This is a genomic window from Phaeodactylibacter sp., from assembly GCF_022763345.1.
Lineage (GTDB): Bacteria > Bacteroidota > Bacteroidia > Chitinophagales > Saprospiraceae > Phaeodactylibacter.
This window is the reverse complement of sequence record NZ_JALEGS010000018.1, coordinates 1-57,671: the sequence shown is the minus strand read 5'-3', so window position 1 is coordinate 57,671 and position 57,671 is coordinate 1. Positions and strand designations below refer to the sequence as shown.

At 50.8% G+C, this 57,671-nt stretch carries 39 protein-coding genes (1 of these 39 running past the window's edge); 30 read left to right on the top strand and 9 right to left on the bottom strand.

The features are described from left to right. Nucleotides 1-443 carry the 5' portion of a ComEC/Rec2 family competence protein gene (locus MRY86_RS04415; protein ID WP_293567292.1) on the bottom strand. Its footprint begins 1,672 nt before the window's first position, so only the first 443 of its 2,115 coding nucleotides appear in the window; it begins with the start codon at nucleotides 441-443; its stop codon lies beyond the left edge, outside the window. 333 nt (nucleotides 444-776) lie between these two features. On the opposite strand from MRY86_RS04415, the gene MRY86_RS04410 reads away from it, so the two are divergent. Continuing rightward, on the top strand, nucleotides 777-1,535 hold the full coding sequence (locus MRY86_RS04410) for an NUDIX domain-containing protein (RefSeq protein WP_293567291.1): 759 nt from the start codon (nucleotides 777-779) through the stop codon (nucleotides 1,533-1,535). Between the two features lie 10 nt (nucleotides 1,536-1,545). Here MRY86_RS04410 and MRY86_RS04405 read toward each other — a convergent pair whose 3' ends face one another. Continuing rightward, nucleotides 1,546-2,334 carry a hypothetical protein gene (locus tag MRY86_RS04405; protein ID WP_293567290.1) on the bottom strand — a complete coding sequence of 263 codons (789 nt, stop codon included), beginning with the start codon at nucleotides 2,332-2,334 and terminating at the stop codon, nucleotides 1,546-1,548. A 423-nt stretch (nucleotides 2,335-2,757) separates the two neighbouring features. On the opposite strand from MRY86_RS04405, the gene MRY86_RS04400 reads away from it, so the two are divergent. The 9 genes from MRY86_RS04400 (at nucleotide 2,758) to MRY86_RS04360 (ending at nucleotide 11,980) form a co-directional block, all read left to right on the top strand. Next, nucleotides 2,758-3,465 carry an ABC transporter ATP-binding protein gene (locus tag MRY86_RS04400; protein ID WP_293567289.1) on the top strand — a complete coding sequence of 236 codons (708 nt, stop codon included), beginning with the start codon at nucleotides 2,758-2,760 and terminating at the stop codon, nucleotides 3,463-3,465. Beyond that, complete coding sequence (locus MRY86_RS04395; protein WP_293567288.1) at nucleotides 3,458-4,681, top strand: ABC transporter permease; 1,224 nt, start codon at nucleotides 3,458-3,460, stop codon at nucleotides 4,679-4,681. Before MRY86_RS04400 ends, MRY86_RS04395 begins: the two co-directional genes overlap by 8 nt. A 5-nt stretch (nucleotides 4,682-4,686) precedes the next feature. Then, nucleotides 4,687-5,937 carry an ABC transporter permease gene (locus MRY86_RS04390; protein ID WP_293567287.1) on the top strand — a complete coding sequence of 417 codons (1,251 nt, stop codon included), beginning with the start codon at nucleotides 4,687-4,689 and terminating at the stop codon, nucleotides 5,935-5,937. Nucleotides 5,938-5,969: 32 nt separating this feature from the next. Further along, nucleotides 5,970-7,208 (top strand): HlyD family efflux transporter periplasmic adaptor subunit, encoded by a 1,239-nt coding sequence (locus MRY86_RS04385; RefSeq protein WP_293567286.1) that lies wholly within the window; start codon nucleotides 5,970-5,972, stop codon nucleotides 7,206-7,208. 334 nt (nucleotides 7,209-7,542) lie between these two features. Then, nucleotides 7,543-7,797, top strand: a complete 255-nt coding sequence (locus MRY86_RS04380) for a DUF6364 family protein (protein ID WP_293567285.1) — start codon at nucleotides 7,543-7,545, stop codon at nucleotides 7,795-7,797. Then, nucleotides 7,787-8,218, top strand: coding sequence for a PIN domain-containing protein (locus MRY86_RS04375; RefSeq protein WP_293567284.1), 432 nt, complete (start codon nucleotides 7,787-7,789; stop codon nucleotides 8,216-8,218). Before MRY86_RS04380 ends, MRY86_RS04375 begins: the two co-directional genes overlap by 11 nt. 293 nt (nucleotides 8,219-8,511) lie before the next feature. Next, nucleotides 8,512-9,390: an RluA family pseudouridine synthase gene (locus MRY86_RS04370; RefSeq protein WP_293567283.1), complete on the top strand. Its 879-nt coding sequence runs from the start codon at nucleotides 8,512-8,514 to the stop codon at nucleotides 9,388-9,390. Nucleotides 9,391-9,645: 255 nt separating this feature from the next. Further along, nucleotides 9,646-11,079 (top strand): sugar porter family MFS transporter, encoded by a 1,434-nt coding sequence (locus MRY86_RS04365; protein WP_293567282.1) that lies wholly within the window; start codon nucleotides 9,646-9,648, stop codon nucleotides 11,077-11,079. A 91-nt stretch (nucleotides 11,080-11,170) separates the two neighbouring features. After that, nucleotides 11,171-11,980: a phytanoyl-CoA dioxygenase family protein gene (locus MRY86_RS04360; protein ID WP_293567281.1), complete on the top strand. Its 810-nt coding sequence runs from the start codon at nucleotides 11,171-11,173 to the stop codon at nucleotides 11,978-11,980. Nucleotides 11,981-12,083: 103 nt separating this feature from the next. Here the strand turns inward: MRY86_RS04360 and MRY86_RS04355 are convergent, their stop codons facing one another. Both MRY86_RS04355 and MRY86_RS04350 read right to left on the bottom strand, forming a co-directional pair. After that, the gene (locus MRY86_RS04355) at nucleotides 12,084-13,856 is read right to left on the bottom strand and encodes a RagB/SusD family nutrient uptake outer membrane protein (RefSeq protein ID WP_293567280.1); all 1,773 of its coding nucleotides are present in this window, start codon (nucleotides 13,854-13,856) and stop codon (nucleotides 12,084-12,086) included. Between the two features lie 44 nt (nucleotides 13,857-13,900). Beyond that, nucleotides 13,901-16,972, bottom strand: coding sequence for a TonB-dependent receptor (locus MRY86_RS04350; RefSeq protein ID WP_293567279.1), 3,072 nt, complete (start codon nucleotides 16,970-16,972; stop codon nucleotides 13,901-13,903). A gap of 551 nt (nucleotides 16,973-17,523) precedes the next feature. Here MRY86_RS04350 and MRY86_RS04345 point away from each other — a divergent pair. From MRY86_RS04345 to MRY86_RS04335, 3 genes are all read left to right on the top strand, one after another. After that, nucleotides 17,524-18,819: a hypothetical protein gene (locus tag MRY86_RS04345; RefSeq protein ID WP_293567278.1), complete on the top strand. Its 1,296-nt coding sequence runs from the start codon at nucleotides 17,524-17,526 to the stop codon at nucleotides 18,817-18,819. Nucleotides 18,820-19,012: 193 nt separating this feature from the next. Further along, the gene (locus tag MRY86_RS04340) at nucleotides 19,013-23,026 is read left to right on the top strand and encodes an ATP-binding protein (protein WP_293567277.1); all 4,014 of its coding nucleotides are present in this window, start codon (nucleotides 19,013-19,015) and stop codon (nucleotides 23,024-23,026) included. Between the two features lie 356 nt (nucleotides 23,027-23,382). After that, nucleotides 23,383-23,841, top strand: a complete 459-nt coding sequence (locus MRY86_RS04335) for a hypothetical protein (RefSeq protein ID WP_293567276.1) — start codon at nucleotides 23,383-23,385, stop codon at nucleotides 23,839-23,841. Between the two features lie 574 nt (nucleotides 23,842-24,415). On the opposite strand, the gene MRY86_RS04330 is transcribed toward MRY86_RS04335, so the two are convergent. Continuing rightward, nucleotides 24,416-25,861: a hypothetical protein gene (locus MRY86_RS04330; RefSeq protein WP_293567275.1), complete on the bottom strand. Its 1,446-nt coding sequence runs from the start codon at nucleotides 25,859-25,861 to the stop codon at nucleotides 24,416-24,418. 223 nt (nucleotides 25,862-26,084) lie between these two features. Between MRY86_RS04330 and MRY86_RS04325 the strand changes: the two genes are divergently transcribed. The 10 genes from MRY86_RS04325 (at nucleotide 26,085) to MRY86_RS04280 (ending at nucleotide 47,160) form a co-directional block, all read left to right on the top strand. Further along, entirely contained in the window at nucleotides 26,085-26,390 is a 306-nt protein-coding gene (locus MRY86_RS04325; protein ID WP_293567274.1) for a hypothetical protein, read from the top strand. 210 nt (nucleotides 26,391-26,600) lie between these two features. After that, complete coding sequence (locus MRY86_RS04320) at nucleotides 26,601-27,614, top strand: hypothetical protein (protein WP_293567273.1); 1,014 nt, start codon at nucleotides 26,601-26,603, stop codon at nucleotides 27,612-27,614. A gap of 178 nt (nucleotides 27,615-27,792) precedes the next feature. Then, a complete protein-coding gene (locus tag MRY86_RS04315) occupies nucleotides 27,793-28,578 on the top strand; it encodes a pentapeptide repeat-containing protein (protein WP_293567272.1) in 786 nt (261 codons plus the stop codon). Between the two features lie 45 nt (nucleotides 28,579-28,623). Further along, nucleotides 28,624-33,444 carry a hypothetical protein gene (locus tag MRY86_RS04310; protein WP_293567271.1) on the top strand — a complete coding sequence of 1,607 codons (4,821 nt, stop codon included), beginning with the start codon at nucleotides 28,624-28,626 and terminating at the stop codon, nucleotides 33,442-33,444. A gap of 21 nt (nucleotides 33,445-33,465) precedes the next feature. Next, nucleotides 33,466-35,364, top strand: coding sequence for a hypothetical protein (locus MRY86_RS04305; protein ID WP_293567270.1), 1,899 nt, complete (start codon nucleotides 33,466-33,468; stop codon nucleotides 35,362-35,364). A 135-nt stretch (nucleotides 35,365-35,499) separates the two neighbouring features. Then, nucleotides 35,500-35,691 (top strand): hypothetical protein, encoded by a 192-nt coding sequence (locus MRY86_RS04300; protein ID WP_293567269.1) that lies wholly within the window; start codon nucleotides 35,500-35,502, stop codon nucleotides 35,689-35,691. 100 nt (nucleotides 35,692-35,791) lie between these two features. After that, nucleotides 35,792-37,024 (top strand): hypothetical protein, encoded by a 1,233-nt coding sequence (locus tag MRY86_RS04295; protein ID WP_293567268.1) that lies wholly within the window; start codon nucleotides 35,792-35,794, stop codon nucleotides 37,022-37,024. Nucleotides 37,025-37,064: 40 nt separating this feature from the next. Continuing rightward, nucleotides 37,065-41,591 carry a DUF6603 domain-containing protein gene (locus MRY86_RS04290; RefSeq protein ID WP_293567267.1) on the top strand — a complete coding sequence of 1,509 codons (4,527 nt, stop codon included), beginning with the start codon at nucleotides 37,065-37,067 and terminating at the stop codon, nucleotides 41,589-41,591. Nucleotides 41,592-41,702: 111 nt separating this feature from the next. Next, complete coding sequence (locus tag MRY86_RS04285; protein WP_293567266.1) at nucleotides 41,703-43,988, top strand: hypothetical protein; 2,286 nt, start codon at nucleotides 41,703-41,705, stop codon at nucleotides 43,986-43,988. A 76-nt stretch (nucleotides 43,989-44,064) separates the two neighbouring features. After that, nucleotides 44,065-47,160 (top strand): hypothetical protein, encoded by a 3,096-nt coding sequence (locus MRY86_RS04280; RefSeq protein WP_293567265.1) that lies wholly within the window; start codon nucleotides 44,065-44,067, stop codon nucleotides 47,158-47,160. 71 nt (nucleotides 47,161-47,231) lie between these two features. Here MRY86_RS04280 and MRY86_RS27135 read toward each other — a convergent pair whose 3' ends face one another. The 3 genes from MRY86_RS27135 to MRY86_RS04265 all read right to left on the bottom strand — a co-directional run bounded on the left by MRY86_RS27135 (nucleotide 47,232) and on the right by MRY86_RS04265 (nucleotide 49,842). Then, nucleotides 47,232-47,666 carry a cold shock domain-containing protein gene (locus tag MRY86_RS27135; protein ID WP_363325428.1) on the bottom strand — a complete coding sequence of 145 codons (435 nt, stop codon included), beginning with the start codon at nucleotides 47,664-47,666 and terminating at the stop codon, nucleotides 47,232-47,234. Between the two features lie 303 nt (nucleotides 47,667-47,969). After that, complete coding sequence (locus MRY86_RS04270) at nucleotides 47,970-48,731, bottom strand: carbonic anhydrase family protein (protein WP_293567264.1); 762 nt, start codon at nucleotides 48,729-48,731, stop codon at nucleotides 47,970-47,972. Between the two features lie 151 nt (nucleotides 48,732-48,882). Then, complete coding sequence (locus MRY86_RS04265) at nucleotides 48,883-49,842, bottom strand: S41 family peptidase (RefSeq protein ID WP_293571031.1); 960 nt, start codon at nucleotides 49,840-49,842, stop codon at nucleotides 48,883-48,885. 229 nt (nucleotides 49,843-50,071) lie between these two features. On the opposite strand from MRY86_RS04265, the gene MRY86_RS04260 reads away from it, so the two are divergent. Genes MRY86_RS04260 through MRY86_RS04230 form a run of 7 tightly spaced genes read left to right on the top strand, consistent with a single transcriptional unit; the run spans nucleotide 50,072 to nucleotide 56,825 of the window. Next, the gene (locus MRY86_RS04260) at nucleotides 50,072-51,121 is read left to right on the top strand and encodes a type III polyketide synthase (protein WP_293562918.1); all 1,050 of its coding nucleotides are present in this window, start codon (nucleotides 50,072-50,074) and stop codon (nucleotides 51,119-51,121) included. Between the two features lie 58 nt (nucleotides 51,122-51,179). Continuing rightward, nucleotides 51,180-51,956 carry an SDR family oxidoreductase gene (locus MRY86_RS04255; protein ID WP_293562917.1) on the top strand — a complete coding sequence of 259 codons (777 nt, stop codon included), beginning with the start codon at nucleotides 51,180-51,182 and terminating at the stop codon, nucleotides 51,954-51,956. Nucleotides 51,957-51,969: 13 nt separating this feature from the next. Continuing rightward, nucleotides 51,970-52,422: a 3-hydroxyacyl-ACP dehydratase FabZ family protein gene (locus tag MRY86_RS04250; RefSeq protein WP_293562916.1), complete on the top strand. Its 453-nt coding sequence runs from the start codon at nucleotides 51,970-51,972 to the stop codon at nucleotides 52,420-52,422. Continuing rightward, on the top strand, nucleotides 52,419-53,699 hold the full coding sequence (locus MRY86_RS04245) for a beta-ketoacyl-[acyl-carrier-protein] synthase family protein (RefSeq protein WP_293562915.1): 1,281 nt from the start codon (nucleotides 52,419-52,421) through the stop codon (nucleotides 53,697-53,699). Before MRY86_RS04250 ends, MRY86_RS04245 begins: the two co-directional genes overlap by 4 nt. Nucleotides 53,700-53,709: 10 nt before the next feature. Then, entirely contained in the window at nucleotides 53,710-53,958 is a 249-nt protein-coding gene (locus MRY86_RS04240; RefSeq protein ID WP_293562914.1) for a phosphopantetheine-binding protein, read from the top strand. Further along, a complete protein-coding gene (locus MRY86_RS04235; RefSeq protein WP_293562913.1) occupies nucleotides 53,955-54,560 on the top strand; it encodes a 4'-phosphopantetheinyl transferase superfamily protein in 606 nt (201 codons plus the stop codon). Before MRY86_RS04240 ends, MRY86_RS04235 begins: the two co-directional genes overlap by 4 nt. Nucleotides 54,561-54,563: 3 nt before the next feature. Further along, nucleotides 54,564-56,825 carry an MMPL family transporter gene (locus MRY86_RS04230; protein ID WP_293562912.1) on the top strand — a complete coding sequence of 754 codons (2,262 nt, stop codon included), beginning with the start codon at nucleotides 54,564-54,566 and terminating at the stop codon, nucleotides 56,823-56,825. Here MRY86_RS04230 and MRY86_RS04225 read toward each other — a convergent pair. Next, on the bottom strand, nucleotides 56,822-57,541 hold the full coding sequence (locus MRY86_RS04225) for a methyltransferase domain-containing protein (RefSeq protein WP_293562911.1): 720 nt from the start codon (nucleotides 57,539-57,541) through the stop codon (nucleotides 56,822-56,824). The two genes, MRY86_RS04230 and MRY86_RS04225, sit on opposite strands and share 4 nt — an antisense overlap. Nucleotides 57,542-57,671: the final 130 nt, after the last annotated feature.

Genomic DNA, 57,671 nt, shown 5'->3' with positions numbered 1-57,671 from the left:
GGAGATGCATCCGGCAGGGGGCGGTCGAGGTAGGCGAGTACCTGGCCAGTAGCAGGTAGGGAGTGGCCGGTTGTGTCTGAAATGGCTGTAGCGCGTAGCGTAACTTTCAGGCGTTGCCCGGCCGGCACAACATCTATGACTGCACCCACCAGAGTAGCAGGGTGGTCTTCCCGGAGTTGGTTTTGGAAATGGTGGGCGTAGCTGCGGGTATCGTGCAGCAGGGCAAGCGCAAGCCCCAGCCCGGCAAAAGCCATGGTTGTCATTACGCCAGGTATCCACCGCAAGCGAAATGCCCACTTCCGGTAGAGGGTAAGGCCCAGGGCAATAATGCCAAAGAGTGCCAACCCCAGCCCCAGCTCCCAATAAGGTGAAATACGGGCAAGTCCAATCCCCACCATAGTGGACAGCAGCAATCTTAACATGGGGGTCTCTCTCCAGTTCATATTACAGAAGCGCGTTAAATCATATTTTCAATTCTGGTTATCCCGGATAAAGCTTCTGTTTTGCCACCAAATGACTGAAACAGTGTGTTATGTCAATGCCGGGGTACTCTTACTTTTATATTTTTGCGCCTGAAAGCGCTTACTGAATAAATATAGAACATTTTTGAAAAATATACCTTGAAGTTTTGTCGAGGAGAATCTGCGGCTGATTCTCAAGCGCTTAATCTGCACTATAAAATTGTGTACAATATACACTAAGTGTGTCGTGTTTAATTTGGTAAGGATTGAAATATTTCTTTATTTTCCACTTGTATATTAGAATGACTGGCTATAATGAACGAATTCAACGAATATTTTAAGTCTGCTTTTACAGTTGATAATGTGATTTTTGGATTTGATGAAGGCGATCTTAAAGTATTGCTCATCAAGCGGGGGGAAGAGCCCTATCATGGCAAATGGGGCTTGCCAGGCTATTTTGTGTACCCTAATGAAGATTTGGATACCGCAGCCAAGCGGGTTCTTGAACAGTTGACAGGCTTACGCAATGTATTCCTGGAGCAGGTTAAGACTTTCGGTACCGTCAACCGCCACCCCTTTGGCCGGGTCATTACTGTAGCCTACTTTTCGCTCATTAAGATCAGCCACTATACACTTCAGCCTTCTTCTATTGCCCGGAAAGCCAAATGGCACTCTGTGGCAGAGGTGGAAGACCTGGCGTTTGACCACAACGATATCCTCAATGCCTGCTTCAACCGCCTGAAGTGGCTGGTCCGCTCCCGCCCGGTGGGGTTCGAGTTATTGCCACCTAAGTTTACCCTGACGGAACTGCAGCACCTTTATGAAGCGATTTTGGAAACCAAGCTGGACAAGCGTAATTTCCGGAAAAAGATTCTGACCATGGATCTGTTGGTGGACCTGGAGGAAACCCAGGAAGGCGTGGCGCACCGCCCCGCCCGGTTGTATCAGTTTGACCGCAACCGTTATGAGCAGTTGCTGGCCGAAGGGCTCAGCTTTGAGCTCAAGGAAAGCAAACGTAAGGAACCTTCAGAGCGCAAGCCCCGGGCAAAAAGAAAGCCTCAGCAGCTCGCGTAGACTCCTGTATTTACCAATCCTCTCCGTAAGTATTGCCAATTACTAGGTCCAACCCTTCGTAAGTCTCCCGGTAAGTATTGATGAGCTCGGTTACGGCGGATTTCCGGTCGGCGGTCAGGGCTCGCTGAAAGGTAAGTGTTGTGGAGGCTGGGGCAACTGTTTCGGGAAATAGGATTTCCTGTCCATTATTTTCGGACTCGAAGAAACCGTAGTGCCCGTCAGTAAGTCCTTGCGCTTCTGTGATCTGTTCCAGTTCGGTATAAAAGGCAACGGCAGCATTGCTCAGGCTATCCACGCCCTGATGATCGATATACCCCCAGATGGTGTGCTCAGGCAGGCGGAACAACCGGTCATGTAAAGGCAGCACTCCTCCTCCTGACTCAAGTTCAATTTGAAAAAACGAATCGCTCACTCTGAGGGTCCCTTCCCGTTCCACCGTCTCCCGGAGACCTATCGAAACCGGATAAAAGCCGTTGCTCAGCGTTCCGATCTCTACCAAAGCCCGTGCCGGTTCATCTGCCGGGTCGCAATCACTTGAGGTGAGCACCTGATTGATGCTCAGAGCAAGCATCTGACCCTCCTGCCACTGAAAGGAATAATCAATACCTGCATCCTCGCAGCCTACTGATTCAATCGTGCGGAGCTTCCAGTTCAGAGAACGGTTGCCATTTTCGAAGACTTCGCTTAGCTCCAGATAAAACTCGTCTTCCACATCCGGCACAATAACCGTATCTGAGTCCAGGCTACAGCCTGCCATCAGCAAAACCCCAATAATGAACCCTACGTAAATTTTCGCCATCTTCTATTTTGCTTTCGGAAGTCAAATCGTGCCTTATATCTAGTTATTAACGACTTGTATTTCAAAATGCTGCCTGCAAATCTAATAATACTGATAGGGGAATTCGACTTTCAAGCGCATCAATAGGGTAATATACTGACGATTAAGTGGTTTGCCGCAGCAAACCTACTCAATGCTCGCCCGTGTCTTGCCGCCTTTGGGCTTTGACCACCTTAAAGGCAGGAGGGTCAGCATTTACGCTAGGAAGTGGCTTGCTCCGATGTCGCAAACCACTTCGTATTGCGTATACACCAAAAACCAGCACCTTCTACATCTAGTATTTGCAGGCTTTTGTCCAAAATAAGTGCCTGTCTGGCAAGGTGAGCTAACTTTGTCAGTCACCTGAAATACCGAATCAGGCGTACTACTGCAACCCGACTGTCTATGATACAACTGAAAAACATTCGCAAAGCCTACCAAACCGGATACAACCGACTGGAAGTCCTCAAAGGCATAGACCTGCACCTCAAAGAAGGTGCTTTTGCCTCTATCATGGGCTCTTCCGGCTCCGGCAAGTCTACCCTGCTTAATATACTAGGTATCCTGGACGAGTACGATGAAGGGGAGTACCGCCTCGATGGCAAACTCATACAGGGGCTTTCCCAAACCGAAGCCGCTCAATACCGCAACCGGTTTATTGGCTTTGTGTTCCAATCCTTCAACTTGCTCCCATTCAAGACCGCTGCGGAGAATGTGGCACTGCCGCTTTATTACCAAAAGGTAGACCGCAACGAACGCCACAAACGTGCTGTTGAGTACCTGGATATGGTTGGACTGGCTGATTGGTCGGACCATTTGCCAACACAACTCTCTGGCGGGCAGCAGCAGCGCGTTGCCATCGCCCGGGCCCTGATTACACAGCCCAAAGTCATTCTGGCGGATGAGCCAACCGGAGCCCTGGATTCCAAAACCTCCTACGAGGTGATGGAAATTTTCAAAAAGGTAAACAACGATGGCATGACCGTTCTGATCGTCACACATGAGAATGACATCGCTGCGATGACTAAGCAGGTCATCCGCCTGCGGGATGGCCTCATCGAGTCCAACGGAAACCCCGTGGCGGCTGCACCAAATACCTCCGGCCATGATTGATTTCGATAAGTGGAGAGAAATTTTCAATTCCATTCAGCGGCATCCGCTACGGACCATACTTACTGCCCTCGGGGTGTTTTGGGGCATTTTTATGCTGATCATCCTACTCGGTGCGGGAGATGGCCTGCAAAACGGCGTGGAATACGAATTCCGCGACGACGCCATCAACAGCATGTGGATACGCAATGGCACGACCTCTGTGCCCTACCGGGGGCTGCCCAAAGGCCGGCGCATTGAGTTCACCAACGAAGACTACGACATGCTGCGCGAGCAGTTTGATGATATCGAGCACCTGACCGGGCGTTATTATCTTTCCGGCGATCAGATGACGGTCTACAAAGACAAAAGGCTCTCCTTTACCACCCGGGCGGTCCACCCCGGTCACCGCTATCTGGAGAATACCTTGATTGATGCCGGCCGCTACATCAGCGAGCAAGACTTGAAAGAGGTCCGAAAAGTCGCCGTTATTGGTAAGATCGTAAAGCAGGACCTGTTTGGTGAAGAGGATGCTATTGGTAAAGCCATCGAAATCGGAGGTATTGTCTACACCGTCGTGGGCACCTACAGCGATACCGGCGGTGAGAATGAGATGCGTATCATTTATATTCCGGTCACCACCGCACAAAAGGTATATGCCGGCACCAACCGCCTGCATCAACTCATGCTGACGACGAAGGACCTGACCCTTGAAGAGACCAAAAAACTGGAAAACAAGATACATGCTGCCTTTGCTGCCAGGCACGACTTTAGTGTGGAGGATCGCCGCGCGGTATCCATCTTTAGCGCAGCGGAAGAGTACCAGGACTTTATTAATCTGTTTGCCGCCATCAAGATTTTCGTTTGGTTCGTTGGGCTAGGCAGCATCATTGCCGGGGTCATTGGGATTAGCAATATCATGTTGATTGTGGTAAAGGACCGGACCCGGGAAATCGGTGTTCGTAAAGCCCTGGGGGCTACGCCTTACTCGATCATTTCTATGATCCTGCAGGAGGCCGTGCTCATAACGGCTGTAGCGGGTTACCTGGGGCTTTTGGCAGGTGTTGGCGCCATTAGCCTGATGGAGTCGATGGAAGTCGATTACTTCCGCAACCCTCAGGTCGATCTGGGGGTGGGGCTGGCTGCTACCCTGGTGCTGGTCATTGCCGGTGCACTGGCCGGCTGGATGCCTGCCCGGCAGGCGGCCCGAATCAATCCTGTTGAAGCCATGAGAAGTTAACGATTATGCTACTAGACCGCGACAGCTGGCAGGAAATTCTTGCCACCCTAAAAAAACATAAGCTCCGTACCGGCCTCACGGCTCTGGGCGTATTCTGGGGCATCTTCATGCTGGTCTTCGTACTGGGCATGGGCAAAGGCCTGGAGAATGGCGTCTTCCGGGGCTTCGGAGAGCGGGCCAAAAACATCATGTTTGTCTGGCCGGAGCGCACAACCATGCCCTATCAGGGCTTGCAGCCCGGCCGTTATCCGACGTTCCGGCTGGATGATATCGAGGCTATTCAAGAGACACTGGGCGATGTACAGCACGTAGCGCCCCGCCTGTCTATGAACAATGTCCCCGTTTACCGGAATGAGATTGGCGAGACCCGGGAAATCCGGGGCGAACTCGACAACATGATCAAAGTCGAAGCCCTCCAACTTTTCACGGGCAGGTACATCAATGAGCGGGATCTTGAGGAGGCCCGCAAAGTAGCAGTGGTTGGCAAACGGACGGCAGAGCTGCTATTTGGAGAGGAGGAGCCTATCGGGCAATACATCCGGGTGCAGGGCGTGGAATTCCAGGTGGTGGGCACCTTTGGCCCGCAGCAGCTGAAACCCTGGACGGAAAGCGACATGGAAGCGATCGTTATCCCACTGACCGCCATGTACCGCACCTTTGGCACTGGCGAGCGCATCGACTACTTCGTCTGCATGGCACAGCCCAATGTGCTGGTCAGTCAGGTAGAGCCACAGGTCAAGGGCTTGCTGAAAAAGCGCCACCACATCCATCCGGAGGATCCGAGGGGCGTAGGCTCTTTCAACCTGGAAAATGAGTTTTTGAGCGTCACCAACCTGTTTGGGGGCATACAGGCCTTCCTCTGGTTTGTTGGCATCGGCACCCTGCTGGCGGGCATCGTGGGCGTAGGCAATATCATGCTCATTACCGTCAAGGAGCGCACCAAGGAGATCGGCGTGCGCAAGGCGCTGGGGGCACCGCCGTCGAGTATTGTCCGGATGGTGCTGGCAGAGTCGGTCCTCATCACGGCCACATCGGGCTATCTGGGGCTTATTGTCGGGACTTTCCTGATCTGGGGCGTCAGTGCGCTGATGCGGGCCAATGATGTGGTACTCGATAATTTCCACAATCCGGAAATCAGCCTTTCGGTAGGCATAGGATCGGTGATCCTGCTGACGCTTTCCGGGGTTATCGCCGGGGCCATCCCCGCCCGGCATGCGGCACGGGTCAATCCGGTTGTCGCACTCAAAGATGAATAAGTTGAAGTCACCCATAAAAAACAGTCATTATTATGAACAGAGGTTGTCTAATTGGTTTCGGTGCATTCCTGATCATTGCCACCATTGGCCTGGGCATCTACTTTTACCAGCGCAATACCAAAGAACCAGAAAATTACGAGGTGGTCCAGCCTGAAAAGACGGACATCATTAAAAAGACGGTGGCAACCGGCGCAATCCGGCCCCGCAAGGAGGTGATGGTCAAGCCGCAGGTCTCCGGTGTGGTCGATGAAATCTACGTCGAAGAAGGCGAACTGGTGACCAAAGGGCAGAAACTCGCCCGTATAAAGCTGGTGCCCAGTGAGGTCAATATCAACACGGCTAAGTCCAACGTGGAACTGGCCCGCCTGCGCCTGCAAGAAGCGCAACGCGAACTGGCCCGGCAGCGTAACCTCAACAAGCAGCAGCTCGACGTAGAGGAAGCCCGTGCCGGCTTTGAGAATGCCAAACAGGAGGAGGCCCGGCAGCGTGGCCTGTTCGAGGAAGGGGTGATTTCCGAACAGGACTACAACCGCTTCAAGCTCGACCTGGAACTGGCACGTGCAGCTTTTGAAAATGCAAAAGTGGTGGCCCAAAACAGCGTAAAGCAGTTTGAGACGGAGGTTGATATCCGCGAGCAGGAACTACAGGCCGCCATCAATAACCTGCAGCTGCTGCGGGAGGGGGCCAGCTCTAATTCCCGGCAGGTAGCCAATATCGTCACGTCTACCCTTGACGGTATGGTGCTGGATATCCCGGTGGAGGAAGGCACTTCCGTCATTGAGCGCAACAACTTCAATGAAGGCACGAGCATCGCCATCGTGGCCGACATGAACGCCCTGATCTTTGAAGGTAAGGTAGACGAATCAGATGTGGGCAAACTCAAGGAAGGCATGCCCCTGTTACTGACCGTGGGCGCCATCGACAATCAGAGCTTTGACGCTACCCTGGAGTTTATTTCCCCAAAGGGCGAAGACGAAGAAGGCACGGTGAAATTTGAGGTACGGGCAGCAGTCAAGCCTACCGATGATGTATTCCTGCGGGCGGGCTATAGTGCTAATGCCGACATCATCCTGGACCGCCGCAAGCAAGTCCTGGCCATACAGGAGCGCGATATTCTTTACGAAAGCGATACCACCTATGTGGAAGTCAAAACCGGCGACCGTTCCTTTGAGAAGCGTCAGGTGGAGCTGGGCCTCTCGGATGGCATTAAGGTGGAAGTGCTGGGTGGACTGGATGATTCCAGTGAGGTGAAGGTGCAGACGAAGGGGTAGGATTGGGGCGAGGCAGGTATTCTGGTGTTCTGGTTTTTTGGTGCTCTGGCTACGGCGGACGGTGGACCGCCTTCGCCTGTACGGGCTACGGCGTACGGTGGGTATTATGGCTTTATCCTGCATTAAGCAAAAAACGGTCCTAAAAAACGTTAAATCTGGCATACTCGCCAAAAAACAACCCCAAGGCCACAGGGCTCATATTTTACTGATGAACAAAAGACAATGGGAGCTTTCTGATGCTCAGAATCAATGATTTAGGCTAACTTGAACTAGCCTAAACAAACACGTGTTGGATATTCTGGATTAAACACGTATTTTAAAATAAAAAATTGGCATGAATACTAAGCTAACATTGACGATTGAAAAAGAAGTCATAAAAATTGCAAAAGAATATTCAAAAGAAAGGGGACAAAGTTTGTCTGAACTGGTAGAGAATTACTTCAAGTTGATTACGAACGAAAGGAGACCAATCAAGCCTAGCGAATTATCTCCCAGAGTCAAGAGATTGAGAGGAATTATAAAGGCAGATAAAGGTTTAGACTATAAACAAATCCTCACAGAAGAACGACTTAAGAAATATGGCAAGTAAAATTTTTATAGACGCTGATGTCGTAATTGATTTTTTCACGGACAGATTGCCATTTGGGAATCCTGCGAGTGAAATTTTTGAATTGAATGAACGGGGGAAAATTCAACTTTATCTATCGGCAGCAAGCATCAACAATATCTACTACATCGTAAGAAGGTTTTTAGGTCATAAAAGCACTTTGAAAGTAGTGGAGGAATTAACTGAAATGACTGAAATTGTAGGGACTACAAAACAAGAAATCCTGCAAGCGTTGAAAAATGACTTTAAAGATTTTGAGGATTCGATCCAATATTCCTGTGCATTAACCATTAATGGGCTGGAAGCTATCTTGACAAGGAATATAAAGGACTATAAGAATTCTGAAATAGCAGTCTTTACTCCAGAAAATTACTTGAAAACCAAAAAGGATATCGAGGGCTAGTGGGACTCACCGGGGACACTTGGTGTTAGGTTGGGCTTTGCTTCACCCGGTGTGCTGTGGGCGGAGAGTGTGGTCATTGCTTTAGCTGGGGGTATTATGGTTTTTTGGCATTATGGTGTTGGCTTGGCCATGGCGAGCGGATCCCACTTCGCCCGTACGGGCTATGGCGGACAGAGGGTGTTTTGGTTTTCATGGCTTCGGCTGGGATTTGGTACTCTGGTTTTTCCTGGCCGCAGCCGCCCCATTTGGCAATCTGCCCCAAACCCCGTTCTTTTGCAGGAAAGCTAAGTACTATGCCCAAGCGCCAACAAAAGCACCGGGTCCGGAGCATTACGCCCGGCACTTCCCTGACCGACTACTGCCGGACAGCCTTTCCACTGCTGGGCAGTAAAACGGCGGTGAAGAAAGCCATTGCCGATGGCCGGCTGCTGGTTAATGGACAACCGACACAGTTACAAACGGTACTCCAAAAGGGCGATCAGTTGCAGCTAAAGGGGGCCGGGCTGCCCAAAGCCCGTAAATTCGATCAGGACCTGCCGGTGGTTTGGGAAGACGACCACCTCGTCATCGTCAATAAGCCCGGGGGCATTGCCACCAACGGCGACCGTATACAAACCGTGGAAAATGCACTGGCCGGCAGCATACCGCCTCCGCCCCTGCCTGATGCCCTGCCCCGGCCGGTTGCCGTACACCGCATTGATTTGCCAACTAAAGGGCTGGTGCTCCTGGCTAAGACCAAAAGTGCCCTGATGGCCATGAGCCAGGCTTTCGAAGACAATCAGGTGAAAAAAGCCTATCAGGCGGTGGTGCACGGGCAGCCGCCAGCTGCCGGCACCTTTGATGCGCCCATTGATGGCAAAACGGCAGTTACCCATTTTCAAACCCTGCGCACGGTGCCTTCGCTGGTCTATGGGCATCTTTCCCTGGTGGAACTACAGCCCGTTACCGGGCGCACGCATCAGCTGCGTATCCACCTGCAGCAGGCCGGGCACCTGATTGTGGGGGACAAGCACTATGCAAAGGGCACCGACACCATCCTGGGCAAGGGGCTCTTCCTCTGTGCCTGCCGGCTTTCCTTCACCCACCCGCATACCGGAGAAAAGGTGGAAGTGCGCATCCGTCCGCCCCGGCGTTTCCTCAAGACTTTGGACAGAGAAGAAGGACGAAGCTGACCGGCTCCCCACCAAAGAAAATTACGATTCTACGTTAATTGCCGTCATTAATTCCATAAGTCCGGTGTGTTTTCTTAAATTTCTCCCGCGGGAAATGGGTGCTTATTGTTTGAATAACACTATCTTTCCGCTACAAAACAATCGACGACGCATCACTGCCCTTTGCCAGCTACGGCATGGTTGGGGCAAAACAAAACGAAACCATTGGCTGTGCTCCACCACTTTAGCAAGGGTACTGCCGAAAACCAAAACAACATGGAGAGTCAACCAAAAAAAATCAGTCTAATTTTTATCAGTGGAATTGCCGCGCTCGGCGGTTTCCTCTTTGGGTTCGACAGCGGAGTCATTAACGGCACCGTTGATGCCCTTCAGTTAGCCTTTGATTCGGATGCCGCGGTTACCGGGTTTAATGTGGCCTCCGTTTTGCTGGGCGCTATGGCCGGTGCCTTTTTTGCCGGTACAGCTGCCGATAAGTTTGGCCGTAAGCCGGTCATGATCGTTACGGCAATCGGCTTTACGATCAGCGCCTGGGGCTCGGGCATTTCCGATGGCTCGGTAGAGTTTGTGCTTTACCGTATCCTGGGTGGCGTATCCATGGGAGCAGCGAGTGTGCTGGCACCGGCCTACATCAGTGAGATCGCGCCGCCAAAAATCCGGGGCAGCCTGGCTACCCTGCAGCAGCTGATGATCGTGATCGGGCTTTTCATGGCCTTCATGAGCAACTACTGGCTGGCCGGACAATCGGGTGGCGCATCAGAGGTCTTCTGGGGCGGCTTCCAAACCTGGCAGTGGATGTTCTGGGCGGAAATTATTCCGGCGGCGATCTTCTTGTTTGCCTTGCTGACCATCCCGGAATCGCCCCGCTATTTGGTGGCGGCGGGCCGGGAAGCCGAGGCGGCGCAGGTCCTGGCAGGGATATCGCCTGATGAGGATGCAGAGGAAAAGGTAGCGGATATCCGTTCCACGTTGCGCGAAGGCACTAAGCCCCGCCTGAAGGACGTGATCAGTTCTTACACCGGCAAGATTCACCCGCTGGTCTGGGCAGGCCTGGGCCTGGCGGTGCTGCAGCAGTTCACGGGCATTAATGTGATTTTTTACTACGGTGCCACCCTATGGCAGGCCGCCGGCTTCACAGAAGCGGATGCGCTGTTGCAGAACGTGATCACCGGTAGTGTCAATATTTTCTTCACCATCGTGGCCATCGTTTTGGTAGACCGGCTGGGCCGGAAGCCCCTCCTTTTGGTGGGCTCCATCGGGCAGGCGGTGATGCTGGGCATCATGGCGTACATTTTCTCCAACGCAGCTTCCAGCGGGCCGGACGGGATAGAGCTGTCTTCCAGTCAGGGCACCTACGCCCTCCTGGCAGCCAACGGCTACATTGCCTTCTTTGCCTTCTCTTGGGGCCCGGTGATGTGGGTGATGCTGGGCGAGATGTTCCCCAACCAATACCGGGGCGCAGCATTGGCCCTTTGCGGCCTCGCACAATGGGGTGCCAACTTCCTGATTACCATTAGCTTTCCCATCTTGCTTGCAGGTATCGGGCTGGGGCTGTCGTACGGTATCTACGCTTTCTTCGGGCTGGTCGCTTACTTCTTTGTGAAATTCTACGTGAAAGAGACCAAAGGCAAGACGCTGGAAGATATGTCACGGGAAGAGGCGGCGCTGGAGCGTGGCGGCGCGCAGGCGTAATGCCAAACCATCCCGTATAGCTTCCACAGCAAGAGCTTGTCTGAACATACCCTGTTTGGACAAGCTCTTTTTTCTGACCTAAATCATCAAGATGAAAGCTATCCTGAACCACCTGAATGAGCCCCTGCAGCTCACCGCTGCCCAAATCGGGTTCTACCAAAAGTTTAATTTCATCAAAATTAAGGAAGTACTGAATGCGGAGGCTATTCACTACTTCAATGAGGTCATCAGCCGGAAAGTGAATGAATTGCGAAAAGCGGAACAGCCATTGGAGGAGCGGGACACTTATGGTAAAGCTTTCCTGCAGTTGTTCAACCTCTGGCAGGAAGATGAAGCCATCAGGCAACTGGTATTCAGCAAGCGGCTGGCGAGCCTGGCAGCACAGCTGATGCAGGTCGATGGGGTGCGCTTGTACCACGATCAGGCACTTTTCAAGGAAGCCGGTGGAGGCATCACTCCCTGGCATGCCGATCAGCATTACTGGCCCCTGGCTACCGACAAAGCCATCACGGCCTGGATTCCGCTCCAAGCCACTCCGCTCGATATGGGCCCGCTGGAATTTAGCGCCGGCAGCCAACAGATCAAGACAGGCCGGGAACTCTCTATTTCCGATGAAAGCGAGCAGCAGATTCGGGAAACCCTCCGGGTAACGGATTTTGAGCACATTGTAGAGCCTTTTGACCTGGGCGAAATCAGCTTCCATTCCGGGTGGGTATTCCACCGCGCAGGTGCTAATCAAAGCTCATCCATGCGCAAAGTAATGACCATCATCTACATGGACAGGGATATGCGGTTGAAAGCCCCGACCAATGCCGGTCAGGAAAACGACTGGAAAACCTGGTGCCCGGGAGCGGAAATCGGAGCGGTCATTGATACGCCGCTGAACCCGGTGCTGGTTTAGAGCCCCGATCTCCCTGTCACCATAAAAAAAGGCAGCAGTACCACATTTGATACTGCTGCCTTCGTTTTTTTACGCTCCAGGCTTATTTGGCCAAAGCTTAAGTTTAGTACCCTCTGTTCTGTACCAGGAACCCGTCCAAAACAGAAGCGCCGTCAATCGCGCTCTGCGGGATAGGGAACAGGCGCTTGTTCACGTCTGTGCTGTTCTTCTCAGTCCAGGTATCCTCATATTTGCCAAAGCGGATTTGGTCATTGCGGCGGTGGCCTTCCCAGTATAGTTCGAAGCCACGCTCGTCGTAAAGGCGATCGAGGTCAATATCACTGAGTGGCGCAGGCGTTTGTTCCGGGCGGGCATTTCTGGCCGTGCGCAGGGTGTTGATGTCCTCCAGCGCGCCAGCTACATCCCCTTTGCGGAATTTGGCTTCTGCCCGGTTCAGGTAAACCTCTCCCAGACGCAGCAGAACGAGGTCCACGCTGCTGTTAGCCGTGCCGTTGGGCGAGGTGCGGCTGAACTGATGCTTGGCGAAGCGGTAGCCAGTGTTGTGGAAACTGCCTTCCGTAGTGAAGTTGATGTCTACCACGTGGGTGACGTACACTTCTTCCTCTGCTTCTCTGACAGAGCTGGTCGCATCCTCCCGTACCGGATAAATACGTGCGGAGCCATCGGCGCAAGCCAGGAAGTTGCCATCCGGGCCTTCTCTGGGGCCCCACTGAACACCGCGAAGAATGCCCCGGTCCATCTGAAAATCCAAGGGTGGCACACAGAAAAAGTGGTCTTCGTCATTGGCCGGAGAAAGACCCGTCAGGTCCTGCAATTCCTCAGGGACCATCACATTACGCTTGTAGAAGCGGGCGTCGGCATCCGCTGGGTCGATATCGCCATAGGCATCCACCCAGGTCTGATAGAAATCCGGAGTCATTGCCGGGCCATTGGTACCATCGGGATTGCCATCCGCAATCCACTCCGGGCGTGCCAGATAAGCGCCCGAAACAGACCAATAGGCCCATCTGCCGTGCTCGTTGGATAATTGTCCTCTCTGGTCCAGTGCAAAGATCAGCTCAGGGTTGCCATTATTGTCATCGTTAAACAGGTCAAAGTACTCCGACTCAAGGGAGTAGCGGCCGGAGTTGATGATGAGATCGGTATACTCAATCACCTTGTCCATATCCTCTGTTGTGAAGTCAGGCGTGCCATAAGGGTCACGATATACTGCTGCATTCAGGTGCAACCTGGCTAACAGACCCCAAACAGCCCCCTGTGTGAACCGGCCTGTGCCCTTATCCGTATTGATCACGTCCACTACAGACAGCAGCTCACTTTGGATGTAGTCGATGGCGTCCTGCCCTCTCAAAATCCGGGAGGTTTCCGTAGAGTTTTCCTTCTGGAATGCCAGGCCCCAGCTGTCCATCATGAGCATATTGAGGTAAGCGCGCAGGGTAATCATCTCGTACAGTGCACCTTCGGCTTCCGTATCCCCCGCCTCCGCAAGCGGCCGAAGCACTTCAATAGCCGATAAAGCCCTCGAAATATTGGTCGTCACGCCATTCCAGGAATCCGTCACGACCTCATTGGTGGGTGTCACCTGATGGGCATGCAGCGCGATGTATTTTCCGCCGTCAAACCAGTCCGTTCCGCCCCGTGCCGGCAGAATGGCTTCATCAGAAGTGACTTCCTGCAGGCCAAAATAGATGGTGTGCCGCCATACTCCTCTTCGCATATATCCATAAGCCGGCGCAATCGCACCGCTAATGATTTCTGCCTGGCCGGTGCCCGCAAAGGATTCATCCAGAACGTTTTCCTCCAGGTCGGTACAGCTCCACTGCATGCAGAGCAGTGCCGTCAGGAAAAGGGTTTTATAAAAATGTTGCTTTTTCATTATTGTTGGTGTAAAAAGTCAGATAAAAAGTTGAATACGGCTGATTAGAAAGTGATATCCAGGCCTACCAGGAAGGTCCTTGCTGAGGGGTAAGCAAACCGGTCGATACCAAAGGTCTGAATACCGCCGGCGACACTGCCTGCGTTCACTTCCGGATCAAAACCAGAGTAGTTGGTGATCAGCAGCAGGTTCTGCCCGGTCAGGGACAGGCGTGCCCGCTGAATGGCGTTTCCAATGCCCAGCCGCTGTGTATTCAGGTTGTACCCCAGCGTGAGGTTGTTCAACCGGAGGAAGTCGCCGTCTTCCAGGAAGCGGGTGGATACTTCGTTGAAGTTGGTGATCTCCTCTTCCGGGAACTCTACGGCAAAGTCGGTGGTGTTGGAAGATACCGCCAGCTTGCCTTTGATGAAGCTGCTCATAGCAGTGTGGTTGTACACCTTGTTGCCGGCAGCACCGTTGAAGTTCACGCCGAGGTCGAAATTCTTGTAGTTCAGGTTCAGGTAGAAACCGTACAGGGTGTTCGGCAGTGCAGACCCGACCACCGTCCGGTCATCATCCAGAATAGCACCATCGCCATTGGTATCTACGAAGCGGTTGAGCCCGTCTTCACCGATACCGTCGAAGGTTTGCATATAGAAAGCACCGATGGGCTCTCCGTTAATGTAGCCATTGATGGTGGCGCCCGTTTGCCCGGCACCGGAAGCCGTACCTGTTACGAGCACGGAGAATGGAGAATCGATGATTTCATTATCGATCAAAGAGATATTGCCACCGATGTTCCAGCGGAATTCCTTTGTCGGGTCGCTGCCCAGGTCCAGCGACAGCTCAAAGCCGCTGTTGCGGATCTCCATGTTGGGGATGTTGGTCCAGAAGGTAGCCGTTGGCTGAATCGGGTCAGCCGGTGAGATTTCAAGCAAGATGTTGTCTGACACCTTGTTGAAGTAGTCGAGGGTACCGGTCAAGCGGTAGTCAAACAAGGCGAAGTCCAGGCCAACGTTGGTCTGCGTAGACACTTCCCACTGAATATTTGGGTTGGCCAGGCGGGTGAAGGTAACCCCAAACGGATATTGATCCAGGGTGAGCTGATCGGGCTCCAGCGGATAAGTGTTGTTGGAAGCGCCACCGCTCTGAGACCGGGATTCATTAAAACTCTCCTGGGTGATTTTTGAAGGGATTTCCTGGTTACCGGTCTGTCCCCAGCTGGCTCTCAGCTTCAGGTTATCGAAAGCCGTATTGGAGAAGAAGTCTTCCCTTGTGATGTTCCAGCCCACCGCCAGAGAGGGGAAGTAGCCGTACTTGTTGTTGCCGCCAAACTTTGAAGAGCCGTCTGCTCTCATGGTACCGGTAAACAAGTATTTGCCGTCGAAGCTGTAGTTAACCCTTCCGAAGAAGGACTGCAGCTCATTTTCTTCAGCGGCCGCATTCACGGTCGTTCTCAGGTCGTCCGGGCTCGTGTGGTCCTGGTAAACGGGGTCGATGCCGTTGTCCACAAACCGCTCAAAGGACGTAGACCGGGAAGTAACGAATAGGTTCTGGTAAGAATGGCCTGCGAGTATATTGAAGCTGCTTCTGCCGGCTTCAAACTGGTACGTCAGGGTGTTTTCCACCAGCTGGTTTTCGTTTTCCACTTCAATGGAGTTCAGGGAGCCTTCAAAGCCTGCCAGAGGCGCGTAGGGTTTCCACTGCACGTTTCTGGAAGTGGTGGAATAATCCACACCGAAGTTCAGCTTATAAGTCAGCCCTTTGACGATTTCAAGAGACGGAGCGATATTAGCCAGGATCCGGTTGTTGATGGAATTGTCGGAATAGATGTCATTGCGTACCAGCGGGTTCAGGCGGTTTTCGTCCAGCAGGCGGGGGTTGCCATTTTCGTCTCGGGCAGGTAGGGTGGGGTTGAACTCCAGCATGTCGACCAGTGTGGAAGAGATGTTGGGGCGCAGGTTCTTGGTATGCGCAGCGGTGAGGTTCAAATCGATGCTGAGGCGGCCGCCCAGCCCTTTCTGCGTTACGTTAAGCTTGCCAGAGTAGCGCTCCAGATTGCTGTTTTGCAGGATACCCTCCTGGTCCTGGTAACCCAGGGAAGCGTAATAGGAAAAGCGCTCATTCGCCGCTCCGTTTACCGACAGGTTGACGTTGTTGGAAATTCCGGTCTGCGTCAGCTCATCCTGCCAGTCCGTGTTACCGCCAAAGTCTTCCAGCCGGCCGCCGATAGCTGTGACCTGCTGCCGGAACTCATCTGCACCAAAGACCGGAAGCTTGCGGGCGATGGTGGAGACTGCTCTGGACGTGGAAAGGGTGGTTTCGGCTTTGCCTTCCTGCCCTTTCTTAGTCGTAATTACGATAACACCGTTGGAAGCCCGGGCACCGTAGATGGCTGCTGCCGAAGCGTCCTTCAGGACATCGATGCTTGCGATATCATTCGGGTTGATGAAGTTCAGCGGGTTGTTGGCCACACCGGTACCGGAGTTGTCCAGTACGAAACCGTCGATTACGTAAAGCGGCGTTGTACCCGAGCGCAAACTGCCAATACCCCGGATGATCACATTTTGGGCTGCACCCGGCTCACCGCTCACATTAGAAACGTTGACACCGGCTACTTTGCCTTGGAGCAACTGGCCGGGGTTAGTTACTACGCCCCGGTTGAATTCTTCAGAGTCCACCCCGCCAATAGCGCCGGTGACATCTGATTTCTTCTGCGTACCGTAGGCAACTACGACAACATCGTCCAGTTGAGTAGCATTGGGCTTCAGCTGTAGCTGAATGTTGGATAGCCCGGCTACGGAAACTTCTTCTGTAATGTAGCCGATGTAGGAAATGATAAGCACCGCATCATCATCTACCTGAATGGTAAACTTACCGTCCACATCGGTAACGGTACCGGTAACGGCACCTTTGACTTGTACGGTTGCGCCAACGAGGGGTTCCCCTGATTCATCTGTAACCAGGCCGGAAATGGGCCGGGCTTCAGTGACGGAAGCGGTTGATTCGGCAAGGTAAGCCTCCCTGCCTTTCGGTTGTACACCAGTTTCAATGTTGCCTGGTGCAGCAACGGCTTGCAGGAAGCTCCCGCAAATGAGTAAGCCTGGAATAAAGGCTTTTAGTCGCATAAATCTCATGGACTGTATGGTTTTAAGTTAATAAAAGTGAGTGTCGGCAGCGGCACTTTTCCGGCTGCAACGTAGACGATCAGGGCACCGCAAGGCATTTGCAGTGCATTTCTTATTGGGACAGGCTATTTGGGGGCTTACGGGTACACGGCGATCTTGTCACATTAGTTCAGCACCAATGCTACCAGGAGACCGGCGCAGCAAACCACGCCGGAAGCAGTGCCGTGAAGGCCCGACTTAGATCAGGAAAATTGTTGTTGTGTAACCTGCTGTGCATACAGGGTATACTTCCCGGCAGGGTAACTAGCGAATTGATACCCAAAGGTAGATACCAATTGTTAAGTGAAATGGGCTGTGGTGTTAAGAGGAGATTAAGAGTGGGCTGGCCTCATTTAAATCTAAAAAGTTAGCACAACGCTTCCGAAGTGTTCTCTTCGAGTTACAGCATTTTGTCAAATCAACAACTAAACCCGTTTAGTTGTTAAACTTAATAAGAAATCTTAATAACTTACAGCACAGGACAATTTGATTCAAGCACCAAAACCACCTTACTTTCAATCATGCACGACAACAGAACCGCAGAAACTACCCACATTTTCAAAATCTTTGGCAGAGCTTACCCAAAACCCAACTTCCTTATAGCACTGCTTTGCCTTGCGTTCGTTATTCCCTCCGTATTGCCGGGGCAATCTCAGGACCGTCTTAAGCTCTTCATAGACTGCAACTGCGACCGTAACTATCTGGTGCAGGAAATCACCTATCTGGACCACGTGCGCGATCAGGGTCAGGCCAATATTCAGTTGTTTATTTTTGATATCTGGACCGGTGCAGGTGGCCGCTCTTTTACCCTCAACTTCAAAGGTCAGGGGGCATTTGAGGGGTTGGAGCATGAACTCAAGTTCGAGTCTAACCCCAATATGACCAATTCAGAGGTCCGGGATGGATTACTGAAAACGGTGAATCAAGGGTTGCTCCATTATTTAATCAATTCTGAGCTGGCCAGTCATATCGATTTTTCGGTTAACGTACCAGACGGGGCGGATACCTCAGGTGCTGTGGAAGAAGAAGCCCCTTGGGATTATTGGATTTTTGAAGTTGCGGGCAACGGTCGGCTTTACAAGGAATCTACCCGTGAAGAATTTAGCGTGGACTTGGGTGTAGATATAGACCGGGTTACGGATGCCTGGCGGGTGCGGATTGACGGGCAGATTAGCCACGCTGAAAACCAGTTTGAGAGCGATGATGAAATACTGGTTAGTGTTCGAAAATGGAAGTTTCTGTCGGGTAGTATTGTTAAAAGTATCACTGATCACTGGTCTACCGGCGTGTTTAGCGGAATACGCCAAAGTACCTTCAACAATATCGCGCAGGCGTATAGCTTTCATCCTGCCGTGGAATATAATATCTTCCCTTACGAGGAGGTTCTGCGCCGGGAAATCACTTTTGCCTACCGGATTGGCTTTCAGCATCAGCAGTATTTTGAGCGTACGGTTTTCGGGCAGATAGAGGAAAACCTGTTGAACCACTCTCTGGATATTCAGCTGCGCTTCCGTCAGCCCTGGGGCGATATTTTTACCACTTTGCAGGCCTCTTCTTTCCTGCACGACATGTCCAAAAACCGGGTAGAGTTCGACAACTGGATAGCCGTACGGCTGTACGAAGGGCTGGCGCTTCGGTTGTCTGCTAATTTCGACCTGGTCAGCGATCAGATCAATCTGCCACAGGGCGACACTTCAGTAGAGGACATCCTGCTGCAGCAGCGGCAGATCGCGACGGACTTTGCAGCAAGCACCGGACTGGGGCTGAGCTATACCTTCGGGTCTACACTTAATAATATTGTGAATACGCGCTTGTAAAGCCATGTTGCAGCCTGACAACCAAAGATATGCCTGGCTTTGGGTGTGTAAACCGGTGATTGCAGTGCCAATTCAGACGCTATCCTGACGGGCTGAAAGGGATGTTTCAGAAAGACTTTTGTAATTTGTGGCTCCTTATCATGGTCACCCTGTCCCCCCTGGACAAATAGATAAGGGAACACAACAGACCGCAATGATCCGTAAAGGCTTATTCCTTTTGCTGCTTCTCCCGCTTTGGGCATCCACCCAAACGGCCGATTTCCGGTTTTACACCACAGCTGATGGGTTGTCCGGAAGCCTTACGCATGGAGTAACACAGGATGAGCGGGGCTTTTTATGGATACTGAATGATTACAAGCTGCACCGGTTTGACGGGCGCAACTTTGTAGTGTATACGCCTCCTGCTGAAACCTCCGGGAAAAGGGATGAGTTGGTTGCTCTGTACCGTTTACAGGATTCCCTGCTGTTACTACTCAGCCATTCCCGCCTTTATTTGTTCGAGCCCAATAGTGGAGTATGGCAGTCTTTCCCTGCTCCGAGGCTGGAAGGCCGTAAAACGGTTTTAAAGAATTCCTACCCGCTCGAAAACGGAGACTACGGGGTTGTGCTGTATTCAGAGGACGAACAGGTACTGGATGTCTACACATTCAACGGGCAGCAGTTTGGTAAGCGGCTTCATAAAAATATACCCTTTCCACCTGGCAAATATTTCGCACTGCTTCCGGATGGTCAGTTATTGCTCTATCAGCGTACCATCGAAAGGTACCTGCCGGATCGGGCAAAGGAGCCGGACACTCTTCAGCGACTCTCTGCCGAAGGGGAAGTATTTATGCATATTGCCCGGGCAGAAAATGGAGACCTAGTTGCCCTGAAGTCAACACCGGAGGCGTACCTCGTATTCAATTTGAATCTGGAAACAGAGAGAGCAACCCCTCACCCCGTCACCCGACATCTGCGCCACTACGATCCTTACCTTACTGCTGGGCGGCCTCTTTCGGATGGAAGCCTCTGGCTTTGCGGACCTGACCGGACCTTAGCCTATTATGATGCGGCAGAGGATACCCTGATCGACTTCAGCGCTGCCCTGAAAAAGAGATTGCCTAATGTTAATGATGTCCTATTTCCATTCATAGACAACACCGGTACCGTATGGGTAATGACCCGCCTGGGCCTTTTGAGGGTGTCCCTTCCCGAACAAGCTTTTGATCAATACCTGAGTGAGCCATTGGGGGCATGCAATGGATTTTGCAGTTTTCGGGGAATGGCGGAAAGCCCGGATGGTGATTTATTTGCTGCTTATTACCACGGTATTGCCCGCATCAATCCGGGGCGACAAAAAGTAACGGCTCTTTTCTCTCCCGACGATTACCGTCTTCCACTGCCCTCTGATTTACATGCAGATGAGCACGGGCTTTGGCTAAATCACGGCCAGCTTATGAACCCGGAAACGGAAGTGATTCGTGCAGTTCCGGGAGCCAGGAATACCTTTCAGGAAGAAGGGCTGTTCGCGAAAGGGAAAGAGGGGCCGCTGTGGTGGGTCCTCGAGCACGAGCTTTTTTATTTGGATAGCTTTAACGGACAATTAAGATGGGAAAAAGTATTGGAACTGCCCAAAAAAGGCGAGTATGTAACGGAAGCCATACAGGTAGGGCGGTGGAGTGGAGCGGTGTTCATCAGCAATAATGGGCAGCTACTGCACTACAAACCGGATACTCAGCAACAAAAATGGTACAGCCCTGGCAACAAAGGTTTTGCCGTTGCTCATATTTTTGCCATTGAGGAAACAGCGCCTGGGCTGCTCTGGCTGGCTACCGATGCCGGCTTGCTGAGCCTGCAGCTGGAAAGCGGTGCTGTAAAGCGTTTCACCACAGCTGACGGGCTGGCTAATAACTATGTCTGCGGGATGCTGTCTGAGGGGGATTCAGCACTTTGGCTAAGTACCAATCACGGCTTATCCCGTTTTCGAATTGCTGATGAATCCTTTATGAGTTTCTTTGAAGAGGATGGGCTATCGCATAATGAGTTCAACCGGAAGTCTTATTTCAAAGCAAAGGACGGGCGTATGTACTTTGGTGGTTTGCAGGGGATTACTGCTTTCTATCCCGAAGAACTGCTGCTCAGCCAGCAACAGCGCAATGAAACGGCTGGGGTTGTCCTGAATGCCTTCGAGTACGTGGACGAACAAAAGGATACGACCATCAGGCGATATAACTTTGGGCAGGAGCCCGCCATCCACCTGCGCTACTGGCATCGTTCCTTCACCTTTGAGTACGCCCTCACGGACTACCGCAACCCGGAGGAGGTAACCTACAGCTACCGGATGGAAGGGTACGAAGAGCACTGGTCTGCGCCTTCCAAATTCAGCTTTACCCGGTTCAGCAGCCTGCCGGCGGGAGAATATACCTTTCGGGTAAAGGCCCGGGACAGCCACGGGCAGTGGCACCCTAATCAACTGGCTGTTCAGGTCATTGTGCACGCGCCCTGGTGGGCAACCTGGTGGGCCTACCTATTGTATGCCCTTATCATAGCGGCCGCACTTTACTATCTCCGGCACAACGAGCTCAGGAAACAAGCCTTACAGACTAAACTCATGCTCGAAAAAGTCGAGGCGGACAAGCTCAAAGAGCTGGATAGCTTCAAAAGCCGCCTCTATACGAACCTGACGCATGAGTTTCGTACCCCGCTGACCGTCATACTTGGGATGGCAAGCCAGATCAAAAAGTCTCCTAAAGCGGATATGGATAAGGGACTTGCACTTATTGAAAATAATGGCCGGAGTCTGTTGAAGCTGGTTAATCAGCTGCTCGATTTGTCCAGGCTGGAAAGTGGCGGCCTGAAGCTCAAGCCTCAACAGAGCGATATTGTGCCGTACCTCCGCTACCTGGTGGAGTCCTTTCAGACGTATGCTAACAGTCATAATCTGTCTCTACTCTTTTTTACCAATCTGGAGGTCAAAGTGATGGATTATGATCCGGAGCAACTCAAGCAGGTCGTTACGAACTTGATTTCCAATGCGATCAAGTTCACCCCTTCAGGTGGAGAAATTCGTGTAAAAGTAGGGCAACAGGGCCACCAACTGCAAATAGAGGTGGCTGATACCGGGATTGGGATTGCTCCGGAAAAGCTACCGCATATTTTTAATCGTTTTTATCAGGCAGACGATTCTGATACCCGAGCTGGAGAAGGCACTGGGATCGGGCTGGCTCATACCCAGGAACTGGTACGCCTGATGGAAGGGGAAATTGAAGTGGTAAGTCAGCCGGGGGAGGGTACCCGGTTTACTATCTTGCTTCCCGTTCGTAATGAAGCAGGGATGGTTACTCCTGCCCAGCCCCTGACCGGGTCTGCCGTTTTGATGGATGATGTTACGGCGGCCTCCATCCCTGCGCTTACTTCACAGACCGACCAGGAGGGTACAATCCGGCAGCAGCAAAATACAGCACAGCCCGAAGTCCTGATTGTAGAGGACAATCCGGATGTGGTGACTTACCTAAAAAGCTGTCTTGGGCATTTGTACCGCCTGAGTATTGCCTACAATGGCCGCATAGGTATTGAAATGGCTACAAATCAAATCCCGGACCTCGTCATCAGTGATGTGATGATGCCCGAAAAAAACGGCTTCGAGGTATGCGATACGCTGAAAAATGACGACCGTACCAGCCATATCCCCATTATCCTGCTAACCGCAAAGGCTGATGCCGCTTCCAAAATTGCCGGGCTGCGCCGTGGGGCAGATGCCTACCTGGCTAAACCTTTTGACCGGGAAGAACTGCTTTTACGCCTGTCCATGCTTATTGAACGGCAAAAACGGCTGGCCGCTTATTTCTCCGGCCACAAAGCGGATAAATCAGATGAGGCTTTGTCAACACTGGGACCCGAAGCCATAGAGATAGAAGATGCCTTTATTGGCAAAGTGCGCGGTATAATTGAGGCCCACTATGTAGACGAAGATTTTGGTCTGCCGCAGCTATGCCAGAAAGTTGGTATGAGCCGCTCTCAGCTCTATCGCAAACTAAAAGCCCTGACCGGTGCCTCTCCCTCCGAATTCATCCGGAATTACCGGTTGAACAGAGCCAAAGTGCTGTTGGAAACGTCCGATTTAAATATTTCTGAAGTAGCACTGGAAGTCGGCTACAGGAACGTTTCCCATTTTTCCAAATCTTACCAGGAGCTGTTTGGTAACCTTCCTAGTTCAATCAGCAAGTAATTGTTTTACCTGCCTCTTCGTGATGGTTAGCTTTTTTTTGATGAGTAGGGGTAACCTTTGCCGACTGCTGCAAATCAAGCAGCAAACAAAGAACTCATCTAAGGAAAGGTTCTACAAAACTTATCCATCATGAAAACGATTTGGGCACTACTTGATGCAACCAACAATTACTTGTTTATCAGTAGCTTACAATCTTATTTCGATCCGCTGATGCAACGGATTGACGGTTCTTTTTTGACCTGATGCAACGGATTGACGGCTTTTTGAACGCATTTGACTAACGGTAATGGTGAGCCTGCCCTCATCTTTGTCCCATCAGTTTTTTACTTGATCAAAATTTTAAAAAAACATTTACCATGAAAGTATTGAATTTTATTCCCGCTTTAGCACTTCTGCTTTTTGCAGGTTTCTCCCTTTCCAGTTGTGCAAAAGAAGAGGCTGCAGAAGTACTCGTGCCAACTACCCATTTAGAGCTTGGTGATAGGGAACTGCAATTCTCTGAGGGATTCTCCTTACCGGCAGAGGCGCCCAACTGGACGGAAGAGCAGATCGTTGATTATATTAAGTCGGTAAAAAATGGGGAAGTGATTGTAGAAAGAAGCTATGACCATGACGATTATGTTTCGGCGTGCGGCCAATGCGCTGCATTCCATCCTCAATCGTTAAAAATTTGTGTCGGTGGCGACGCGTATGTAGTTATAACTACAAATTTTCTTTATTCCGGTTCTTGTAGTAGCTGTGACCTATCTATGTTATGGAATGTATATAGGTATCCTGAAGGCTCCTCAATCGTCAATTGTACTGTTGGGCCATAATGATTTAGTAGGTCACGCCTAAGACTAGTGGCTCAAGTCATAGATCTCTGATACTTGTGGTGTCAAGAATTTATAGCTTGAGGCACTAGTACACTGTGTAATAGGTAAGTGAGTATTTTGAACGAGGGTATTTTTGCCTTAATCAAGGCGCTGCGGAGCCTCGTAGCCTAAGCTACGAAGGCGAGCACGCAACGAAGAGTGAAGGAAAAAGAGCCCTTCAAAATGTTTAAAAATTTATTACACAGTGTACTAGGATATTCCTTTGGGCTGGCGAAGGATACGGGGCTATAAAATAGTCCAGGCTAGGAGTACCAGAGTCTGCCAGGTTCGTATTCCCCAATCTCGGGTTGGCAGACTATAAAACTCAGTAAATCATATTAGCTAAAAAATTCACAGTTTCCCCATACTTGGAATAGTATTTCATGCCCTAATACTGAGGAAATACCTGCTGTAGCCTCATGGCCTTTCCCAGCCATTTGGCCCCACCACCTAAAACCCCTTTCGTTATGAAACGTACCCCGACCCCACAGTCCTGTATTTACATACCCACTGTTACAGAGGATATTATGGATGGCTAAGCAAGCTGCAGTAGCTTTTCACGCAGCCATTGCCTGGCGACGACGGCGTCTTCTGCTTCCAGCGATTTTTGAAGCTCGGATAGCTTACCGGGCGTCAGTTGCCGGTTGATACTTAGGCGGGATAGTTTGCGGAGGAAAGCCGCCAGATAGAGGTAACCCGCTGCCCGCTGTTCAGTTATTTTGGGATTGCGGCGCAGAAATTTCCGAAAAGCGCTAGCCTCGTGGGTCAGCAGCTCGTAGTAGGTCTCATCCTGCAAAAACAGCTCGAAGAAGCTTCGAAGCGATAGCGACCTGACCCTTAGCTGATACTGCAAGTCAGAGGACTCCACCTGCCGCAGCAAATCATTAGCAGCTGTATATTCGCCTCCGGCAAAGTACCAATAAGCAGTGCCCAGACTCACCGCATCTACCTGCTGATTAGCGGGTAGTTTGGAAGCATATTTAGCTATAAAGTTTTCGATCCAATCCAGTTCCTTCAATACCGAAGCAGTTACTATAATATTTAAAAAGGTCGTTGCTGATATGCGGTCCTCATCGAGGAAGAGTGCTTGGTCCAGCCCAACCTGATAGAGCTGAAACTGCCGCCTTAGGTATTCCTGTTTGCCTTTATTGTACAATTGGATGCTTGTATTGATCAGATAGCGGAGCAGGGCCGACTGATCTTTGGGGTGCAATATGTGAAGATGACGATGGGCAATGTTTTCCAGTTGCTGGTAGGTGCTTTCGTCCTCCGGCTGTGCCATCAGGGCGAGTATGTTCCGGTAAGTCTGAAACACCCGGTCCGTTTTGAATACCGGATGCTGTTCTGCCAGCTCTATGCTTTCTTCCAGCAGGGCAATCTCGTAGGCTTCGGGCAAGATATTTTGCCGGTTGCGCAGTTCAGTGCTGTACCTCATCTTTGATAGCACATAGAACGCATCCAGGTTTTGCATCATAGCTTCCAGCTGATCCGCAGTAAAACGGTAACGAGCGGAGCGGGGGTGAAAGAAGTGGTCGTGCTGCTGTCTCCACTTCGCCAGGTAGTAATGCTCATCGTGGTAGGGGCGCTGCTCCAGCTGCCTGCCCAGTTTCTCATTCTGCTTCACGAATAAATCGTAAGGCCCGCGTTCTCCCAGCTCTTCCTGCAACAGCTGCTGATACAGTAGCCGGTCCCGCTTGAGGCGCTGCCCCACCAGAAATTCCTCCACAAGATTAGATAACCGATGCATTACCAACTGCAAGCGTTGATTATCGTAGGGCTTCCCCGGGAAAAGATGCTCAGATACCACTTCCTTTGAGAGCTTTGGGGAATCGAAAGCAGGGGCGTATTTCCGCATATAGTCAAAAAGCTCCACAATCAGCGGGTTGGAATTGTAATAAGGCGAGCGCACCCACTTGGATAGCCAGCCCAGCTCTTTTGACTTTACAGATCGCAATAATGCGGTCAGCTTACTTTTCTCCATTTGAGTCTTTTTTGAAATATTGGCGATAGCTATTGACCGGCTAAATGCTTTTAAATAAAGGATAATCAAAGATTATGATGTTGAATATCCTCTTTTTTTTGAAATATCATGCTGAATCTGTCCCTAAAAACCAGAATACTCCTCTTTACCTTGGGAGTGATCTTGAAATTACCACAACACCGGCAAAGCTAAGGTCTGAAATACACCCAAAACCTAACCTTACATGAAGGCGGTACAACACATCAAGTGTATTAATAATTCTTGGTTTGTACTGTCCTTTGAGCTGGAGGGGGGAGATTACCAAACACTTTGCAGTGGTGACCTCCCTTTACAAAGCACCTGGCTGTCAGATCTTTCCGAAGCTGGCTTTCCGGAGGGGGCAGAAGTGACGCTACGTGTCAGGGCGGCGATGGGGCAAGAGCGCCTGGCAACAGAAAAACTACAACTTGCCCATAACGGAAGGACGGCAGTTTTCGAGGTAACAGGCACGAGCCTGGACTTCAGTGTAAGAATGATAGAGATCAACTAAACGGATGAATGACCGCCGGAACAGTTCACATCATTTTAGATGGTAAACAGCTATGGACTAGTCACCCCATTTTTATAAGATCAGCTTTGAACTATGGCGTCGGCCTTTTTTCCCCTATTGGGGGATAGTCTACATTGGGAATTAATACTCTATGCCTTAATCAAAAGGAATTAACCAGCAATCATTTTATTCATCAAAACGATAGCGATTATGAAAAATCAGTTTATAAAACCAGGACTTTTACTCATCGGAGCCCTCTTTCTTTTTGCTTCCTTTGTGTATCTAACGAACGAAGAGCCTGCAACATCGGCTGGTAAATCAGAGACTACGGAATTGCAATCACTAATCACAAGCCAGTACTCTCCGGCTCGCGAACGGAGTATGGACAGCAAGGCTAAAGGCCAGGAAGAACAGGATCGGGAGATACTGACTTGTGCCACCATATGCGATAACCTCTTGGAATATGGCAATTATTATTGTAGCTCGCCCTTCAGGCCTGCTCTATGCTTGTGTGACAAGAGATTTAATCCTCCCGCAGAATTTAACGCTATTATATTGTGTCAGAGCCTTGAAATAGGTGCAAGGTCCACAGCGGAAGCCCCACGGAAGGTGGATATTGCCAAACTCATTGACAAACCGATCATTGCATTAGAAAAGCCATACGAAGGCAGTCCCGGGTGCACCGTATCGGCTGGAAAACTTCCGCTGGTCCTGAATCCGACAGGCCAACGGGTGAAAAAGAAAAGCGTAGAGGCTGACCGGGGAGCTGTTCCAGATAAGAATACGAAGCGCAAGACCTCTGCCGTCAAGCTCTGCAAAAAGGACTGCGAGAAGGTTGTGCAGTGGGCTTTTGAACCAGTTGACGAAGAGGACCTGTTACAGGGCCATTACATCCGGTTGACCGGGCAGAAGGAGCAGTACCTGTCTTACGATAAAGATAATGGTCTTACCCTGGTCAATAAAAAAGACAAAATGACCATACCGGAAGAAAAGGCAATGACCTGGCATGTAGGGGCAGGGCAGATTGATGAAGAAGAAGCTATTACCGGTTACCGGATTATTTCTTCCTTTGATTTTACAAAGGGGCTGGTCATTGACAAAAAATCAGGTGCTGTGGCGGTAGAGCAGATCTTTACCCCGGTAATCGAAGATGGCAATATGAAGGGTTACGAATTAGCTCCGGATTACGAATCTGTTTGGACTTTCTCCAACTGTGCCAAATAGAGTGTGACCGAGGAAGCCAGGGGTATCATTTCATCGGGTGATACCCTGGCTCAAGTCTAGTAATCAAAAGTGAAAAGGGTGCTTTTCAGGACTTAATGGCATCACTTAAACACCTAAAACCCGCGATCATAAGCCTACGGTCACCAGAGTGTTTTCACCATTTAAACGATAAAATAATATGGCAAATTCAGAGCATCTTCAACTAGTAAGACAAGGTAGTGCCGCCATCAATGCTTGGCGGGAGAATCGCAATCTAGTCACCCTTCTAGAGCTGAATGGTGCTGATCTGGAGGGCATTGATTTGAAAAATGCTAATCTAGGACGTGCCGACCTCGCTGGGGCAACGCTCACAGGTGCCAACCTGAGTGGCGCTAACCTATCTCATATCGATTTCACCAATGCAAAGCTCAATCGCGCCAACCTCAGCAATGCTATTATTTACGATACAACTTTCACAGGGGCTGACTTAAGTGGTACTACATTTTCCCCACTGCAATTTACCGTACAAGGCGATGCTCAACAGGGTAAAACGACCCTTACCGAGGCATTGGAAAAGCAAAAAAGTGAAGACAGTAAGCGGTTCCTGAAATTTGTGGACATGCCTACTCAGGCTGAGCGTTTAAGCTTGCTTGGCAATACAGCTGGAGCCATAGTGGTCATTGGTGCAGTTGACGGCATCATGAATTATGCCCGGGAAGCCATACAAAAAGCAGGTGAAAAAAAGGTGCAACCCCTTTTCGTATTCTGTAATAAGCTGGATTTGAATGACGATGAAGATGACCTGGAACTGGTCACTATGGATATTGAAAACGTGCTGGAGCAGAACTCCTTGCAACATGTAGATATCAAGAAGGGCTCTGCGCTGCAGGCACTGGATGGCAATGCGGATAGTATAAAGACGATTAAAGAACTGCTAACAGACATAGAACGTAGAGTCGCTTCACACTGGTCTCCCCCCAATTAATGGTAGCGGATCAAAACACCATTGGCTCATCGAAACCTGATTGAAATGCCCAATAATTCCCTTTCTGCCCTGATCCCCATTCACTTGGACGGCTTATACCTCGCAACGGATGCGAAAGTTGCCGGGCCTATGGTTGACTTTTCCAATCTCAGTAACGACGACAGATCCTACCTGGGCGAAAACCTGACCGCTGGTCCCTTTGACGAATCCTATGCCCTGCAGCAAGGTGTCCATCTGCACTGGGCCCTGCCGGACGCACTGACCAAGACGATGAGCTTACCTCTGGTGCAGCAGCATACTTTCCATAATATATTTGGGGTTGCAACCGGAAATGCACTATGGGATAGCCTGATACAGGCCAAATGGCTTAAAGAGGTCATTCCTTCAAAAACAGGAAAGGTAATTGTAGAAACGGAAGCCCGGCGGATACCACCTACGGGCGTCACTCCTGAACAACTCCCCGCGGTAAACGCCCTGCTGGACAACCCGGGCTTTCCCACAGTACCCAACCGATGGCTGGTGTCCCGCTACGCCGCTGATGGAAAAACGATTGAAAAAACGTGGGTGGTGGAAAGTGACTACCTATCGCCACATGTAGATGGCAAAGACGAAAGTCAACTCAAAGAAAACTACACTACCTATCCCCTGCATAATGAGACGGATGCCACAGGCCTACTGAATTACGGCTTCCTGGGCCGCCACTACGAGGCAGGCACCACGCCTCCGGCAGCTACGCCCGGCAACTACCTCCCCACGCCCCTTACAGCGGTAGGCTATGGCGAACCCTCCTTCGCTGCGTTCTATCCGAATTGCCGCAGCGTATTTGGCTTTTACGATACCGAAATGAAAAGCATGAGCGCCGCCCGTGCCTACGGGGTGCTTGGCTTCTTCAGCGACCCCGGCCTGGATTACTACGCCTTGTTCAGGAAGGATTTTCTGGATAACAAACCTACTCCATACGCCAATATCCAATTACTGGAAGCTTTGACGGAAGAATTTCAGTGGTTCTTTCCCATAACAGTTAAACAGAGCGATGTCGGTGCCGATAACTGGAAGCTGATGATGGCCAACGGCTGGCTCACCCTGGATAGCCCAACGGCCACTTCCGGTACCCTAAGCACCGTGCCCCTTAAGCTGGGTAATACACTGGGGCCAGCCAACGAAGCAGCCGAAAAAGCTATCCGGACGAAGCTGGACAGCCTGATTGATCAGCAACTGCCCGCCCAGTCCCTGTACTATGCGCGTGGTACGGTTAACCCTAAGCCCAATACTTTACCTGATCCCTCCAAAATAGGACTGGCGATCGGCAATACCGGGACCGAGGCCATGTCGGCCTTCCTGGCGGAGAAGATATCTACTCAAGAAAAAGGCCTGGTGGAAGACTACCTGGAGGCCCTCCAACTGGAGTCAAGCCTGCAGCATCAGCAGCAAGACCTGGGCCCCAAGTTTGAGGAAGCCCGCCATGCCAAAGGCTTTCAGGCGGTACCCGGTGGGACAATCTGGGTGGTGCGCCCCCAAAATAAGGAGATCAAAAAGGCCGATGCAAAGAAAGCAGCGGAAGAGGTGACCCTGCCCGATAATCTGGCCGATGAGCTCAATGCGCTGAATATTTTGCAGCAGGAGCTGGACCAGACCCACTTTGAGATTGAATCGCTGCAGCAGGAGATTTTTTTGGACTGGTGTACTTTTATTGACAAGAAACACGAAGCTGAAAAGAGTGCATCCGAAAGCAGTGGAAGCCAGGCCGTCAAAGATCCTGATGGAGACTACTCCGATGGCGGTACTGGTGGTGGCTACTCCTCCCAAAATCCGGGTGACAGCTACTCCTCCTCAAATCCGGGTGGTAGCTACTCATCCCAGAACCCTGGTGATAGCTACTCTAATCCAAGCCCTAAAAGAAAGGATGATACGGATACCAATTCCTTACAAAGCCCTCAGCACATTCAGGAGTTCATCGAATGGGAAATCGGTACGGAACTTCAAGCCTTACAGGGCAACCTAAAAAATCTGCAGCAACGAGTAGTCCAGCAACAACAGCAACTAACGTCATCCCTGGAAGCCCTCGGCACCTCAAAAAACTATGTGCTTCAGGCCATTGCCGCCCCTCGTTACTGGCAATCCACAGAGCCTGGTCTGCTGATTACCGGAATACAACCCAGCCCTAAGCACGGCTTTGACGGCCGACTTAGGAATGATGGCATGTTGGCCAGCTACATCACCAAACTGACCCTGTCTGCTGTAGATATAAAAGCCGCGAAAAACAAAGTGGCAGCATTTTCTAAGGAAATCCCAGACACTTTTGGTTTTAACAGCTCAGGTAAAGATTGGCACCCGCTCTTCATGGATTGGGACCTTTCCTTCCAACAACCTCAGCATAAGTACGATGACCAATCGAAGGAAACACAATACCTTAATTCCTATCTGGAGGATAATTATCAGCTCAAGAGCGTTGACTTTACCGATCTCCCCGGTGCTGACTCTTTAGGCAACAGACTTCCTTTTATCAGCCGCGCTGTGCTAACGCCCTCCGGGAGCCTGCTGCCGAAACAGGCGGTAATCAGAAGACTGGTTCCTGAAATCGTAGCAGCTGTCAAAAGGTCTTTAAGCACACCCTCACTTAGTATTGATCAGTTTGCCAGCTGGGTACAAAAGCTCAAGCCGGCAGATCAAGCCCTGGCCCATCAAACGAAAAATATCACTTACCCCCGGATAAGCGACGAACAGCAGATCAGCAACTGGATCAGCGCGCGCCTGGCGGATACCAGCGACGGACAACTGCCGGGAATCTTAAGTTGGTACTGGAAACAAACGGCGGCGGCTGTTAAAGCGGACCCGTTACTTACAGGGGCTCCTGCACCGGATGGGGATACGGGCCAGTTCGTAGCCTGGGCGAAGGAGCATACCCAGTTAAAAACAACCTATTACAACCTTAAAAAAACAGACGAAACCCAACAATATGACTTTTTTCTGCAAAATGACGATGCTTTCATTCCCTGGTTGAAAAAGGAAATCGGCACTGATGCTTTAGATCGCTTTTTCAATGAGATTAAGCAGCCCGCAACGAGCAGTAAAGACCAGTACCTTGGGGAACACTTCAATGCACTGATCAACTGGTATCAGGCCAAAGTGCGGCGTATGCTCCACCTGGTACTCGATTACCAGGCTTATCAGAATCTCTGCCTGCAGCATGGATTGTCCCAGTCCCTGGGTGGATTCAATCAGGCGTTACTTGGCCTTTCTCAATCTTACCAGCTCAATATCGCCAGTCCGCATAAAGAGGTAAAAAGCTTTGCCGACCAGGTGCGTAGCCAGGTAAAAACTAAACACCTGTATAGTCCCATACAAAACGGTGCTTTTTCTCCTATTCGGGCTGGATGTATCACGCTCGATAAAATAAACCTGGTCAATAGTTTTGGACAGTGCTTTCCGCTATTGAACCAGAACGCGCCGCAAAACCCTGCGCTGGTGCGCGCACACTCGATGACGGCCACCGCAGACCCCAAGGCGATCAAGCTGCTGCCAAGATTTGCCCAGCCAACCCGGCTCAATTTCCGCTGGTTATCCGCACATACTGGCCCGCAAACGAAAACGCTGGTCGAGATGAACAGCCACCCTGCCACCAGCCCTGTCTGTGGCTGGCTGTTGCCCAACAACCTGGACAACAGCCTAATGGTATACCAGCAAGACGGTCAGGCACTCGGCTATATCGATGAGGCAGGTCAATGGCAGGTCTTTCCCGGCCTGGAATCTCCCCTGAAACCCGAAGACATTGGCAATCCCCATCTCAGAAAAATGGTACAGCGCCTCCAAAGCGGTTCTATCCCCGATTTTATAAGCGTACTGGATACAGGCCTGGAGAACATTCAGCCTGAGAAAGGGAACCAACACGATGGACTGGCTTTGCTCATGGGGCGCCCCATTGCATTGGTAAGGGCATCTGTCAGCCTGGAGCATAAAGGGAGAGCCCCGGTTGCTCATGACCATGAAAACTTCGGCCTCGACCTGTCTAATTTTCAAACCGCCCAAAAAGCAAATAATGGCAAGGTCGCTGCCGGTTCTTTACCGCGCAATTCCTTCAAGGTTGACCAGGTGAAAATACCGCTTCAACTCGGCGAATACCGGCAGCTCAACGATGGGCTGATCGGCTATTGGGTGGATACCGCCCCACCGGATGCTCTGCCTCAGGGTGCCAAGCCAGATACCTTTTTTGCGCCCCAGAGTTTTGATGTGGAGAAAGGGAAACCATCGGGTAACATCATGACCCACGATGAAAACGGAGGAGTGTTCCTCTTTAATTTGACCCTGGGCCAGCCTCAACCGCTGGAAGTCAGCATGCTCCTTGATCCTAAAGGAAGTGTTCATGCCACTTGCGGCATGCTTCCTGTGAAAGACATCAATATTCCACCAGATCAATACCAGCAAGCCCTATCGAAAATAGAAATCGCATTTCTTACCACACCTATTCTTTCCCTGCCGGGACGCATGCACGTATCCGTACCCAACGAGCCAGGCTATGGTTGGTCGTGGGTGGAAAAAGATGGGAATAGCTGGAAAACCATGGGTACAGTTGGAATCCTGCGAAAATCAGATGTAAAAAATCGATTTGATCAGGAGCTGGATGTAGATCAACTATGGAAAGAATTAATTGACAGTGGCTGGATTAAGAGCTTGGGTACCGATACCGCCCGGGTAGTGCAAATTGATGAGCGGACATCCGCTACCCTGAAAAAGGATTTTCAGGGGTATCAACCCGCGATTGAAGACCTTTTGGAACGCACCCACATCAGTCCCTTCGATGCCACCGCTGCCTTTTCCGGCAGCCCGGAGATCCGGGAAGGCTGGCTTAAACTAAGCAAAACGACTTAACTGAATCAAAATAGACGTACCATGAATAAGATTACTTTTTTTATAGTATTCTTTCTTGCAGCTGCATTTGCCCTAGAGGCACAATGCCCTGATAATGAAAATATTAAAGTGCAATTCCTAGGCGCGCCACAGGTGTTGAACGACTCTGTTTCGGATAACACGCTTACCTTTACTGTACTTAATAAATTAGAGAAAAATCCTTCGGCTCGGAACGGAAATAAGATCACATTTAACAAGGGCACCAAGTTTCACTTTCGGTTCTATATCGATGATCAGCAAGCTGATGCCAATCAATATAACCGGCCGTATGCGCTTACGACCGAGAACTTTTTTCAACGGGGTATCGTCAAGATTACCGGAAGCCCCGGAACATGGAATGCTACAACAACGAAGGTACCTGTAGATGGAACATTAGCAAAATCAGAATTAGGTCAAATCACGCTTGAAGCCAACAAAGACATCCCTTTAGGCCCTCAGGAATACATCACCATCACCATATCAGGGTTAAAGTCTAACCTGCCATCAGGGCCGACTATTGCTAATGTTTTTATCGAACTCACTAACCGGGGTTGTAATAACTTTGGATTGCAAATAGGAGAAATACAGAAATCACCCATCCACATCGGCAAGCAAAAAGTCGGTATCGGCACCAACCAAACCAACGCCGCTAAGCTAAATGTCAATGGTGGCCTGCGGGCAAATGGAGGTGCGCTAAAACCGGGAGAAAACAACAACGCGGGCTATGCCTTCAGAAATGGCGACGGCAGCACAGGCATCGCCAGCCGGAAGGACGGGCAAGTGGGGGTGTATGCGAATGGGAAGGAGGTGGCCTCGTTTGAGGAGGGGCAGACCACGGTAAACGGAGGCGTATGGATCAAGGAACCCTCAAAAAAGCAAAGCTATTTTGTGTCCCAGATTGAGCCCAATAAAGCCTACGCTATTTTTTCGAATCCCGCCAAAAATATCGCTACGGTCAAAACCGATATGGCTTCATTATATCAATTCAAAATGGGTGAGGCAATAGGGACGGATAGGCAGTTTAAGCTTATCCCTGCAGGCAATGGCTTTTACAGCCTGCAAAAGGTTAGTAACAGGTATTATCTCACCTACGATACACAAGCTAAATGCATTCGGACTTCTCCCTCCTCAGTTGGTGATAACGCTTTATTCAAACCTGTGCCAAGCGGTGATGGCAATTTTGCTCTTGAGATCAAAAGCTTACCCGGTAGTGTCGTCTTCCAGGATATGAATTTAACACCTGGGCCCAAACAAAGAGCGCCCTATCTGTTCAGCCTGCTTGATGTCGAGCAATACGAGCAAGCTCAGGAGCCTGCGTCTTATATTACGCTAGGCGAAAAAGGTAAATACCAGATCAGCGAGGGCGCCAACTCCCTGGAAATCAATGCCAATCCCAGCACTTCAATAGCATTTACCAACGGCAGCACCAATAACCTGACGATCGAAAGCAATACCGGAAATACGAACATTAGGGGACAAGCCACCATCGGTGGCGGCGCCAACATCAATGGAAGTACAGAGGTGCGTCAAAACCTGAACGTAGGAGGTACAATCCAGGTCAAAAACACAGCTCCCATTGTTTATAAAAGAATATTTGTTACTGGCGGAAGCGGAAGTGGCCGCACTAATTTAAGTATGTACGTGGATACCGGTATCCCCCACAAGGATTACGTGGGTATGGTTGGAGGTTTCAATATTAATGGATACGATCCGCTTAATAACGGTCGTGGAAATATGAGAATATCCATTCCGAATGAACTCTTTTCTGCTAATCAAAAAAACCTCTATTTGCAAATTGAATTCGGTACAGACCAGCCAATCAGTTCTCTCGAAGTCCATACTTTTTTCTATCGCAAGGAGATGGTGGATATGCAGGATCAGATAATTACAAATTTCAAATAGCTATAAATTATTTGCTAAACCCTGATAAAGGCTGACCAGCCGCGGGTAGATAATGTAAGGAGCCAGCTTTTTTATCAGCTATTTGGAAGATCGGCTACCCAACCCGTACCTCTTCATTCTACAAAAAAGGAACTCATGGCAACCTCATTTCTTAAGAAACGCTTCGACGCCACTAAGCTTCCGGCCTTAAAACAGCAGGCCTATAAGCAATTGATCGCCGTTCCCGCTTTTAAAAAAGAGTATGCTGCTGACAGCCGGAAGCAGGACTTTTTGGCAAAGGGGGGGGGTCGAAGCAGGGCGTATTATGACAATGACTCCCTCTATTGAGGTTAACTACCTGCTGGTAAGGAGATAAGCCCAGGGCGGCTCAAAACAACAGCCCGCCCTGGCAGATATAGGCTTTTTTTAATTCTTAATCCGTTTTGTTATGCCGAAACCACCTGTGAGAGTTGTGATTTATGCACCGCCAACTGTTCGATATTACGAACAAGAAGATGAAGCATTTGGGCCCTTTTTAGATGATGTCCTATTAAATGAAAAGCGTCAACCTATTCAAGGTGATATTACTCAGAGATTAAACTATTTGATTAGCCTGATAAAGCGAGCAAATGGTGAATTGGGTATGGACGGCCCCGAGGTTTTAAAGTTATTTATCGCTCCGGAATGGTTTTTTCGAAGAAAAGGCGACCCCTACTCGCTAAATAAAGAAGTGAAACCTATGCTACAATCACTTTTGCAACAAAGCAAGACCCCAGCTTTGAAATCTTGGTTGATACTGCCCGGGAGTATTGTATGGGGAAAAAAGACAGGGGAAAAATGGACAATTTACAATTTGGCACCGGCGGTACATAATGGCCAATTATTAAGCCTTGTGCACAAGAGTGATGAGGGAATGGATATACCGCGGGGACAAAAAAACAGGTATAGCTGGGGGATTTATGATATGGCAACCAACCTCCCACCCACTGCTGAGCGAGAAAAAGAAGCTATCAAGATTTCTAAAGAAGTTTTTACTCTCTTGGGGCGAAAGCCAAAAAGTCTACTAAAAAATTGTCAGGGCTTTTTCAACTGTCAGGGTATTGATTTCGCACTAAATATTTGTGCTGACCAACAGGGAAGATTAAAATACAATGTTACCGAAGAAGTTGAGAAAGCCTGCAAGAAAAGACTAGGATTAGAATTAAGCAATATTAAAAAAGAACAAGGTGAGATTGTAAAAGAGAAAGATGTTTTGTTAAATGAGGGTTTAAAAAACTCCATAATTGATCTATTTGATGAAAAGTTTGCTGATGTGCAACTTTTGGTTTCTTGTGGCGCAACTTTCGATGCAAACTCAACGGTTGCAAAAAGAGGAGGCTATTTAATTCAAAGTGATGGAAAAGGCGAACCTGAAAGTGACTTGCAAAAAAAAATGTTAGGCGCCAGTGTACGACAAATTCCTGGTCTAAAACTCTCGTATAAAAATATCGCCAAAGGAGGGCAATTTATAGAGATACCCAATGTCAATAGTTCGAATGTTGATTCTATTCAACCAAAACGCGTATTTCCAGACGGTTCGACTGATCCATTTACCCGAATTTTCATCTTTGACGAACTCCTAGATCTCAACCCCGCCCCAGTTGCCGCTACACTGCAAAGTACCTTCACCAACGTCCAATAAGCCAACTGATGAATGAATTCCAGATCAAAAAAATCCTCCAATGAATGCTTCCTTTTCAACTATAAAAACAGCAATAACCAACAAGCTCATTCCCGGCGGGAGCCAATCGTTGGAACTCAGTGACAGCACTCTTGGCTTGGATGGTCTTAGTAAATTCCTGGCCAAATTTATTAACCAGCCGAAACAGCCACAGTTGACCTTAACCCTTCGGCAGGCTACGCTAGAAACCCCCGGACAGACTAATAAGGTGGTTGTAAAAGGAAAAGCAGATATATTGGGAGAGACCGGCCTGGACGTCACTTTCACTATCGCCGCAGTTCTCGGTCAGGGTCCACTCGTGGTGAGTTTCCAATGCCCTTGGAAATCTGGCAAAACACTTCCCTTTGCATTTTCTGGCGCCAAAAAGTCGGGCAATTACAGCCTGGAGCAAATGCAGCTTGAAATAACGTGGATGGGCAACGACGAGCAGGACACCCCTCAGTTCTACAGCATTATCAGCGGAAACATGAAGCTGAGTAATAAACTGGCGGCTGTGCCTATGCAGATCCGCTTCCCGGCTGCCCCCAATACGGTTTTCATTCAGAGTGCGCTCCCGGCTCCCTATCCGCTTCCCGACCTCCGGGAACTGGCAGATATTGCCCAGGTGCCAGAACTTGCCAGTTGGCTGCCGGCTTCCATCGCCAAAGCCAAAGGTCTGGCGCTGGATCAGGTAGGGATCATGTACAATAACAAAGCTCGTAAAGTCAGCTTCTTTAGTATTTCGGTCTCCGCAGATGGATGGGAGTTGGTGCCAAATGCCTTTGCCATCGAGGATCTGCGGTTTAGCATCATGGCAAGTTTTGCCGGAAAAACTACTGCGCTCACCGCTGAGTTGGATGCTGATCTGGTGATTAAAACGTTCCGTTTACCGTTATTTATCCGCATTGCGCCAAACAAAATCTCTTTCGGTAAAGCCTCAACGGAAAGATTCCTGGGGCCAAGCATAGAGGACCTGATGGAGGCCATCGGAGGAGATGAGATTAAAAAATCACTTCCTGATGGATTCAGTTTAGATGCCCGCATTTCGATAGATATGTTGGAAGTGGATATTGACATTGATTCGAATACCAAGGCCAAAAAACTGAATAGTCTCTACTTCGCGATCAGTATTGCCAGCATGCAACTGGGGGATAACTTCGAGCTGAAATACCTGGGTCTAGGCTTCCGCTTGGACAAGCAAGGCAGCACCTCCAATATCAGCGGCAATTTCATGTGCGTTTTGCTATTGGGCACAAAGAATAAAATTGAGCTTGACGTGTCCGCCAATTTAACGACTAGCTCAAGCGGCGCTAAATCCTGGGAATTTGATTCCCGTGCCAAAAACATCAACGTGGGGGATCTGGTAGATACCATTGCTGAAACCTTCGACACCGACCTCAGCCTCCCCCAGCAACTGCACGAACTTGTAATCGCCGAGCTCGGCCTATCCTTCAGCAAGGCCGCCCAGGGACAAAATGCCCCCTCGGAAGACAAATTCACCTTCACCTGTGAGATAAAATACGGAAAGGATGTAGATGTCAGCCTGACCATCGTGCTTAGTAAAACCACACCAGGCACCACCAATACCGGAGTTGCCCAGCCGCAGGTCCAGCAACCCAAAAAGAAAGGGGGCTATTACTTAACCGTCACCGGTATTGCTAAAGTATCCGGCGAAGCATTCGAACTGGACCTGAATGTAAAAAATGATGCATCGACCAATACGACTTCTGGCCTGTTAGCTTTTAAGACGAAAAACGTCAGTATTGATCTGGGTAAACTGGCCGGCAGTCTGATTGATGACCCGTCCGTTCAAACCTTGATCCCTTCAGTTGCCGTCACCCCCAATTATGCGTTAGTGGCCCGGCTGAACAAAACTACACCTACACCTCCTTACCCTAAATCCCTGATCGGGCTCGATCTCGATCTGAAAGTCGACCTCAAAGGGTTGCCACTGGTGGGCAAGCTGCTGGGTGATGCGGATTTCGAAGTTAAGGACATCCAATTCCTCTACGCCAACACAAATTTGGACGAAGTGGATGTACAGGCAGTCAATAGCCTTAACCCTCCAGCTACCCTGCCCGACCAACCCCTCAACGGCATCAGCACCGACCCCGCTGCCGGCGGCAGCCCCGCTGCTCCGCCCAATACCGCCATCGTGCTGGCCAAAGGCCTGGGCTTTAAAGCGACCGTCCTACTCGGCTCCTTTGCCCCCTGGCAGATCAACCTGCCGGCAAGGCCCGGCAGTACCCCGGCGAAGGGGAAGCAGGCGGCACAGCCGCAGGCGTCGACTTCAAATACCGGCAGTACCGGAGCGGCTAATTCGGGTGAGTCCGGAGACGCTTCTCCGCAGGGCGGTAGCGGTGGCGGCACTGCCCCGCCTCCCGGCGGCGACGCCACCTGGATCGACCTACAGCAAGCCGTTGGCCCGGTGCAATTCAACCGCATAGGCTTCAAGTACAAGAATAAAATGATCTGGGGCTACCTTGATGCCAGCCTTACGCTCGCCGGCCTCACTTTATCCCTCGATGGGCTGGGCGTAGGTAACCCGATCAACAAATTTGATCCAACATTCAGCCTCAATGGCTTGGGGCTGGACTTCAGCGAAGGGCCAGTGGAAATCGGCGGCTCCTTCCTGCGCGACAGCAGTGGCCCCTATGACGAGTACGATGGCATGGCCGTGATTAAAGCGGAAATCTTTAACCTCTCCGCAATTGGGTCCTATGCCAAAGTGAACGGGCAAGACTCCCTGTTTATCTACGCCGTGCTGAATTATCCGCTGGGCGGGCCAAGCTTCTTCTTTGTGACCGGGCTGGCAGCGGGCTTCGGCTACAACCGGGCTATTCGGGTACCGCCGATCACGGGGGTTGCGACCTTCCCACTGGTTAACGAAGCCGTCAATGGTGCAGGCTCCGGACCAGCCAACGACCCCCAAAGTCGGCGGAAATACCTGCAAAAGGAACTCACCAGTTTGCGTACCGCCATTTACCCCAAGCCCAAAGAGTACTTCCTGGCGGCAGGTATCCGCTACACTTCTTTTGAGATGCTCGACTCCTTTGCCATGGTATCGGTCAGCTTAGGGCAGCACTTTGAAGTAGACGTACTGGGACTGTCCACGCTGGCCATTCCCACTCCTGAAGACACGCAGACTGTTCCCCCAATCGCGGAAGCACAGTTGGCGTTACGGGCGGTCCTCAATCCGGATAAAGGGGTACTGAGCATTGAGGCGCAACTGACTAGTAACTCCTACCTCTTTGCCCGCGCCTGCCACCTGACCGGCGGCTTTGCCTTTTACGCCTGGTTTGGTGGGCCGCACGCGGGAGACTTTGTGATCACGCTGGGGGGGTATCATCCCCGCTTTGTCCCGCCTGCTTATTACCCAAAGGTGCCCCGTCTGGGCTTCAACTGGCAGGTGAGCGATAAATTTTCCATCAAGGGGGGCTTGTACTTTGCACTGACCGCCCATGCCCTCATGGCGGGTGGCAACCTGCAGGCGCTCTTCCACCTGGGGCCGATCAAAGCGTGGTTTATCGTCGGGGCGGACTTTATTGTTTCCTGGCAGCCTTACTTCTACGATGCACACATGTATGTGAATATTGGTGCTTCGTTTACCTTCTGGGCGTTCGGTACGCGTACGATCACTTTCCAACTCGGTGCCGACCTGCACGTCTGGGGGCCGGATTTCTCGGGCAAGGCCACCATTCATTACTACATCGTTTCCTTCACCATCTCCTTCGGCAAAGGCCCGGGCAAGCCGAAGCCTTTAAAGTGGGAAGCCTTTAAATCTTCCTTCCTGCCGGATGACAGCAAGATCGTAACGGCTAACGTAACGAATGGCCTGATCAAGGAGGAGACACTAGGCAATTCGGAAGGCAAACGTTATATTCTTGATCCTAAAAATGCCACCCTAACGATCAACTCACAGGTGCCGGTAAAAACCTATGATCTTGGGCTCAATAATACCGGGAATAAGAATGACCAGCTTTACTTCGTGGATTCCGGCCATCAGATCCTTTTGCCTTTAAGCGATAAAACGAAGGCGCAGAACAATACGCCTACCACTGACTTCGGCCTTGCGCCAATGGACGTCGCAAAGGTGGATAGCAGCAGCCTGTCGGTCACCATTAAGCGGGACGGAGAGGACGCAAATGGTGACTTTGCCTTCACGCCGGTCCTTAAACGGATGCCGCGTGCCATGTGGGGGGATAAACTGGAGGCAGAGGTCAATGATCAGCAATTTATCGAAAACGCTTTGGCGGGTTTCGAAATCCGGCCGGCGAAGCCACCAACACCGGGTCAATCCCGATGGGTGTTGAAAAAGAACCTGCAGTTCGAAGTCGATAAGCAACCCGGTGCTTTCGATTGCCCTTCGGTTGCCTCCTACAAGGGAGCGGCGCCCACTGCAACCGGGGAGCTCAATAAAATAAATACACTGGACAGCAAGCGAAATGGTCTATTGCAGGGACTGGGACTGGATACGAGCAATCTGGCTCCCCCGAAGGACCTTGATCAGCTGGTTGTTGAAAAGCCGCTGTCGGCCACTTTCGCTTAACCCTTAAAAAGTACCTATTTAGATTTCGGTTACCTGGTGTAGGCCCTCCTGAAGCACCTACCCGCAATACCAGAAAACCATAAAACCGAAACAGTTACAAAAAACACAGCCATGGGCAATACCATAGAAACCTATATCGATTTCATACAATACCAGCGGCCTGGCCTGAAAAGCGGCGACTATACCCTTGAGGCTTCCCAGACGATCACGGCAGCAGGAGTCTCTGAAAAGAACACCTTTCCCAGCCAGACGCTGAACTTTTCCATCCGGGGAGAGCGCTTTGCACTCAAGCCCTCCGATATCGCGTCTGTGTATCCGCCGGCAAATAGCCTGGGGGAGCATAGCGCCTCATTTCCTCAGGTGGTCCTGGCCCGCAACACCTTGCCCTGGGAGCGCATGATCGCTGAGCCGAAAGACGAAAAAGACCGTACCCTGGTGGAGGATATGCCCTGGATGGCCCTGTTGGTGTTCAATGAAGAAGAATTGGATGCGGAGGGGGCAGGGAATGAGAAGGGGGATGTTATGACCATTAGTGATTTTCTGAAATTGCCGAACTTAAAGCTCCCTCCAAAGGGAGGCAAGCCGCCGTTGGAATCAGATGAGAATAGCAACGATAAGCTCACCGTTGTCACCGTAAAAAAATCGCTGCTCCAGCAGTTGCTGCCTTCCGGCGAAGACCTGGCCCGATGGTGCCACGCCCGGGAGTCTTCCCTTCGGATCAACTTGGACAACCCCGGTGCAGACAGCCTTTATTACGAGCTGTGGGATGCCAAAGGTCAACTTGCACATGCAGCCTACGCAGCAATTGAAAAGCGTGAGGACAACACCTTCCATTCCAGGCTGGAGCCCGGTAAGCTGAAGGCAGGCGACTACAATGTAAAAGTTTGGATTGAGAATAAGCCTGTAGCTGTTAATCCCCAAACCGTAAAGATCACTGCCAATGATGAGTTTGGGCAAAAAGTAGCCATCGTACCGGCCAACCGCCTGCCCAGGCCCGGCGCCCGGTCCATCGTGCATTTGGTTTCATTGGAAGAACGCTATCATTGGGATGGAAGCCAGTACAGCTTCTATTTCGATAATCTCAAAGACAATGACCGTATTCCGCTTGTCAGCCTGAAAAGCTGGAGCTTCAACTGCGTCACCGAAACCCATAATTTCGATCAGCTGCTGGTGCAGCTCATCGACCATGGAAAGAAAGACACGCTCAATACCCTACGCCTGCCGCTGCGGCCCAACCCCGGGAACGATGCCAACATCAGTGCCGCCAACCGGTACCTGGAAAGTGGCTATGTCCCGCTGCCCCACTTTTTCCGGCGGGGAGGTAACAGCGTCTCCTGGTACCGTAGCCCGATGATCCCTGGCCATAAAAAGAATCCTGCGCTGCCGGCGGATCTGTTGCCTGCTTCCTCCTCCGATGCCTTATTGTTGTACGACGAGCAATACGGCATGTTTGATGCATCCTACGCCGCCGCCTGGGAGTTAGGCCGGCTGATGGCCCTGAAGAACAAAGGGGTATCTACGAGCCTTTACCGATGGAAGCGGCTGCACCGAAATCAGTTGAAGCTGGCAGAACAACAGGAACTGCACCCCCACTTGCCGTACCATCAATCGATAGGCGAGGCCCCTGCATTGCCTGAAGAAGTGGAAAACTGGTTTAGCGCCATGGGGCTGCTCAAGGGCCTGCCCTTTAACTACCTGGTACCCGACGAACGCATGCTGCCCAAAGAGTCCTTCCGGTTCTTTCAGCTCGACCCGGACTGGATTTCCTGCCTCATTGACGGAGCCTTTACTGTGGGCAGGGTAACCGCTGCCGATGCGAAAACCGATCAAAAGCTACACCAAGATCATGTTGCCGGTAAACAACCTCCGGTGGTGAGTGGCTTCCTGCTGCGTTCCTATGTGGTTAAAGGGTGGCCCCAGCTCCAGGTGGATGGCTACAACCAATTGGCCAAGGATGAGGCGGGAATGGATAACAATAAATTGAAAATACTACGCATGGAGCGCTTATCGCCTAATGTCCTGCTTTGTCTGTTCAAAGGGGATGCCATGGCCGTTGACATCCACCAGAAGCCGGAAATCCTGCACCTCGGCTTCACGCCCCCCGAACCTCATCATCAGGCCGACCGCTACACTAAAGCACTGCGTAATGTAAACGGACTGGACCAACAACAAGATTCCAACAAGCCAGGCAAACAAAAACCCTACGCCACAGAAATTATGGATAAGTCGGACTGGGACCCCCAAACCCGGATCGTACAAGTAAGCCATTTGTACAAAGACATCGAGAACAAGAAAAAAGCGCTGAATATTTCCGAGCCGCTGACCTCCGCCCAGTTCGCCCTTTCGATGGTGGAGGGTGTGCAAAAGGTAAGGTTTGTCCGCACCGGGGCGGGTTAGAAGCGGTGCAAAATAAGTACTTTGGGGAAATCTGTAACTACAGAACGTGACACTCCTAAACCTAAACCCTGCAATCATGGACCATTCGACCCTGCCACTAGCCGAAACGCAAAACTGGCAGAAACTACTTACCTCCGCGGAACGATCTATCGGCAAGAATTACAGTTTTTACGAGAGCCCTGAACCCGAGTTCTGCAAGCGGCTGCTGACTGAATACGATGGCAGTCAGGAAAAAGTCTACGATAAGGTTTTAGACCTGCTGGACGAGGTATCAAAGCAGGGCTATACTGCTGATAATTCCTGGGCAATTCTGAAGGAGGGAGCGACCCTGCTGCATCACCTGGAAAAAAATGGTTTTAAGCCGGAGGATGAATGGGAGCAGGCTACCGATACCCTTTGGAGGGTACTGGAGGAGTTTTCGCAGGGGGCTTATTCCGATTTGATACGGGAAGCAGGAAAGGGTAAGGTGTCCAGGGAGTGGAAGCATCAAAAGTTTGTGCTGGACGCTGTGCTTAGAACGCTCTACAAACTACCAGGAACCGCAGAAAACCAACTGGAGCGTTTTTTCAATGCTAAAATCAGTGCTTACTGGAAGGCATTTGCCTTATTCTGGATTGATATCTGGGGTAAATACAAAGATAATCCGGAGCCCTACTTTGCCGCCGAAGACTACCGCAGTAATCACAAACGGGAAATGTATAAATTGATTTGCTACCGCCTGGAGCATTTCGATTCCGAGTTTGCGTCCCACCCCAATAAAGCGAGTGAGGCCTTCAAATACCTGGTGAAACACCGGGAGCATATTCCTGCTGAAAAGGGTATTCGCCGGCAGCTTTATCTGGCGCTTTTCAAATACCTGCGGGAGTCCGGTGAGCAGAATTCTCTGGAGCGGGACCTGGCCGCCATCTGTGTCATTCTGGGCCCTCACTATGTTTTCCGTTTTATTGCGCACCCCGGTATTTTACCGCTGGAGGAGCGGGGGCGGGCATGGTTAAGCTTCGATAACCTGGGGGCTGTCAATCTGGATGATTATGATCTCGGAGCTTACCATCTGGAGAATTACGACCTGGAAGGGCGCTGGAAGAGCAACAAAAAAATGAAGCACGAGGTCCTTCCCGCCCTGATTGCTGCCCTGAAGCACGATCAGCAGAGCATTCGGGAGGATGCTGCTAACTTTTTAAAGCCGCACGAGACGGAGCTATTTAAACACCTGCGCTACATTGAGCGGCGGGATAGTGAAGAGGAGGCAGATGGCCGGGAAGTTTTCAAGCGGATTGCAAGGGTATATCCGGATGAAGTGGCTGCGAAACTACTGGAAAATATTTCCTTTACGCAGCAGGAAAAGGGCAAATTTCTGCTGGCCACGCCCCGTATTCTGGAAGCCCACTGGAAAGATTCGGGTTTTCCAAACCATACTGACCTGCTGCCCGTCATCCTCGCTACGGTCAATCACAAAGACCCGGAAGTCTCCGCCGAGGCCAGTGTTTTCCTCAAACGGAAGTCTGCCGTCATACAGGAACGCCTCAATGCGCTGATCAACGAGGAGGACAAAGCCAGCGAACTCATTGCCAGTGCGATTGAGTACGGCAGCGAAACGGCCCTGAAAGCCATCCTGGAAAAATGCGTCATCTGGGTGGCCAGTGCCCAGAATGCACCCCTGGTAGACCGCGCTTCCCATAAAGCCCGCTATGTGCCCGGTGCGGTGCTGGCACTCATTAACCTGCTGAATAACCATACAGACCTGAGCCAGGAAAAGGAGGTCAGGGATTACGTTTTCCAAAAGGTCTTGGACGATCAGCAAAACCCTACGGTAAAACGGGTCTTTGAAGATAAAAAGCTGGATAAAAAAGAGCTCGACAACCATACCACCAATGAGATCTACCGTTGGTGCTACAGTCTGCGGGAGCGGTCTAAGGCTTACGCGGACCTGGTGGCCAGCCAGGAGGATGCGGTGCACCGGTCAGACGGAAGCCTGAATCCGCAAGCCACCTTCAATCTTGGGGAATCCCTTCTGAAGGTGTTAACGGAGGAGGAAATGCAGGCCCGGGAAATTGCCGTTCAGAAGTGGATCACCCATCTGTTGGGAGAGATGAGCGACCGCTGGTTCTTTGAAGAGAGAATGGAGACTTACACACGCATCAAAAGCCAGTTGGAACGTCTGGCGATTGAGCCGCTCAGCAAGCGATTGCCCAAAGAAGAAAACATCGATATCCGGGAAAATCTGGTTAAGATTTTGGGGAACATCGGTGGCCGGGTGGCAGTAGATGCACTGGTGCGCACCGTAACTGGCGAAGAACGGGAACGAGCCGCCCGGCAGGAGTTGCTTTCGGAGTATTACCTCAAACCGTCTAAAGCTCGCAGCGAGGAGGCTTCTATCTTGCTCAACGATGCTGTGGACAACGCCAAGAAGACCATGCGCCTGCTGCAGCAGCTGAACGTGGCCACCTTTGTCATGGGCGTAGTCCTGCTTATGGGCGGCGTGATCATTTCTGTAGTCAGCCAGGAGCTGGGTGGGCGCGTCACAGGTGTGCTAACCGGGCTGGGTGGGCTGGCTGCCATTCTAACCCAATTCCTCAAAGACCCGCTCGAGCGCATACAGCGGGCTATGGCGGATTTGGTGCAGGTACAAACGGCCTTCACCAGCTTCGTCTGGGAGCTCAACCTCAACGGCACCTACATTCAAAGCCAGTACGTGGCCGAAGGGCTGCTGACGGATTTCGACCTCCGGCAGACCATTGGCCGTATCGACCACGCCATGGAACGAACCATGCACCTTATACAGGTATACGCCGATGGGCAGGACCTTAAGCAGCCTACCCAGTTGCATTACCTGGTGCAGCATGAATCGGAGGGCGCCCTTACCGTTACCTTGTTTGGGCAATCGCTGCGGGGAACCGGGGAGCCGAATGATAAGAATAAATTCCAGCTGGCGATCAACCATAAGCCGGTGGATGCGCACATCGAACTCTGGACAGATCAGATGGTGATTTTCACACTCGATCCTGCCCTGCGTGCCCGCTTTAATGGCAGTACCCGACTATGGGCGAGCCTGCTGTTAAATGAGCGGGAGACCAATGCGCTTCCGGTTACGGTGACGCTCGTGGCAAAGCCTGAGCCTGTCGCCCCGGAACCCGTGGAGACTATTCCGGAAGAAGTAGCTGATCAGGGATGAAGACCAGATGGAGAGTATCGGCACTAAGATGGCTTGCAGCCGTTGTAGTGCTGATACTCCTTCGTTAGCGATTAAGCTTTCTGTAACTGTACGTTGATGGCGATGGGGCCTTTTGGACCGGACCCGATTTCAAAAGCGACTTTGTCTTCCGCATCGATCTCCTCTTCGAGATCGTTCACATGTACAAAGTAACTCTCCTGGGTGTCCTTTTCGATGATAAAACCATAGCCCTTTTCGGCGTTGAAGAACTTTACTTTGCCTTCTCTTTCGTACTTAGACTTTCCGTCATCTTCGTACTTTGGGACGCCAATTTCAATGTCTTCCAGCTTGACCTCTTTCTTTGGCTTGTCGGGAGGAGTCGTAGAGAACTGGCCATTTTCATCCACATACATGAATTCGACCTGGCTTTTGTCCTCAAACTTTTTCTGCTCTTTTCGCTCTTGCTTCTCTTTCCTCTTTTTACGTTTTTTCTTTTCCCGTTCTTTCTTTTGATAGCTATCCGCCATTCAGATTATTGTTTTTATGAAAAAAATGCCACATCCAAGTAAAAGCCAATAGCCGGTTTTAGCGCTCTATCTCATTTAGTTTGAAAATAGCTGAATCGCTTAAGGTACTGTTTTTTTAATTGGTTTTCTGCTTTTTTTGAGTTTATTGGCAGGATAAGGCCCAATTATGACGATATAGGACCTTTTTAATCCGTGGTACTTTCAGAAAGGGGTAAAAAAGAGCGCCTCACCTTTTCGTGTAGCGAAATGGCTACGGTTAAAGATGGGGTGCTGTATAGGGAAGGATGAAGCCTAGTTCTCTGCTTAATTCAGAAAAGACACCTTTCCATTGTCCATGTCATAGACGGCGCCGACAATTTTGATTTCTCCATTGTCCTCCATCTCCTTTAGGATGGGGCTTCGCTCCCGGATTTGCGCCATGGCATGCTGTACGTTGTTTTCGCAGACCTTATGGACAAAGGCCTCGTTTTTGGAGCTTCGGTCTCCTTCATATTCGGTAGCCTCCACGGCTGGCTTTATCTTGGCAAGCATAGGCGTAATATTGCCCAACTCCACCCCGTCCACTGCAGCTTTGACGGCACCACAGTGCTCATGGCCTAAGACCAGAATCAGCTTAGAACCGGAGACTTTACAGGCAAATTCCATACTGCCGAGGATGTCCTCATTGACAAAATTCCCTGCCACACGAGCAACAAACACATCGCCAATACCACGGTCGAAGACGTCTTCCACCGGAACCCGGCTGTCGACGCATGATAAAACAATGGCTTTAGGATATTGCGCATTGGTACTCTTGCGCACTTGTTCTGAGTGGTTCCGGGTGGTCAGGTCATTGCGCATAAACCGGTCGTTGCCTTCCTTGAAGGACTGAATGACCATATCCGGAGTAAGTGCTGCTTGTTCTTCTTCGGTCAGTACATCCTCAACCAGGCCCACAATTGATTCTTCCTCAGTATTTTCAGTCGCTTCTTCCGCCTTTTCAGGCTCCGTGGGCGGGCTGCAGGACGACAGCAGGAACAGGGTGAAAAATGTTAAGATAATAACGAAAGGCCGTGAAGTATTCATAGTGTTCAGATTTTCAGGTAAGTAATATTTTCAATCCGCCAGCATTGCTGATTGGATAATTAACACCGGCCAAAAAACCTGGTTCGCAGTTATTTTAGCTTGTCTTAAAGTAAGATTTGAATGGAGGCTTCTTTGGTACGAATCCACCCCTTCAGTTTAAAATATAGTCTGTAGCCGCCGTGATCATCTCACTCCCGCCGCCAGGCACATCGGGCATTACCGGCCCACCAAACAGGTTCTTTTCGCGGTCAGCCATATATGCAGTGGTTAGAAATAAGGAAGAGCCGTCCGGCAGTGAAAAAGTGGTATTAGCCGTTGACAAACCGCATGAGGCGGCGCCAAAATGCCGGGTATTTGCTCTGCCTTTGAATGCAATAGCGATAGCCTCACCGGAGCTTATAACTGCCCGGTCCAATAGTACGGCGACTTTTGGATCAGGATTGATCAACTCATAGGGATCAGGTGCGCTAACAATATTGTTTTGGTTGAGCCTGGCAGCTCCGTTTATATAAAACCAGGGCTCTTCCACTCCGTTCGGATCAATAAAATGGCCAGCTAAGCCTTCTCCTAAAACAGGGCCTATACCCGCCAGCATTGGCCACATATTACCACCTATATTGCCTCTAAGGTCGACAATCCAGCCCTCGATATCCTGATGATCGCGATTCCTGATTTGCGCCTGAATATCTTCGGCAAATGCAATTGCAGCGGCATTAATTGAACCTGAAAAAGAAGAAACCCTTACGTATCCTATATTCTCCGGAAGATTTGGAACAACGACGTTGCTCTGCTGGCAGTCTATAGCGGCACCAAATACCAGCCTGCCATTTTGCCTTCTGATAAAGCTATGGTTGTCACCGAGCAATTCTAACGCCAATTGCAAAGCCTCGTCGGTTTGATTGACACTCTGTGCGGCCATGCCGCTATTCAGTATTTGGCTTCTAAAATCGGCCCAATCGATATTGTTTCGGTTGATGGAGTTGCGCTCCATGATGTCGACCACTTCATTCAGAAAGTTCTCTACGCTGATGTTCTCGGGCTCATTACTGTCGCGGTTACAGGCCGTAAATAATAGTAGAAATATCGGCAGTATTAGCTCAAGCTTTTTCATAGCGGGCAGATTTTTTGATGGTGATTATTGCACTCCTAGATTACAGTGGATTGCATAATTAACACTGGCCGAAAAACCTGGTTCGCCATTGTTTATCCCTATTTTACCAGATATTCGGTGCGGTGGAAATGGACTAAATCAAAAATTCAAACCTATTTACAGCACAGCCTTGTTCTAATTTTGGAACGATGATTAAGCATCAAGAACGCTATTGAATATTTGCACCCTTATGGTCAAAATAACCCATGTTGCCAAGCAGCTCCCTCCGTATTCCCGCGATACAAGCGAAATCCTGCCTTTCATTGAAGGGTGGCTCTCCGGCCAGGATGAACGCTTTCAGCGAAAGGTTCTTAAAATCTTTCGCAATGCGGGCGTGGATCGGCGCTACTCCATTATCCCGCCTGAGGAAATGTTCGTTAGGCGCAGTTTTGCAGAGAATAACGATCGGTATATCGAAGGGGTCATTGAGCTGAGCCGGTCGTGTCTGGAGCAGGCATTGGAAAAAGCGCGCTGGGTGCCAAAGGATCTGGATTACATTATCACCGTAAGCTGTACCGGCATTATGATCCCCTCTGTCGATGCGCACCTGATCAATCTGCTGGATATGCGCCAGGATATTGTCCGGTTGCCAGTCACGGAGATGGGGTGTGCAGCGGGCGTGTCAGGCATCATTTATGCCAAGAACTTCCTGCAGGCGAACCCTGGCAAGCGGGCAGCAGTCATTGCGGTGGAGTCTCCGATGGCTACTTTTCAGCAGGAGGACTTCTCGATGGTCAATGTGGTGAGCGCCGCCATCTTTGGAGACGGAGCAGCCTGTGTGCTGTTATCTTCTCACCCTGATGATGAGGGCCCGCGTATTCTCCGGGAAGAAATGTATCACTTTTACAACGCGCAGCACATGATGGGCTTCGCACTGAAAGATACTGGTCTGGCTATGGTGCTCGACCAATCTGTACCTGAGACGATCGCTGCCCACTTTGAGGATATCATTCACCCTTTCCTGGCCAGAGCCGATAGTAGTATTGAACGTATCAACCACCTGGTCTTTCACCCTGGCGGCAAAAAGATCGTTCAGATTGTAGAGGACTTGTTCGGTCAGCTTGGCAAAAGTATCACAGATACGAAAGAGGTCCTGAGGCTGTACGGCAATATGTCGAGCGCCACCGTACTCTACGTGCTGGAGCGGTTTCTGGAGCGGGATATACCGCCCGGCGATCAGGGGCTTATGCTTAGCTTTGGGCCGGGGTTTTCGGCCCAGCGGGTTTTATTGGAATGGTAATTTTTGAAGGGCTGCGCGTAGCAGCAGCGCAGTTCTCGGTCAAATAACTCAAACCGTTATGCACCAGTACGCACTTATTTTGGGAGGGTCTTCAGGCCTGGGGCTGGCTACGGTCAAAGCCCTGGGGCGTGATGGCTGGGGTATCCTTGTTGTCCACAGAGACCGCAAATCTACGTTGCCTGCGATTCAGGAAGCATTTTCGGAAATTGCTACGAATGCACCAGACTTTGGATCCTTCAACGTGGATGCCCTCCGGGCGGATAAGCGCTCCGATCTTATTGAAGCCATTCAAAATCAAATAGGAGAAAAAGGGCGTATTGGAGTGGTCGTGCACAGCATTGCAAAAGGAAACCTGAAGCCTATGGCAGGTGGGGACGGACCCTACTTGCAGAGCGATGATTTCCAACTCACGCTGGCAGCTATGGCCACCAGTTTGTACGATTGGGTGCAGGCGCTTTTCCAGGCTAAATTATTCGCATCGGACACCCGAATCATCAGCTTCACCAGCGAAGGCAATCAAAAGGCCTGGCCGAATTACGGCGCGGTCTCCGCAGCGAAGGCTGCCCTGGAAGCTATTACCCGGCAAATTGCCCTGGAGTTTGCCCCCTACGGCATCCGGGCCAACTGTATCCAGGCTGGCACCACCGATACGCCATCGTTGCGCCTCATTCCCGGGCACGAACGGCTAATGGAAATCAGTCGGCAACGCAATCCTTTTGACCGCCTGACCCGGCCTGAGGATGTAGCTGCAGTGGTTAGCCTTTTGGTCCGGCCAGAAGCAGCCTGGATCAACGGGGCCGTCATCCCGGTGGATGGTGGAGAGCACTTGCAATAAACTATCTAGTCCAATGAACCATTCCAAAATACTCGAATTACTCCCCTACGCAGCCCCTTTTCGGTTTGTTGACGAACTCGAGCGGGTCGATGAGCAGGGGGCAACGGGATACTATACCTTCCCACCCAATGCCGGTTTCTACCGGGGGCATTTTCCAGGGCATCCGGTTACGCCAGGGGTTATTCTCTCGGAAACCATGGCGCAAATTGGGCTGGTTTGTCTCGGTATTTACCTGTTGCAGGATAAAATAGCCTCGGGACAGCAGCCTGGCGTGGCATTTTCTTCCCAGGCTGTCGATTACCTGAAGCCTGTTTATCCCGGGGAGCGGGTAAAAGTAGTTTCCGAAAAAGTATACTTTCGTTTTGGTAAGCTCAAATGCAAGGTGCAACTCTTTAATGCACAATCTGAACTGGCCTGTCAGGGGGAACTGGCAGGCATGTGTAGTCCAATAACTGCTCAACTATGAACAAACGTGTTGTCATCACAGGCCTCGGAGTTGCTGCGCCTAATGGGGTGGGGCTTCCTGACTTTACTGCCGCCATCCGCGCAGGGCAATCAGGCATTCGGTACCAGGAACAACTGGCGGAACTGAACTTTTCCTGCCAGATTGGTGGTGCTCCCGAAGTCTCAGAAGAACTGAAAGCTCAATACCTTACGTCTCTGCAGTTGCGCAATTTTGTTTCCTCCGGCATCCTGTATGGCTGTATGGCAGGCATTGATGCCTGGGAAGATGCTGGCCTCTCCCGGGAGCGCGAAACGGCAGATTTTGACAGCGGTGCCATTTTGGGTATTGGCAATTCGGGAGTGGATAAAATGCGGGAAGCCGCTTACCTGGTGGACGAGGGGAGGGTAAAGCGCCTGGGCAGTACCACGGTGCCTCAAATTATGGCTAGTGGAGTGAGTGCCTATCTGGGCGGTATACTGGGGCTTGGCAACACTATAACCACCAATTCCTCTGCCTGCGCCACCGGAACGGAATCTATACTGATGGCCTATGAGCATATTGCCAACGGCTATGCAAAACGGATGCTTGCGGGGAGTGCCAGCGATAGCGGGCCTTACCTGTGGGGTGGCTTTGATGCCATGCGGGTGATGAATAACCGGAGCAACGAGCACCCCGCCTCAGCTTCCCGGCCGATGAGCGCTACCGCAGCAGGATTTGTGCCCGGCAGCGGAGCAGGGGCTTTAGTATTAGAATCTTTGGATAGCGCACTGGAACGAGGCGCACGCATTTATGCAGAGGTGCTGGGCGGAGCCAGCAACTCCGGAGGGCAAAGGAGCGGAGGCTCTATGACTGCACCTAACCCGGTCGGCGTGCAACGTTGCATACGGGCGGCTTTGTCGCGTTGTAATGTGGCTCCGGCTGACATTGACCTGATCAACGGGCACCTGACCGCGACCACCAAAGACCCAGACGAAATCCAAAACTGGGCGGTGGCGCTCGGGAGGACCGGATCAGACTTCCCATACATCCACTCCCTGAAGGGCATGATCGGGCACTGCATCAGCGCAGCGGGCAGCATCGAAAGTGTAGCTGCTGTTTTGGGCTTACATCAGGGGTTCGTCTTCCCTTCCATCAATTGTGAAGACCCTCATCCGTCCATTCTTGAGGTCATACCTGAGGGGCGTATCGTGCGACAGTTGCGTGAAGACCTTTCCGTAAAAACAGTGATTAAAGCCGGGTTTGGCTTTGGAGATGTCAATGCCTGTGTTATCTTTCAATCCTTTAATGGCGCGTTTTAAACTACGACGAATGAACCAAGCTGAACGTTTAGAGGCCCTTCGCCGCATCATCAAGCCTTATGTGACGGATGAGGAAGCCTTCGGGAATTTAACCGAAGAGACTGATTTCATCAAAGACCTGAAGATCAATTCCGCTCATCTGGTAGATATTATCCTCGATGTTGAGGATGAATTTGATATTGAAATCGAGGATGAAGCCATGGAAAAAATGCTTACCGTCAAGGCCGCTCTGTCCGTTATTGAAGAAAAAGCAGGATGATTGGCAACGATATAGTCGATGTCAAAACAGCCTGTCAAAGCAGCAACTGGCACCGGCCCGGCTACCTCGGTAAACTCTTCACAGACCGAGAGCAGGCCCTCATACATCAGGCCAACGACCCTGAACAGCAGGTGTGGTTGCTTTGGGCATGCAAGGAAGCCGCCTATAAAGCCTGGTCCACTGAATTCCATCAACGCCGGTACGCTCCCCGGTCATTACAAGTTGTTGAATGGTCTTCCACACAGGAGGCAGATCATTTTCAGGCTGTTTTGCATACGCAGGAACGAACCTACATGGTAAAGGCTCAAGCTAATGAAAACTTCATCAGCAGCTCCACTGAAGTCGCCCCCATCCACATTTTGGACAGACAGCTTTTGCATACGCCTGATGCGCTTCCAAAACAAAGAAGCACTGCGATCCGGCAGACAGCAGCAGAACTTGCTGCCCGACACTTCCAATGCCGCCCCGACAAGATTAATATCCGAAAAAATGAACTCGGCCGGCCGATCCTGTATTACCTGAATGAGCCGCAAAGCGCCTTCCTGTCGTGGTCCCATCATGGCGCATGGGCAGAAGTTATGCTGGGCAGCCTGGCTCATTAGATTATGAAGCAATTGTTTTCAAAAATGGTCCGCAGGGTTATTCGCCATCGCTGGTGGTGGGCGGGCATACTGCTGTTCGCCACGGTAACCGGTGCCTACCAAACGGCACAAAACCTCCGGGTCGACAATTCGGTGTCCATCTGGTTTCTGGAGGATAACCCTGGCTATCAGTCGTATTTGAAGTTCCAGCACGAACGTGGCTCTGATGAGATCGTCATCGCCATGCTGGAGGTTGAGGATGCGCTGGACAGCACACACCTCAAATCACTCAGGGCTTTACACCAGCAGGCGGATACTCTGCCCGGTGTACACGCCACATTTAGCCTGGCTAACGCTCAGTATCCCATATATTCCAACCGGAGGCTCTATTACCGACCCCTTTTTCCATCGGGGCGCACGCCCAGTCAGGTAAGCCAGTTACTCGAACAGCTCCCGGCTATCCGGCATCAACTGATCGGGCCTGAGGGAAAGCACCTCTTCTTCTATGCGCAACTCGACCCAACGGATAAACTGGAATCAAAGCGAAATGAAATCGTAAGTCACCTGGAAATGGTGATTGAAGAACACCTGCCCGGAGCGCTTATTTCGGGGCAGCCCATACTCAATGAAGCTTTTAACGCCAGCATCTACGAGGAAAGCACTTTCTTTGCTGTGGCAACGACTCTGGTCATATTTGCCCTCCTCTTCCTGTTGCTTCCTCATTGGTACTACATCCCTATTGCTGTCGTTAGCGTGGCGGTACCTATCAGCGTACTGATGGGGGTGATGACCAGTCTGGGCTACTCCCTTAACCTGATCTCCATGCTGATCCCGACGATCCTGATGGTATACAGCGTGAGCGATTCTGTGCATATCATTAATATCTTTCATCAGGAGGCAGGCAAGCACCCACAGGAGGTACGGATAACCCTTATTGAAAAAGCCCTGTTGTATAGCCTGAAGCCCTGCTTTTACACAACGGCCACTACAGTTATTGGCTATCTGGCGCTTACCTTGTCTCCCTTGCCAGCATTCCGGGTTATGGGGCTATTTACCTTTCTCGGCATGGTGGTTGCCTTTGTACTGGTCTACTTGATCACCGCTATTGGCTTTAGCTGCCTTCCTCAAGTTCCGGTAGCTGGCACCCGAGCTGGCACCCGGCTTAAGCATTTTCAGACCCGTTTTATCCGGAATGCGGTCAATCATATCAATGGCTGGACGACTCACCACGCCCGGTTGATCATCGGGATAGCTGCTGTTTTGGCCTTGTTGGGCATAGGGTCGGTTAGCAGACTAGAAGTCAATACCGATTCTCTGCATTTGTTGGGAGAAGGCCAGGCAAAAGCTGATTTATTCGCCATAGAGAAGGTTCTGGGTGGCAATGCCCGTTTTCAAATCAACATCGCCCACCGCCAGGACAGCAGTATGCTCAACAGGGCTACCCTTGACCGTTTGGATACTTTTCAGGCGTTTGTCGAGGAGCACCCTCAGCTGGCGACACCTGTTTCTATTCTTAATTTTCGTGACTTTCTGGAGTCCCGGAGCAGTCCGCTATCTGTATTCAGCCCGGCAAACGCTGCCGATATCCTAAGCCAACCCCCGGTTGACCGCAACGCTTTCTTCTCTCCCGTGGCCGAAGATCAAAGTGCGCTTAGCATCTCCGCGAATGTGAAGGAACTGGAGACAAAAGCACTGGAACAATTGCTTGCTGCGATACGGGCCAACTTTCAACAGCATTTTGATCCGGCAAGGTATGAACTATCCGTGCATGGCTTTTTGGCGCTTTTTGCACAGTTGAATACCTTCATCCTGCAAACGCAGCTTTGGTCTTTCGGAACGGCTTTTATCCTGGCCTTCGGTATTCTTTTCTATTTCGTAGGGGACTGGAAGGTCAGCTTACTGGTCATGCTGCCCAACTTGTTGCCCATATTGCTTACGGGAACGGTGATGAGCCTGGGCGGTATTGCTTTGGAAGCGGCAAACGCCATGCTTGCCCCCATCATGCTAGGAGTAGCGATGGACGATACGATCCACCTGCTGCACAGTTATAAGTCCTACCGTAAGCAAGGGCTTACCAGGGTCAGGGCACTGGATCAGGGGCTTCACTATACCGGAGGTGCGTTACTGGCCACGACCATTGCCTTGGTGTGCGGCTTTCTGGTAGTGGGAGCAAGTGGGGTGCTGTCTGTACAAACCTTCGGTTTACTTTGTGCATTTACCGTTGCCATTGCGTTGGTTTCGGATGTTATCGTACTTCCAGCGGTTCTGAAAGAGATCAAAGATTAGCCCTCGTTGTTTTTTATAATCCATTGATAACGGAATGCCCACCGCCACCGGATCAAGCTGTCAGAAGGGGCCAGCTCTTGGGCCCATGCTTCCATTTCTTTACGTTTAAATCCACGCAGTATAGAAACCAATCCATCACGGATTACCATAGGGTTAGCAACCGGTAAGGTAATCAACTGGAACAAACGGTAGGCCAGGGCGCTACGTTGCAGATCATTGACAACAATGCCGAGTTTAGCCTGCTGCTGTACGACTTTTAATAACCGCAGTAACTGTTCTGTCGGAAAATGGTGAAGAAATAAAGTGCAAAGGACGATATCGTAATCTGCTGTTTCTAACCATGAAGAGGGCAGCATTTCTGTCCGGTACTCAATTTCCGGATAGTCCTTAGAAAGCTTCCGGGCGTAGTCAATAGTGTACGCATTGCCATCAATCCCCGTCAGCCGAAAAGTACGTCCCTGCCGCCGCCCCCAACGGGCAAGAATGCGCAGCAGGTCGCCATTGCCACAGCCCAGATCCACCAGGTGGATAGGCTGACTTTTGGGTAAGTTGCTGACCAGTTGCTTCACACCATTCACTGTGATAGGGTTCCCCCCCAGCCAGCGGTTAATGCGCGCAATCTGGTCCAGGGAATCCCGGAGCATCTCGCCCGTCATATCGAAATCATCCATAATTTCATCCTCCTGACTGCGGTGGCGGGTATCTACGAATAGCATAGGCTGTGGGTGTTATGCGGTTCTGCTGGGTTGTATACGCAATACGAAGTGGTCACCGACGATAAATGTCGGGATCTTAGATTTGCGACATCGGAGCAAGCCACTTCCCAGCGTAAATGCTCGTACGTTT

Coding starts and splice junctions, on each gene's coding strand:
- MRY86_RS04410 (WP_293567291.1), top strand. CDS start 777: ATGAACGAATTCAACGAATATTTTAAGTCTGCTTTTACAGTTGATAAT.
- MRY86_RS04405 (WP_293567290.1), bottom strand. CDS start 2,334: ATGGCGAAAATTTACGTAGGGTTCATTATTGGGGTTTTGCTGATGGCA.
- MRY86_RS04400 (WP_293567289.1), top strand. CDS start 2,758: ATGATACAACTGAAAAACATTCGCAAAGCCTACCAAACCGGATACAAC.
- MRY86_RS04395 (WP_293567288.1), top strand. CDS start 3,458: ATGATTGATTTCGATAAGTGGAGAGAAATTTTCAATTCCATTCAGCGG.
- MRY86_RS04390 (WP_293567287.1), top strand. CDS start 4,687: ATGCTACTAGACCGCGACAGCTGGCAGGAAATTCTTGCCACCCTAAAA.
- MRY86_RS04385 (WP_293567286.1), top strand. CDS start 5,970: ATGAACAGAGGTTGTCTAATTGGTTTCGGTGCATTCCTGATCATTGCC.
- MRY86_RS04380 (WP_293567285.1), top strand. CDS start 7,543: ATGAATACTAAGCTAACATTGACGATTGAAAAAGAAGTCATAAAAATT.
- MRY86_RS04375 (WP_293567284.1), top strand. CDS start 7,787: ATGGCAAGTAAAATTTTTATAGACGCTGATGTCGTAATTGATTTTTTC.
- MRY86_RS04370 (WP_293567283.1), top strand. CDS start 8,512: ATGCCCAAGCGCCAACAAAAGCACCGGGTCCGGAGCATTACGCCCGGC.
- MRY86_RS04365 (WP_293567282.1), top strand. CDS start 9,646: ATGGAGAGTCAACCAAAAAAAATCAGTCTAATTTTTATCAGTGGAATT.
- MRY86_RS04360 (WP_293567281.1), top strand. CDS start 11,171: ATGAAAGCTATCCTGAACCACCTGAATGAGCCCCTGCAGCTCACCGCT.
- MRY86_RS04355 (WP_293567280.1), bottom strand. CDS start 13,856: ATGAAAAAGCAACATTTTTATAAAACCCTTTTCCTGACGGCACTGCTC.
- MRY86_RS04350 (WP_293567279.1), bottom strand. CDS start 16,972: ATGAGATTTATGCGACTAAAAGCCTTTATTCCAGGCTTACTCATTTGC.
- MRY86_RS04345 (WP_293567278.1), top strand. CDS start 17,524: ATGCACGACAACAGAACCGCAGAAACTACCCACATTTTCAAAATCTTT.
- MRY86_RS04340 (WP_293567277.1), top strand. CDS start 19,013: ATGATCCGTAAAGGCTTATTCCTTTTGCTGCTTCTCCCGCTTTGGGCA.
- MRY86_RS04335 (WP_293567276.1), top strand. CDS start 23,383: ATGAAAGTATTGAATTTTATTCCCGCTTTAGCACTTCTGCTTTTTGCA.
- MRY86_RS04330 (WP_293567275.1), bottom strand. CDS start 25,861: ATGGAGAAAAGTAAGCTGACCGCATTATTGCGATCTGTAAAGTCAAAA.
- MRY86_RS04325 (WP_293567274.1), top strand. CDS start 26,085: ATGAAGGCGGTACAACACATCAAGTGTATTAATAATTCTTGGTTTGTA.
- MRY86_RS04320 (WP_293567273.1), top strand. CDS start 26,601: ATGAAAAATCAGTTTATAAAACCAGGACTTTTACTCATCGGAGCCCTC.
- MRY86_RS04315 (WP_293567272.1), top strand. CDS start 27,793: ATGGCAAATTCAGAGCATCTTCAACTAGTAAGACAAGGTAGTGCCGCC.
- MRY86_RS04310 (WP_293567271.1), top strand. CDS start 28,624: ATGCCCAATAATTCCCTTTCTGCCCTGATCCCCATTCACTTGGACGGC.
- MRY86_RS04305 (WP_293567270.1), top strand. CDS start 33,466: ATGAATAAGATTACTTTTTTTATAGTATTCTTTCTTGCAGCTGCATTT.
- MRY86_RS04300 (WP_293567269.1), top strand. CDS start 35,500: ATGGCAACCTCATTTCTTAAGAAACGCTTCGACGCCACTAAGCTTCCG.
- MRY86_RS04295 (WP_293567268.1), top strand. CDS start 35,792: ATGCCGAAACCACCTGTGAGAGTTGTGATTTATGCACCGCCAACTGTT.
- MRY86_RS04290 (WP_293567267.1), top strand. CDS start 37,065: ATGAATGCTTCCTTTTCAACTATAAAAACAGCAATAACCAACAAGCTC.
- MRY86_RS04285 (WP_293567266.1), top strand. CDS start 41,703: ATGGGCAATACCATAGAAACCTATATCGATTTCATACAATACCAGCGG.
- MRY86_RS04280 (WP_293567265.1), top strand. CDS start 44,065: ATGGACCATTCGACCCTGCCACTAGCCGAAACGCAAAACTGGCAGAAA.
- MRY86_RS27135 (WP_363325428.1), bottom strand. CDS start 47,666: ATGGCGGATAGCTATCAAAAGAAAGAACGGGAAAAGAAAAAACGTAAA.
- MRY86_RS04270 (WP_293567264.1), bottom strand. CDS start 48,731: ATGAATACTTCACGGCCTTTCGTTATTATCTTAACATTTTTCACCCTG.
- MRY86_RS04265 (WP_293571031.1), bottom strand. CDS start 49,842: ATGAAAAAGCTTGAGCTAATACTGCCGATATTTCTACTATTATTTACG.
- MRY86_RS04260 (WP_293562918.1), top strand. CDS start 50,072: ATGGTCAAAATAACCCATGTTGCCAAGCAGCTCCCTCCGTATTCCCGC.
- MRY86_RS04255 (WP_293562917.1), top strand. CDS start 51,180: ATGCACCAGTACGCACTTATTTTGGGAGGGTCTTCAGGCCTGGGGCTG.
- MRY86_RS04250 (WP_293562916.1), top strand. CDS start 51,970: ATGAACCATTCCAAAATACTCGAATTACTCCCCTACGCAGCCCCTTTT.
- MRY86_RS04245 (WP_293562915.1), top strand. CDS start 52,419: ATGAACAAACGTGTTGTCATCACAGGCCTCGGAGTTGCTGCGCCTAAT.
- MRY86_RS04240 (WP_293562914.1), top strand. CDS start 53,710: ATGAACCAAGCTGAACGTTTAGAGGCCCTTCGCCGCATCATCAAGCCT.
- MRY86_RS04235 (WP_293562913.1), top strand. CDS start 53,955: ATGATTGGCAACGATATAGTCGATGTCAAAACAGCCTGTCAAAGCAGC.
- MRY86_RS04230 (WP_293562912.1), top strand. CDS start 54,564: ATGAAGCAATTGTTTTCAAAAATGGTCCGCAGGGTTATTCGCCATCGC.
- MRY86_RS04225 (WP_293562911.1), bottom strand. CDS start 57,541: ATGCTATTCGTAGATACCCGCCACCGCAGTCAGGAGGATGAAATTATG.